Source organism: Clavibacter sp. VKM Ac-2872 (genome assembly GCF_015351105.1).
Classification (GTDB): Bacteria; Actinomycetota; Actinomycetes; order Actinomycetales; family Microbacteriaceae; genus Clavibacter.
The window spans coordinates 2,103,158-2,159,424 of sequence record NZ_JADKRR010000001.1 but is presented as its reverse complement, the minus strand read 5'-3'; the positions used below and the strand labels follow the sequence as shown (position 1 = coordinate 2,159,424).

The following is a 56,267-nucleotide window of genomic DNA, read 5'->3' as shown; positions in this document are numbered from 1 at the left end:
GGGCGAGCAGAAGACCAAGCCCACGCAGCACTCGGTGGCGGCGCTGCGCTCCATCGGGATCCAGCCGGACGCGCTCGTGCTCCGCAGCGACCGGCCGGTGTCCGACTCGAACAAGAAGAAGATCGCGCTCATGTGCGACGTGGACGAGCAGGCCGTCGTGAACGCGGTGGACGTGCCGAGCATCTACGACATCCCCGAGATGCTGCACGGGCAGGGCCTGGACAGCTACATCATCGACCACCTGGGGCTCCCGGCCGCGGACGCCGTCGACTGGTCCGGCTGGAGCGACCTGCTCGACGCCGTGCACGACCCGAAGCACGAGGTCACCGTCGGCCTCGTCGGCAAGTACATCGACCTGCCGGACGCGTACCTCTCGGTCACCGAGGCGCTGCGGGCCGGCGGGTTCGCCCACTCCGCGCGCGTGAAGCTGCGCTGGGTCGCGAGCGACGAGTGCGAGACGCCCGAGGGCGCCGCGAAGAAGCTGGGCGACCTCGACGCGCTGTGCGTGCCGGGAGGATTCGGGATCCGCGGCATCGAGGGCAAGCTCGGCGCGCTCAAGTTCGCCCGCGACAACAAGATCCCGGTGCTGGGTCTCTGCCTCGGCCTGCAGTGCATGGTCATCGAGTACGCGCGCAACGAGGCCGGCCTCGACGGCGCGTCCTCCAGCGAGTTCGACCCCGAGAGCGAGTTCCCGGTCATCGCGACCATGGCCGAGCAGGTCGACATCATCGCGGGCGGCGACCTGGGCGGCACCATGCGCCTGGGCCTCTACGAGGCGGCGCTCGCGCCCGGCTCGCTCGCGGCCGAGCTGTACGGCGCGCCCGTCTCGCACGAGCGCCACCGCCACCGCTACGAGGTCAACAACCAGTACCGCGAGCGGATCCAGGACGCCGGCCTCGTGTTCTCGGGCACCTCGCCCGACGGCACGCTCGTCGAGTACGTGGAGCTGCCGCGCGAGGTGCACCCGTTCTACATCGGCACGCAGGCGCACCCGGAGCTCCGGTCGCGCCCGAACCGCGCGCACCCGCTGTTCGCCGGCCTGATCCGCGCCGCGCTCGACCGCCAGGCGGCGAGCACGCTGTTCGTCGAGGACGACGCCGAGGCGGTCGCGTGACCGACGCCGTCGCGGGAGCGCCTGCCGACGGCCTGCACGACGACGCCGTCTCGTACGACGTCACGTCGAGCGAGCGGGTGTTCCAGGGGAAGATCTGGGACATCCGCCGCGAGACGTTCCGCTACGGCGACGGCGAGATCACGCGGGAGTTCGTGGATCACACGGGCGCCGTCGCGGTGCTCGCGATCGACGACCGGGACCGCGTGCTCCTCATCAAGCAGTACCGGCACCCCGTGCGCATGCGCGAGTGGGAGATCCCGGCGGGGCTCCTCGACATCACGGGCGAGCCGCCGCTCACGGCCGTGCAGCGCGAGCTCGCGGAGGAGGCCGACCTGGTCGCCGCCGAGTGGAGCGTGCTGGCGGAGTACTACACGACGCCCGGCGGCAGCGACGAGGCGATCCGCGTCTACCTCGCGCGCGGTCTGACCCCCACCGCGGAGGCGTTCGCGCGCACCGACGAGGAGGCCGACATCGAGGTGCGCTGGGTGGACCTCGACGAGGTCGTCACGGCGGTGCTCGAGCGGCGGATCCAGAACCCGTCGACCGTGATCGCGGTGCTGCAGGCACACGTCGCCCGCTCGCGCGGCTGGACGACGCTCGGACCCGCCGACGCGCCGTGGCCGCGCCACCCGAAGCTGCGCGACGGCGACGGCGACGGACACGGCGATCGCGGGGGCGCGTCCGCCTCGTGACCGACCCGGCCGACGGACCCGGGGGAGCGGCGCCCGACGCCGCCCCCGAGATCCCGGTCGCGCTGCGGCGCGCCGTGGACCGCTGGTTGCGGCACGTCGAGGTGGAGCGCGGCCTGTCCCGCAACACCATCCAGGCCTACCGCCGCGACCTCGCGCGCTACGCGGCGCACCTCCAGTCCGAGGGCGTCACGGATCCGGCCGGCGCCACCTCCGCGCACATCGCCGGCTTCGCCCACCTCCTCCGCGACCCGGCGCGCGGCGGCCTCACGGCGTCGTCGCTCGCCCGCATGCTGTCGAGCGTGCGGAGCTTCCACCGCTTCCTGGTGGAGGAGGGCATCGTCGACGTCGACGTGTCCGCCGAGCAGACGCCGCCCAAGCTGCCGAGCCGCCTGCCGAAGGCCGTCTCGATCGAGACGATGGGCCGGATCCTCGACGCCACCGACGGCGACGAGCCGCTCCGCGTGCGCGACAAGGCCCTGCTCGAGCTGCTGTACGCGACGGGGGCGCGCGTGAGCGAGATCACGGCGCTCACGGTCGACGACGTGCTCGGCCCCGACGGCGCCGCGGCGGAGCTCGTGCGCGTGCTCGGCAAGGGCGGCAAGCAGCGCATCGTGCCCGTCGGGTCGTTCGCGCGTCGCGCCGTCGACGCGTACCTCGTGCGCGTCCGCCCGGTCCTCGCCGCGCGCGGCACCGCGACGCCCGCGCTCTTCCTGGGGCTCCGCGGCCACGCGCTGTCCCGGCAGAACGCGTGGCTCGTGATCAAGGCGGCCGCCGAGCGCGCCGGGGTGACGGAGGAGATCTCCCCGCACACGTTCCGGCACTCGTTCGCGACGCACCTCATCGCGGGCGGCGCGGACGTGCGCGTGGTACAGGAGCTGCTCGGCCACTCCTCGGTGGCGACCACGCAGATCTACACGCGCGTGACCGTCGACACCCTGCGCGACGTCTACACGACCGCGCACCCGCGTGCCCGCCGGGCGTGAGCGACCCTCCCCGGTAGACTCGCAGGATCCGGCGGACACCCGCGTCGGACGAGCGGCAGAGAGAGATCCACGTGACGCGCAAGCCAGATGTGACCGAGCTCCCGGGAATGGACGTCCCCGTGCTCGGGCCCACCGGTCGCGACCTGCGCGAGTTCGCGGAGCCGGAGCCGCTCCAGGGCCACGGCCCCGCCAAGATCATCTCCCTGTGCAACCAGAAGGGCGGCGTCGGCAAGACGACCACCGCCATCAACCTCGGCGCCTCGCTCGCGAGCTACGGCCGCCGCGTGCTGGCCGTCGACTTCGACCCGCAGGGCGCGCTGTCCGCGGGCCTCGGCGTGCAGACGCACGACGCGATCACCATCTACGACCTGCTGCTCGGCACCGTGAAGGACCCGCGCGAGGCGATCCAGACCACGGGCTTCGAGGGCCTCGACGTCATCCCGGCGAACATCGACCTGTCGGCCGCGGAGGTGCACCTCGTGAACGAGGTCGCGCGCGAGCAGATCCTCGCGAGCGTGCTGCGCAAGGTGAGCGCCGACTACGACGTGATCCTCATCGACTGCCAGCCGTCCCTCGGCCTCCTCACCGTCAACGCGCTCACCGCGAGCCACGGAGTGCTGATCCCGCTCGAGTGCGAGTTCTTCGCCCTCCGCGGCGTCGCGCTCCTCGTGGAGACGATCGAGAAGGTCAAGGACCGGCTGAACCCGGGGCTCGCGCTCGACGGGATCCTCGCGACCATGTACGACTCCCGCACGCTGCACTCCCGCGAGGTGCTGCAGCGCGTGGTCGAGGCGTTCGACGACAGCGTGCTCGAGACCGTGATCGGCCGGACGGTGAAGTTCCCGGATGCGTCGGTGGCGGGCAAGCCCATCATCCAGTTCGCGCCCGAGCACCCGGCGGCGCTCGCGTACCGCAAGGTGGCGCGGGAGCTCATCGCGCGTGGCGCCGTCGCGTAGGGGCGCACCCCTGGCCGAGCGGGAGCTCGCCGCCGACGCGGACGCCGCGGGAGTCGTCCGGGCGGATCCGGAGCGCGCGTTCCGCGTCAGCATCGGCAACTTCGAGGGTCCGTTCGACCTGCTGCTGTCGCTCATCGGCAGCCACGAGATGGACATCACCGAGGTGAGCCTCAGCCTCGTGACGAACGAGTTCATCGCGCACATCCGCGGCCTCGACGGGCCGGAGGACCTCGACGAGGCCAGCTCGTTCCTCGTGGTCGCCGCGACGCTGCTCGACCTCAAGCTCGTGGGGCTCCTGCCGCAGGGCGAGCTCGTGGACGCCGAGGACGTGGCGCTCCTCGAGGCGCGCGACCTGCTGTTCGCGCGGCTGCTGCAGTACCGCGCGTTCAAGCAGGCGGCGAGCTGGTTCCAGGAGCGGCTGGCCGCCGAGTCCGGCCGCGTGTTCCGCGACGTGCCGCTCGAGGAGCGGTTCCGCGCGCAGGTGCCCGAGCTCGTCTGGACCACGTCGCCCGCCGACCTCGCGGCCATCGCGCTCCTCGCGCTCGCGCCGCGCGAGATCCCGACCGTGGGGCTCGACCACCTGCACGCGCCGCTCGTGAGCATCCGCGAGCAGGCGGCCGTCGTCGTCGCCCGGCTGCGGGGCGGGGTGCCGGTCACGTTCCGAGAGCTCGTGGCGGACGCGGGGGTCACGGGCGTCGTCATCGCGCGATTCCTCGCGGTGCTCGAGCTGTACCGGGTCGCCGCGATCGAGTTCGAGCAGCCGGAGGCGCTCGGCGAGCTCACGCTCACGTGGACCGCCGAGAGCTGGACCGACGACGCGCTCGCGAGCCTGGGGGCCGGATATGACAGCTGAGACCGTGGATCCCGCGGGCGGCACCGCCGCAGAGCCCGCCGACACCCCCCTCGACCTCGACCGCGCGCTCGAGGCGCTGCTCATGGTCGCCGACGAGCCGCAGAGCGTGACGACCCTCGCGACGGCGACCTCGACGCCCGTGAAGGAGGTGCGCCGCGCGATACAGCGGCTCGTCGACGACTTCGACGGGAGGACAGGGGGAGTGCGGCGCGGCTTCGAGCTCCGCGAGGTGGGCGGCGGATGGCGCGTGTACGTGCGGCCCGAGTACGACACCGTGATCCGCGACCACGTGCTCACGCAGAACCCCACGCGCCTCTCGCAGGCGGCCCTCGAGACGCTCGCGGTGATCGCCTACAAGCAGCCGATCAGCCGCAGCCAGGTCGCGGCGATCCGCGCCGTGAACGTCGACTCGGTGGTGCGGACGCTGCTCGCGCGGGGCCTCGTGACGGAGGCCTTCACCGACGGCGAGACCGGCGCGATCCATTACGGTACGACAGACCACCTGCTCACGCAGCTCGGCATCAACTCGCTCGACGAGCTCCCCCCGATCTCCCCGTTGCTCCCCGACGGGGCGGAAGGCTTCCATGACCCCCTCCTCTGACGACCGCCCTGCCTGGAACCCCGACGAGCCGGTCGCCGGCGTCCGCCTGCAGAAGGTGATGGCCGCCGCCGGCGTCGCCAGCCGCCGCGTCTGCGAGGACATGATCGCCGCGGGCCGCGTCACCGTGAACGGCGAGGTCGTCACCGAGCCCGGCCGCCGCATCGACCCCGACGTCGACGAGGTCGCGGTCGACGACCAGGCCGTGCAGCTGGACACCTCCAAGCGCTACCTCATGCTCAACAAGCCCGTCGGCATCTACTCCTCGCTGCGCGACGAGCGCGGCCGGCCCGACCTCCGCGAGTTCACGGAGGAGTTCGAGGAGCGCCTGTTCAACGTCGGCCGCCTCGACGCGGAGACGAGCGGGCTGCTGATCCTCACCAACGACGGCGACCTCGCGCACGTGCTCGCGCACCCGTCGTTCGGCGTGCTGAAGACGTACATCGCGAAGGTCACCGGACGCGTCACCCCGCAGACGATCCAGCGCCTCACGCAGGGCGTGGACCTCGAGGACGGGCCGATCCAGGCGGATCGGGCGCGCATCCTCTCGGGCGGCGGCGACCAGACGCTCGTGGAGATCACGCTGCACTCGGGCCGCAACCGCATCGTGCGCCGCATGCTCGACGAGGTCGGCCACCCGGTCGAGGAGCTCGTGCGCCGCCAGTTCGGGCCGCTGCACCTCGGATCCCTCGGGGTGGGCCGCGTGCGCGACCTCACCTCCGACGAGCTCGGCCAGCTCCTCACCATCTCGCGCGAGGCCCGCGCGCAGGCCGGACCCGCGACCCCGCAGGGTGCGAGCGCGGACGCCGAGGCGCAGGGGGACGCGGACCGCGAGGACGGCGAGTGAGCGAGGCCGCGGGCGCGGCCGCCGCGACCGACACGCGCGTGCAGGGGACCGTCCGCATCGTCGGCACGGGGCTCCTCGGCACGAGCATCGGCCTCGGGCTCTCCGCGCGCGGCGTGGACGTGGTGCTCGCGGACGCGTCGCCGACCACGCTGCGGCTCGCGGCGGACATGGGCGCGGGGCGCATCGCCGACATCGCCGTCGTGCCCGACCGGCCGTCGCTCGTCGTCGTCTGCGTGCCGCCGGACGTGACCGCGCGCGTGGTCGCGGCCGAGCTCGCCGCGCATCCGGACGCCCTCGTCACCGACGTCGCGAGCGTGAAGGCCGCGCCGCTCGCGGAGCTGCGGGCGATGGGCGCCGACCTCTCGCGCTACCTCGGCTCCCACCCGCTCGCCGGGCGCGAGCGCGGCGGCCCCGTCTCCGCGACGGGCGACCTCTTCCTCGGCCGCCCCTGGGTCATCGCGGGCCACGACGGCATCACGTACGCAGCCGGCGCGCCCGTCGAGCAGCTGATCCTCGACCTCGGCGCCGTGCCGATCGAGATGACGGCGGAGGAGCACGACGCCTCGGTGGCGCTCGTCTCGCACGTGCCGCAGGTCGTCGCGAGCCTGCTGGCGTCGCGGCTGGCCGACGGCGACGCGGCAGCGCTCGGCCTCTCCGGCCAGGGGCTCCGCGACACCACGCGCATCGCGTCGAGCGACGCCGCGCTGTGGGTGCAGATCCTCGGCGCCAACGCCGCCCGCGTCGTGCCGATCCTCCAGGCGCTCCGCACCGACCTCGACGACGTCATCGACGCGCTGGACGACGTCGACGCGCAGGGGGCGCGGCTGCGCGTAGCCGAGCGGATCCACGCGGGCAACGCGGGCGTCGCGCGCATCCCCGGCAAGCACGGCCAGGACCGGCGCTTCGCCGCCATCACCGTGATGATCGACGACCGGCCCGGCCAGCTGGCCGCGCTGATCAGCGACGTCGGCGCCGCCGACGTCAGCATCGAGGACCTGCGCCTCGAGCACTCGCAGGGCGCGCAGGTGGGTCTCGTGGAGATCGCCGTGCTGCCCGAGGCCCGCGACCGCCTGGTCGCGCGGCTCGAAGAACGTGACTGGAGGATCGCCGGATGACCGGAGACGCTGTGAACGCCCCCGACCCGACCGCACCCGACCCGCTGGAGGACGTCCTCCTGGTGGACGCCACGCTGAACCGCACGGTCGTCGCCGTCGACGGCCCCGCCGGCAGCGGCAAGTCGAGCGTGAGCCGCGCCGCCGCGCGCGCCCTCGGCTTCGACTACCAGGACACGGGCGCCGCGTACCGCGCGCTCAGCTGGTTCGCGCTGGAGAGCGGCGTCGACACCGAGGATCCCGCCACCGTCACGAGCCTCATCGAGGGGTTCGACTACGACATCGCGATCGACCCCGACCAGACGCGCGTGAGCGTCCGCGGCACCGACGTCACCGAGGCGATCCGCGAGCCCCGCGTCTCCGCCGTCGTGAGCCACGTGGCGCGCGTGCCCGAGGTGCGGCACTACATGGTGGAGCTGTTCCGCTCGCTCATGGCGTCGAGCGACAAGCCCGGCATCGTGGTCGAGGGCCGCGACATCACCACCGTCGTGGCGCCGGACGCCCAGGTGCGCATTCTGCTGACGGCCTCCCCGGAAGCTAGGATGAGCAGGCGTTCCGCGGAGACGTCGACCCAGTCGGCAGCCGCGGTCGGCGAATCACTCGCCTCCCGGGATCGGGCCGACTCGCAGGTCGTCGATTTCATGAACGCCGCAGATGGTGTGACCACCATCGACTCCACGGACATCGACTTCGACCAGACCGTCCAGGCGGTGGTCGATCTCGTTCACGCACGAACAGATTGAGGCGCGGCCCGGCGACGGGCCGACACGCCAGAGGAACAACATGGCTGATCACGACGACGACTTCCCCGAGCTCGACAGCGGGCTCCACGAGCGCCTGTCGAGCATCGACGAGGAGCTGGCCGCACAGCGCGCGCAGACGCTCCGCGCCGGGCTCGAGGACTACGAGCTGGACGACGAGGACCTCGAGGTCCTCGAGTCGGCCACGGACGACCCCGACCAGGTCACGTACCTGCCGGCGCTGCCCGTGCTCGCGGTCGTCGGCCGCCCGAACGTCGGCAAGTCGGCGCTCATCAACCGCATCCTCGGCCGCCGCGAGGCCGTGGTCGAGGACACCCCCGGCGTCACGCGCGACCGGGTCTCCTACAAGGCCGAGTACGCGGGCCGCTGGTTCACGCTGGTCGACACCGGCGGCTGGGAGCCCGACGCGAAGGGCATCAACGCGTCCGTGGCCATGCAGGCCGAGATCGCGATGGACCTCGCCGACGCCGTGCTCTTCGTCGTCGACGCCAACGTGGGCGCCACGAGCACGGACGAGCACGTCGTCCGCCTGCTCCGCAAGACCAAGAAGACGGTGATCCTCGCGGCCAACAAGGTCGACGACGCGCGCCAGGAGCCGAACGCCGCCTCGCTGTGGTCGCTCGGCCTCGGCGAGCCGCACCCCGTCTCCGCGCTGCACGGCCGCGGCGTGGCCGACCTGCTCGACCTCGTGCTGAAGACCCTGCCGCTCGTCTCCAAGGTCGCCAAGGAGGAGGTCGGCGGACCCCGCCGCGTCGCCATCCTCGGCCGCCCGAACGTCGGCAAGTCGAGCCTGCTCAACAAGGCCGCGGGCGAGGAGCGCGTGGTCGTCAACGAGCTCGCCGGCACCACGCGTGATCCCGTCGACGAGCAGGTCGAGATCGCCGGCAAGGTGTGGCGCTTCGTCGACACCGCCGGCATCCGCCGCCGCATGCACCTCGCCCAGGGCGCCGACTTCTACGCGTCGCTCCGCACGAGCGCCGCGCTGGAGAAGGCGGAGGTCGCGGTCGTCATGATCGACGTCTCCGAGGTCATCAGCGAGCAGGACATCCGCATCATCGAGCTGGTGCTCGAGTCGGGCCGCGCGCTCGTGCTCGCGTTCAACAAGTGGGACCTCCTCGACGACGAGCGCCGCCGCTACCTCGAGCGCGAGATCGAGACGGACCTCGCGCACGTGTCGTGGGCGCCGCGCGTCAACATCTCGGCCCGCACCGGCCGCCACATGGAGAAGCTCGTGCCGGCGCTCGAGACGGCGCTGGAGTCGTGGGACACCCGCATCGCGACGGGCAAGTTCAACGCGTTCCTCGCCGAGCTCACGGCCGCCCACCCGCACCCCGTGCGCGGCGGCAAGCAGCCGCGCATCCTGTTCGGCACGCAGGCCTCGAGCCGGCCGCCGACATTCGTGCTCTTCACGACCGGGTACCTCGACCCGCAGTACCGCCGCTACATCCAGCGTCGCCTGCGCGAGATCTACGGCTTCGAGGGCAGCCCGATCATCGTCAACATGCGCGTGCGGGAGAAGCGGAAGCGCTAGTCGGCTTCCGCGGGCCTCGGCTCGCAGCACGACGGACGGCGTCGATCCCTCTTGGGGGTCGGCGCCGTCCGTCGTCGGGGGCTGGATGCGGATCACGTGTACCAGGTCGGCTCCGGGATCTCGCCGAGCAGCACGTGCCGGCCCACCTCGCGGCGCTTGTAGGGGATCGGGTCGTGCAGCGTGTGCGTGCGGAGGTTCCGCCAGAAGATGTCGAGCCCGGCCTTCGAGGAGGAGGCGCGCGCACCCGTGAGCTCGAGGATCCGCGTGCCGACCTCCAGCCCGTCCTCCGCGATGCGCGCCTTGGCCGCCGCGACGCGCACGGCGATCTCGCCGCGCTTCCGCTCCGTGAGCTTCTCGCGCGGCGCGTGCAGCACGGCGCTGATCTCGGCGCCCACCCGATCCAGCAGCGCCTCCGAGGCCCACAGCTTCGACTGCAGCTGCCCGTAGCCCTCGAGGACGTACCACTCGTCGGTCGCGCGCTCCTTGTCGTCGCCGCCGTACGGCCAGGCTCGGGTGGTGCTGCGCGTGTACGCGGCGGCCGTCTCGAGCGCGCCCTCCGCGATGCCCTGGTAGAAGTTCGCGAACACCAGCTGGATCGCGGGCACGTTGAGCGTGCCGTAGACGAGCGGCTGGAAGACCTTGTCGACGAACCCGGCCGCATCGGTCCACGGCACCCGCACGTCGCGGATCTCCACCGAGCCGGACTCCGTGAGCCGCTGCCCGAGGCTGTCCCAGTCGTGGCCGAACACGATGCCCGGCTGGTCCGTCGGCACGATCGCGAACACGTGCGTGTCGGTGCCCTCGATCACGCCCTCCAGCACCGTGAGGTCGGAGACGACGCCGCCCGTCGAGAACGACTTGCGGCCGGAGAAGATCAGGTCGTCGCCGTCCTCGCGGATGACGAGGTCGGAGTCGCGCGGGTTCACGGCGCCGCCGAAGAGCAGGTTCCCGGTCGTGGCGAGCTTCTCGACCGCCTCGATCTGCGCATCGGTGCCGACGAGCCGCGCGGCCCACGCCCAGAGGTAGTGGTAGCCGAGGAGCTGGCCGATGGATCCGTCGCCGCGGGCGACCGCGCGGATCACCTTGTACGCGGTGTCCCAGGTCTGGCCGCCGCCGCCGTGCTCCGCGGGTCCGAGCAGCGTGACGAGGCCGGCGTGCTTGAGGAGCGCCACCTCCTGGTGCGGGCTCGCTCCGGCGCGGTCGCGCTCGACCTGGTCGACGGCGAGGATGTCGGCGACCTCGCGGGCGCGGGCGATCCACGCGGCCGGCGTGGTGGGACGGGGCGCGCCCTTCCAGCGGTCGACGGGCGCGTCGCCGAGGGGAGCGGGGCGCGGGCGGTCCGTCTTCGCGGGTGCGGTGCCGCGGGCGGGCGTGGGGGAGCCGGATGCGGGTCGGGGCTCGCGGTCGATCAGGGTCATGTCCTGTACCTCTCGTGAAGGGGGCGCGACCGGTGCCGCGCCTCGCGGTGGGGCCACGGTAGGGGCGTGCTGCGCGGGCTGGCGAGGGGTGTGACGCGCGGTTGCCCCGCGTGACGACGCGGGGCGTCACGGGGTGTCATGCGGGGGATCCGCCGGCCGCGGGCGGGTGCCCGCGTCGCCTGTCCGGATCGCGCCGCTCCCCGTGTTCGCGGCTGGCTCCAGGCGTCACGCCGTACCCTGATGCGGGCGCATCCGACGCCCGCTCACGAGACACGGAGGATCGCACCGGTGGACCAGCTGCTCAGCCGCCTCGATCGGATCGCCGCCGGACGCCAGGCGGGCCACGTCATCGCGGAGGACATGCGCGACCACCCGTGGACGACGCGGGCGTTCCGCTGGATCCGGTGGATCCTCATCGCCGAGACCGCCGTCGGCGCGACCGCCGTGGCCATCGCCCTGACCCTCGCCTCCGACGGCATCGCGATCGCGCCCGCCGTGTGGTTCCGCTCCTTCGTGGTGCTCGCGATGACCATCACGCTCTACTACTTCGCCTGGCGCGCCTCGGCCGGCTACTGGTGGGCGTACTCGCGCCTGCGCCTCTTCAGCCAGATCTTCCCCATCGTGACCCTGGTGGTCGCCGCGATCCCGGGCCTGTACCCGCTCTGGATGGTCATCGAGCAGATCGTGTTCTCGCTGCTGCTGATCGGGGTAGCGGACATCCTGCGGAGCGACCACATGCGGGACGCGTTCCCGAAGCCGGGGCGGGTGGCTGCTCCCGGTGCGCCTGACCCGTCAGCTCCGGGTCGCCCGGGCGGTGCGCCGGCCTGATCCGGGGCCCCGCGCGTGCCGGAGCAGTGCTGCCGATGCGGTAGGCTCTACGAGTTGCCCAGCGATGGGACAGCGGGCTGTGGCGCAGCTTGGTAGCGCACTTGACTGGGGGTCAAGGGGTCGCAGGTTCAAATCCTGTCAGCCCGACGGACATGCCTCGGAAGGACCTGATGGGTCCGGCCGGGGCATTCGTCGTATGTACGCAGGCATCGTTGCGGTGAACTCCATGGTCGACGCACCGACCTGAATCGCGTGCTTCCCCGAGTTTCACTGCTGTCTTGACTCTGCTGAGGCGGTCTTCGGTGCTTCTTAGGCCTTGAGAGGTATCCGCGAGCTATTGCGTTCCGTCGACAAGCGTCCATAGCGTGATCTTGCACATTTCCTCACAGGAGATGCAACGAGAGCGAGGTCTGCTGCCATGCAACCTGCGGAGAGCGTGAGGCGATTTTGTCATCATAGCTAGCGTCAGTCGCGATCGAAGGTTGCCGTTGCCGTTGCCGTTGCCGTTGCCGTTGCCGTTGCCGTTGCCGTTGCCGTTGCCGTTGCCTGCGCCTCATCGATAAGTGCTGCGAAGGTGGTAACGTCGACAACGTCGAGATTAAATTCGCGAGCCTTCGCCGATACCGCTTCGTCCCCCGTGACAATGACCCACTTGGGCGCATCCAGATACTGGCTGTCGATTTCCTTCCCAGTAAGCGCACACGCCACCACGAGCGGATCTGCGCCACCAAGGTTCTTGTAGAGGTCGACGAGACTTGTATCTTCGGCGTGAATCGTATTCATTACGTCAGTCAAGTATTCAAGGACCCTCGGAGTTGTTGCGAAGTCGAAAGTAAGGAGTTGCGCGTAGTCGGGGAACCCTTCGGCCTCATGCAGTACCTCGCTTGGAATGACTGCGTTCAGGCTGAAAAAATTACTTTCGCGGCGCTCTCGCCCCATTTGGATAAGCGCGTTCGTGTCAATGACATAGCGGGTTCCGAACATGTTCACGACAGCGCCCTTCTCAGGTCATCTATCTGCGTTGGCTTGATGCGGTTTAAGCAGACAGAGCGGCAGAAGTCACTAGTTGAGATGCTGTTGCTACTCAGCGCATCGAGCATTCGCTTAGTGAGTTCATTACCATTATACTTTCTGATAGCGTTCTCCGGCAGTGGCTGATTCATGGGCTTTGACTGCTTGTTCTGGTTGTAATCGAGTCGCAAATCGTCGAGATATGCGGTGGCGGTCTCTCCTGTGATGAGGGAAAGGCGCATCGCGCGGACCGTGACCGCGCTGGCCGTGACTTTAAATTCGCTTGAAATTGCTTTCATGTCTTCTAGGGAGGTCGGCGCGAGCTCCTTCATCTGGTCGCGAGGCATAAGCATCGCCCCGGCGATGTCGTACTCTCTTCCGACTTCGGTTCCCACGCTTGCCCCATCCCAAGTCATTGGGGCGAAGATTCTGCGACCGATAAGTACTGTCATCAGTGCAAGGGTAAAAATGGTCCTACCGACTGGTTCCTGGTAGTCGTTATGTTCACCACCGGCCAGAAAAATGAACGGTACTATCTTATCGCGAATCGTCATTCCGCTGAACTCCACGTGCGTCAGGCGTTGAGGCATATAGTGTTGGACGCTCCGCGACACAAGGATCTGCTTCGCTTCCAACCGCTCGATCATTAGATCGAGCGCCTTCTCTTTCGTGCGACACTTACGCAAGTCTTGCGGGCGTAGGTCTATTGCTGCCATTAACTTGTTCGCGTCCGCATCCGGCGTGGCGCCGGGCTTGTGTAAAATTCCTACGACGCGGTTTTCAACAAGGCTCTGGTCGTGCCGCTTTAGTAACTCCTGCTTGCGCAGTAGGTCTTTAATGATAAGCTCGATGTCTCGTAATTCTACGCGGCTTCTTGACCCTAGGGAAAATGTTTTCTTACTCGTGCCGGCCAGTAGTTTTTCCGTTTTTGCGCCGACTTGTGCCTCCACTACGGGAAGAGGCGCAAAGAACAATGAATACGGTATCTCACCTTTGCGTGCCAACTTTACCAATGTGGTAAAACGTATATTTCCGCGCTCCAGTGCGTAGGAATAGTCAGCGTACGTTCCGGCGACAGAGTTATCGAGCAAGGCACGGAACACCGCCTCGTCGATCGGAACGGTAGAGCGCCCGAGTAGCACATCAATCGACATGACCGCACCGTATCGCGTTCACCCGGCGGCGCCTAGCTGACTCGGTCGCGGATGCGTCAGATACGTCGGCGCGGGAGTACTGGGCGCGCTGAACGCGGCTGCTGATTAGTGGATCCTGATGCTCAAGCAAAGTCGCGAAAGCCTCACGGACGCGATCGCCCCTCGGCGTCTCCTCACGGATCGTCCTGCGTTTTTGGGAACACGAGTCGCCGCAGGAGACGGCAGATCGGATCCTGGCGGAGGTCGACCGGGCGCGGACGAGGGCTTTGATGCGATGGATCCAGACGTGGCCCGTCGGGCCGACGGATCCCAGTAGTCCCGCCCCCCCCATTCACCCCCACACGAGGGCTTACGCCCGTGGGAGCGCGCTCATAGCCTCAGGCGTCGTCACTCGACGGCACCACCTGCCGCCTACCCCTTCGCCGCGGCACGCACCCGAGGAGCACCATGTCCGACGTCCCCTCCGCCGCTCCCGCCGGCTGGTTCCCCGACGGATCCGGCCAGCTCCGCTACTGGGACGGCGCCGTGTGGACGCAGCACGTCGCCCCGATGGTCCAGCCCGCCGCACCCCAGGCGCAGGCGCCGAGCGCCGCGGCGCTGGCCGCCGTCGCCGCCACGCAGCAGGCCGAACAGGCGAAGGCCGCTCGCGCCGCGGATGCCGCGCGGATCCAGGCCGAGCGCGCAGCCGTCGCCGAGCAGCAGCGGGCCGCGAAGGTCGCGCAGCGGGAGGCGGCGATGCAGGCCAAGGCCGCGGAGCGCGAGGCGGCCGCGCGGGCCAAGGCCGAGCGCGCGGCGGCGACCGCCGCGATCCCCGTTGCGGCAGCGGCATGGCCCGCCCCGACGGCGCAGGTCGCGCCGAAGGCGGTGGCTCCCGTCATCGCCGACACCCGGCCGAGCCGGCACCCCGCCACGACGTGGGTCGTCACGTCCGTCGTCGCGCTGGCCGTGCTGATCATCACGGCCATGGGCGGATTCGGCGGCATGTTCGTCTCCCTCGGGCTGGTCGCCCTGGCGACGGGCCTGTATCCGCTGCTCACCGGCCGCCGCAGCTGGATCCCCGCCCTCGCCACCCGCCCGCGCAGCAGCGCGACCGCGGCCGGGGCGATCCTGCTCCTCGTCATGGGCGCCGTCGTGCCCGTGGCCGCCTCGACGTCGGGTCCGCGTCAGGTGGACGCGATCAGCGCGAGCGCCTCGCCGACGCCGACCTCCACCCCGACGCCGTCGGCGACCCCGACCCCGGTGGTCCACGTCGTCGAGGACGTCAGCGCGAAGTCCGCGACGGACGCCCGCGCGCTCCTGCGCGAGGCCGGCTACGTCGTCCAGTACGTGCTCGAGTCCGGCGGGGTGCCGAGCGTCACCGACGGCATGACCGTGGTGTCGCAGAGCCCGGTCGCGGGATCGCGCGTCGACGCCGGATCCACTGTGACGCTCACGCTGCTCACGCTGCTCGCGCCCGCGCCGACCCCGACGCCCGAGCCCACGGTCGCGCCGACGGTTGCGCCCGCGCCGCAGCCCGCGGCTCCCGCTCCGGCGCCCGTCGCGCCCGCTCCCGCACCGGCTCCCGCGGCCCCGGCACCCGCGCCGGCGCAGCAGACCGGGCTCATCAAGCCCGGCGCCTTCTGCTCCAACGCCGACGTCGGCACCGTCGCCCAGGCGGCCAACGGTCGCAGCTACAAGTGCGGCGGGCACGGCCCCGACGCCAACGGGAAGAACCACTGGAACACGATGTGACCCGTCCCCGGGCGGCCCCACGACGGCCGCCCGGGCCACCCCGCGCGAACCCCGTCGACGACCGTCAGCGCGGCCCCTCCAGCAGCAGCGCGTCCGGGATCCCGGGGTCGAGCTCCCGGCACAGCGCGTAGAGCGCGCCGGCCGTGCCGAGCATGAGGCCCCGCACGCTGGTCACCCCTTCGGGCAGACCGCTGCGTGGGCCGGCGCGGAGGACGCGTCGCAGCGCGCGGTCGCGGTACTCCGCGAGCCCGGCCTCGCCGCCGATCCGCCGGGTCACCCCGCGCACCGCGATGAGGTTGCCGAGCGTCCCGTGGCACAGGGAATCGTCGGAGGGGAGCGCGTCGGACGCCGTCTCCCGGGCGCCGACGAGAGCCAGCTCGAGGAGATCCGTTCTGCGGAGCGCCGCGGCCGCGTCCGCGCGGGCCATCGCGATCCCGGCGGTGCCGTGGCACCAGTGCGCGGGGAAGGATCCGGTCGCGGATCGCGCCTCCGGTCTCGCGTCGCGCCAGCGGCGGCGGGACGGGTCGAACAGCGCGTCGTCGAAGCGCAGGGCGCGCACGGCCGCATCGGCGATCGCCTCGTCGTCCAGCACGCCGGCGGTGCGGGCGAGCGCCCAGCCGACGCCGGATGCGCCGTGCGAGAACCCGCCCAACCGCGCCCGCTCGGCCCCGGTCTCCCAGACGAGGGCGCCGCCGTCCACCTCGACCGCCGTGCTCATCAGGCGTCCGACCAGCGCTCGCAGCGTCGCGCGGCCGCCCTCGGTCGCCCCCTCGGGCAGCCCCGCGACCACAGCGCACGCCCCGGCGACGCCCGCCATCACGTCCAGGTGCGTGTCCTCGTGGGCGACCTCGCCGAGCCGTCGGACGGCCGCCGCCCGGAGGTCGCGGTGCGCGTCGTCGCCGACCCGTGCGTCGTGGTGCGCGAGCGCGAAGAGCAGCCCGGCGGCGCCGCTGTAGGCGCCCACCGGGAGGTCAATGAGGCCCCGCGTCCAGTCGTCGAGGATCGCCGTGACCGCGTGCATCGCCCGGCCGGCCAGGTCGTCGAGCCCGAGGTCGGGCAGCACGCCGTGCGCGTGGGTCGCGGCGAACGCGATCCCCGCCAGCCCGTCGTACAGGGTGGGTCCCGCGGGGCGGTACTCGAGGCCGCTGCTGTCGAGGCTGCTGCTGAGGCCGATCCACGTGGCGTCGTCCCGACCGAGGACGGCGGAGTCGAGGAGGAGGCGGGCCTGGCCGCGTGCCGCCTCCCGCAGGGCGTCGTCGTCCATGCGCGGTGCGCGGGCGGGTGACGCGGCGGCGTCCGCGGCCTGCCGTCCGGTCGCGGCGTCACGGTCGTCGTCCCCGTCGGGCGTCGCGGTCGCCGCCAGCACGGACTCGTCGATCAGCCGGAGCGACTCGGGGAGGTCGTCGAGGGTGAGCCCGGCGAGCCGGTCGAGCACGTCCTCACGCGTGGTCCGCGCGAAGCGCCCGGGCGCGACCTCCCGATCGTCGGCGATCAGCGCGCGCGCATCCATGCGCGTGGAGAACAGGGGCACGTCGAGCCGCCACAGGGCACGCTCCTCCGCCTCGATCAGCGCGGCATCGGCGGGGTGGTCCTCGATGCGCGTCCAGAGGTGGCGGAGGAGGTGGTCGCGGTCGATGCCGCTGCGGAGCGGGCGGGGTCGGCGCATCTCCGTGAGGAGCAGGGAGTAGGAGCGGGTGGCGCGCACGATGTGCCGCGACGACATGTCCGGCGCGGCCGACAGGATCGCGCGGACCTCCGCCCGGAGCTCGATGACGGCGCGGAACGTGCGCGCGTACCCGTCCGCGAGGGCGGCGCGACCGGAGCGGATGCGCGCGAGCGTCGCCCCCGGCGGCTGGTTGCGCGACCGGCCGACCGGCATCTCGCGCGCCTCGATCCGCATGCCGTCCGTGGCCGCGTCCACCACCTGGTGGACGGTCGCCGTGGTCCCCGCGTCGTGCAGGCCCCCGGTGCTGACGCTCACGTCGATGCTCGTGCCCTCCCCGGTGGTGAGCTGGACCGGGAGGATGCCGCTGCCCAGCACCGACGCGTTGAGCATCCGCGATGCCCGGCGCAGGGCCGTCCCGTCCTCGCCGTCGACCTCGCTGCGGTTCTGGATCAGCGTCTCCAGGTCGATGGGCACGGGACCGTCCGCGGAGGCGATGACGTTCTCGAGGTGGAGGTCGGATGCGCCGAGCACGTGCGCGACGGCGAGCAGCGAGCCGAGCCGGCCGAGGTGCCGGGACAGGGGGATCGCGGCGGAGGCGTCGTCGGCGTGCGCCACGAACTCGACCCAGCCGTACCCGTCGCGCGGCAGCACGGCGGCCGCGCGCAGGCGGATCTCCGCGGGGAGGGCGGGCGCGAGCGCGTCGACGAGGTCGCGGTACAGCGCGAAGACCCGGCAGTCGCGCGGCTTGTAGACGAGCCGGCGGCCGTCCGAGAAGCGCAGCGTGGCGACGGACTGCCCGCCGTCATGGGGGTCGCCCGAGCCCAGGTCCACGGCCTCCAGGGCGTCGAGCCGCTCGGGCGCGAGGCCGACCCGGACGAGGTCCCCGTGGTCGACGTGCAGGCGGTCGAGGACGCGCGCGACATGCGCGCGCCAGCTGCCGATCGCCGTGACGAGGTCGCGCGCGAGGACCGGGTGGCGGGAGAGGAACGCGGCGCGATGCGCGGGGTCGGCGAGCCGCGCCTCGAGTCGGGCGTAGCGGTCCGGCCCGGGATCCGCGGCCAGCTCCGCGATGAGGACCCGGAGGGCGAGGGTCGCGAGGCGCTCCGCGAGGCCGTCGAGGAGATCCGCGCGTGCGGTGGGCGAGAGCCACGGGCGGCCGTCCAGGTGGGCGCGCTGCGCTCCGACCACGGGGCCGAGAAGGGCGGCGAAGGGGAGCCCGGCCACGCGGGTGTCCTCGACGACGAGGTGGCCGTTCGCCGGCGCGTAGGCCTCCGCGGAGACCGGCGGCTGCACGAGCCACGGATCCACCCGGGCGAGCCAGTCCGCGCTCGCGGCCCGCGGGGTCCACGCGTCGCCCGCCAGGAGCGCCACGAGGTCGTCGCCGTCCAGCAGCTGCCCGGCGAGGTAGGCGGCGTGCGTCCCGTCGTCGACGAGGGCGTCGACGCGCCAGGCACGCGTGAGCTCGGGGACGGGGCGGGCATCGGCCCGCGTCGCCGCGCGCCGTTCGCGCAGCCGGGCCGCCTGCAGGAGCGACAGCTCCACCGCGGTGATCGTCACGTCGGCTCCCTCATCCCGGGACGGCGGGCAGGGCCCGACGCGCAGCGGACGGGCCGCGCGTGGAGCGCGGCCCGTCCGGGGAGGGCGTCCGTCAGCGACACGCGCAGATGAACGTCCCGCATTCGATGGTGAGCGTGCAGAGCCAGCCGCTGCTGGCCATGTACGGGCTCACGACGCGACGGAACTCCGCGTCGATCTGGGTCTGGACGGAGGGGCTGGTCTCGTCGCCCGCGTCGAGGAGCATGTCCCACCGGGGGCTGACCATGACGGGAGGCTCCGTCTCGAGGATGTCGTTCATCGTGTTCCACCTGTGTTCCTGTTGTCGCGCATGGATCCCAGCCGGTCGGCCCGGACCGTCGTGGTGCGAGCCGCACCCATCCCGATGGCCCGTGGGCCCTCACAGGTTCGACTTGCCCCGGGGGATCGCGGATCCGCGCGCCTCGGCCGGTGCGGCGTCGACGCGCAGCCCGTGCGCGATCCCTCCTGAGCACGATCTCAGCGGCGTCCGTCCGAGCGCATCGTGCGACCCGGTGACATCCGGGGCCGCGTCCTCCCCCCATCGTCGGAGGCCGCGACCGGGACGACCCGTGGACGGGGGGGCGACGGGAGGGCCTCCGCCGGCGATCGGGCGTGCGCTCGCCGCTAGCCTGAGGACGTGATGCGACGGGGGAGTCCGCGTGCGCACGTCGACCGGGTCGTCGCGGGCGCTGCCGTCGTCCTGTGCGCCGTCATGGGCGTCCTCGGCCAGCCCGACTGGATCTGGTCCTCCCTCATGGCGCTGACGCTCGCGGTGCGCCACGCACGGCCCGTCGTCGCCGCGCTGCTGGCCACGGCGATCTCGTCGGCGCACATGCTGGTGACGAGCTCGCTGCTGTTCCCGGGCGACGTGGTGCTCCTGGTGGCCGCCTACTCCGTGTCCGCGCACGCCGCCGACCGGTTCCGGCACGCGGGCCTCGCCCTCGGCGCCTGCTTCGTGGTCGTCCTCGCCGCGCGCACCCTCACCGGCGGGGAGCTGGGCTCCACGGGATCCGTCGGCATGGTCATCGCGCTCGTGTCCGTGAGCTTCGCGATCGCGTGGGCGGCGGGTCTGCTCGAGCGGCGCCGGACCGAGGCCGTGCGCACCGCCGAGCTCCGGACGATGCTGTCCGAACGCGACGCGGACGCGCGGACGCGCATCGCCGCCTACGAGGAGCGCGAGCGCATCAGCGACGACATGCACGACGTGCTGGCGCACACGCTGACCAGCGTCATCGTCCAGGCGGAGAGCGGCCGGGCGACCGCGCCGAGCCCCGAGGTGTCCCGCATGTTCCGCACCATCTCCGAGACCAGCCGCGCCGCCCTGCACGAGGTGCGGGGGCTCCTGGCCCCCACGGAGGCCGACGCCGACGTCCGTCCCGTCCCCGGCTGGGACGACGTCGACGCCCTCGTCGAGGGCTTCCGCGGCTCCGGCCTCCGCATCGAGAGGCAGGACGCGGGCACACCGCGTCCCCTCCTGCCGGGCGTGGGATCCGCCGTCTACCGGGTCGTGCAGGAATCCCTGACGAACGCGTTGCGGCACGGCGCGGGCGCCCCCGCGCGCCTCCGCGTCGAGTGGTCGCCCGACGCGCTCGCGGTGTCCGTCGCCAACGCCGTGGGACGCGACCTGCGGGGACGCCCCGTGCAGGAGCACCGGGGCCTCGCCGCGATCCGCCGCCGCTGCGCCCTCCACGGCGGCCAGGCCCGGTACGCGTGCGGCGACGAGTTCGTCGTGCAGGCGCGGTGGCCGACCGCGCCGCTCGGCGGGAGCTCCCCGTGAGCGACGCGCCCGCGCTCATCCGCGTCGTCGTGGTCGACGACCAGTCCCTGGTGCGGGACGGATTCGCGCGCATCGTGGACGCGCAGCCGGACATGGCCGCGGTCGGGGTCTGCGCGGACGGCGAGCAGGCCGTCGCGCGCGTCGCCGAGCTCCGCCCGGACGTGGTGCTCATGGACGTCCGCATGCCCGTCCTCGACGGCATCGAGGCGACCCGCCGGCTCGTGGCGGGCGGGCACGCCGCGGGCACGCGCATCCTGGGGCTCACCACCCACGACACGGACGCCTACGCCCTGCGGATGCTGCGCGCCGGGGCCGTGGGCTTCCTGCTGAAGGACAGCACCGCCGTGCAGCTGGTCGACGCGATCCGCTCCGTCCACAACGGCACGTTCGCCGCATCGATGAGCACCACGCAGCGCCTCCTCGACCGGCTGGCGGCGGAGGAGGCGGCGCAGACCGACCCGGACACCGCCGCGCTCGACGTCCTGACCGACCGGGAGCGGGTCGTGTTCACGCGGCTCGTCACGGGCGCGTCCAACCCGGAGATCGCCCGCGACCTGTCCATCGCGGAGGTCACGGTGAAGACGCACGTCGGGCACATCCTCACCAAGCTCGCCGTGCGCGACCGCGTCCACCTGGTGATCTGGGCGCACCGGCGGGGCCTCGCCGCCTGACCGCTCCGGCGCGAGCCCGCGAGCCCGCGAGGCACCGGTCCCGCGGTCCCGCCGACCTCTCCTCCCATCGCAGGAGAGGCGACCGGGCGGGACCGGCCCACGGCACGATGCGCCCGCGCACCGGCCGGCCGAGGATGGGGGCATGCCGACCACGACACCCCCGCGCCGATGAGCGCCGTCATCGCCACCCGCGGGCTCACCAAGCGGTTCCGGGATCACGTCGCCGTCGATGCGCTCGACATCGCGGTGCCGCAGGGGTCCGTGTACGGGTTCCTCGGGCCCAACGGCTCCGGCAAGTCCACGACCATGAAGATGCTGCTCGGGCTCACGCAGCCCACGTCGGGGGAGATCCACCTGTTCGGCCAGCGGCTGACGCCGGCGACCCGCGGCGGGCTCCTGCCGTCCATCGGCTCCATGATCGAGGCACCCGCGGGCTACGGCCACCTCACGGGGTGGGAGAACATGCGGATCGTGCGCGACATGCTCGGGCTCGCGGAGGCGCAGGTGGAGCGGGCGTTCGCCACCGTGCGGCTCACGCAGCACCGCGACAAGCTGGTGCGCCGGTACTCGCTCGGCATGAAGCAGCGCCTCGGGATCGCCATGGCCCTCGCCCGCGACCCCTCCCTGCTCGTCCTCGACGAGCCCACCAACGGGCTGGATCCGGCGGGCATCGAGGAGGTCCGCTCCCTCCTCATGGACCTGGCCGGCCAGGGCATCACCGTGATGGTCTCCAGCCACCTGCTCGACGAGATCGAGAAGATGGCGGGCGTGCTCGGCATCCTGTCCGAGGGCCGGATGATCTTCCAGGGCACGCGCGCCGAGCTGTTCGAGCACTCGATCCCCGATCTCGTCATCGAGACGTCGGCGCCGGACCTGGCCATGGCGGTGGTCGCGGGTGCGGCCAGGATCCCGGAGGGGATCCGGCTCACCGCCCGATCCCAGGACGAGACCGCCGACATCGTGCGCCGGCTCGTGGCGGCCGACGTACCCGTGCACGAGGTGCGGCGGCTCCCGCAGAGCCTGGAGGACGTGTTCATGGACATCACCGGGCGCGGGGGGCAGCTGTGAGGCGCGCCGTCGCGATCGAGTTCCGGAAGATGCACCGGCTGCGCTCGCTCCCGCTGCTCATCGGCATGGTCGTCGCCGTCGCCGCCCTGAGCTCGGCGTCGCAGTTCGCGGGCAGCACGCGCGCGGGCTTCGACGATCCCGGCGCCCGCCCCTGGGCCGCGCTGCTGCTCGGGTACACGCTCATGGCGGCGATGACCTCGCCCATCCTCACGGCCGTGATCGCGAGCCGCCAGACCGACATCGAGCACCAGGCGGGCGGGTGGATCCTCGCGGCGGGCGCGGGACGCACGGCCGGCGAGCTCTGCCGCGCCAAGCTCGTGGCCCTGGCGGTGCTCCTCGTCCCCGCCGTGCTGATCCAGTCGCTCCTCGTGGTCGCGGCCGGGTACGCCGCCGGGATCCGGGTGCCCGTCGAGGTAGGGCCCTGGGCGCTCTACACGCTCCTGCTCTACCTGGTCGACGTGGCGTTCTGCGCGCTGCACGTCTGGCTCGCGGCACGCGTGGAGAACCAGCTCATCAGCGTGGGCGTCGGGATGCTGGGCGCCTTCCTCGCCGTCTTCTCCCTCCTGCTCCCGTCCATCGCCAGCCGCGCCATCCCGTGGGGCTACTACGCCGTCATCTCGCAGGCCGGCCAGTCGGACGCGGGCGTGGACTACGTCGCCTCCCCGCTCGGGTGGATCGCCGGCTTCCTCGTCGTGGTCGCGGCGGCCTTCGCCCTCGCGACCGTCCGACTCGACCGCGTGGAGAGGTGACGGGCGTGTTCCGAGCAGAGGCCGTGAAGCTCAAGCGCTCCAGCATCTGGATCATCGCCGTGCTGCTGCCGCTCCTGGCCGTCGTCACCGGCACCATCAACCTGGCGAACAACACGCAGACCCTCGACTCCGGGTGGGCGTCGTTCACCTCGCAGGTGGTGCTGTTCTACGGGCTGCTGTTCTACTCGATGGGCATCAGCCTGCTCGCGGCGGCCATCTGGCGCGTCGAGCACCGCGGCACCAACTGGAACGCCCTGCTGACGACGACCGCGCGTCCGATCCGGCTCGTGCTGGCGAAGATCGTGGCGATCCTGGTGCCGGTGGCGCTGATGCAGGCGGTGCTCGTCGGCGGCACGGCGGTCTCCGGGCTGTTCGTGCTCCGGCTGGACGGTCCGTTCCCCGTCGCGTTCCTCCTCGTCGGGCTGGTCGCGACCGTGGCGGCGCTGCCCCTCATCGCCGTCCAGTCGCTGCTGTCGCTGCTGCTGCGCTCCTTCGCGGCGCCGGTCGCGCTCTGCCTGGTCGGATGCGTGGCGGGCGTCGCCGCCGTGACCTCGACGGCCCTGCGTCCGCTGGCGGAGGTGCTGCCGCAGGCGATCAACACCCGGGCGCTGAACTTGGGGTCGACGGCGATCGCGGGATCCGGGGGGCTCACGGCGGCGGACACCCTGCCGCTCCTCGGGACCAGCCTGGTCCTCGGCGCGCTGGCCGTCCTCCTCACGCTCGCGGCGATCCGCGTGGTCAAGCTGCGCTGAGCGCCGCGTCGCCCTCGACCCTCATCGCACCATCCGCACCGTGACCATCTCGGCTCCCTGGTACACCTGCCGCTCCACGCCGCCGTCGCGCGCGAACCCGTTCCGGCGGTAGAACGCCGCCGCGCGGGGGTTGTCGTCGGCGGCCCAGAGGTAGGCGGGGGAGTCGCCGACGGCCGCGTCGAACAGGGCCTGGCCGGCGCCCGAGCCGTGGGCCGACGCGACCATGTTGATCGCGTAGAGCTGGAACGGGCGCGGCGGATCCTCGTCGCGCGCCGGTCCCGCGAGGGCGAAGCCGACGATGCGGTCGCCGTCGAGGGCGACGAAGACCGGCGTCCCGGCGGATCCCTCCGTCAGCGTGCGACGCCAGTCCTCGGCGCGCGCCGCGACGTCGAGACCGGCGAGGTACGCGGCCGGGAGCAGATGCGCGTACGTCTCCTGCCAGGTACGGATGTGGACCTCGGCGATCCCGTCGGCGTCGTCGGGCACGGCGGGGCGGACGGTCACGGGCGCGGTCATCCCGCCACGATACGGGGCGGCCGGAGCGGCCCGGTCCCGCCCCACGCGCCCGCGCGCGGACCCTACCGCAGGCGCGATCCGGCTTGCGGCCGGGGGAGGGCCCCTCGCTAGGGTGGGCGCGCACCCGGTGTGGTCCGTGAGACCCCGGGTGCCGACCGAAGCCTCATTCCCCTCCCAGCGAAGGACGCGATGAGTACTCGCACACCCCTGCCCGCTTCCGCCCCCGACACCGTGGGCCCCGTCGTCGACGGCGCGCCGCCCGGCCGCCCCCGCCTCAACAAGCCCGTGTTCTTCGGCTCCGCCCTCGGCATCATCGCCATCGTCGCCTGGGCCTCCCTCGCCCCGACCGCCGCCGCCGACGCGATCGGCGCCGCCGTCGCCTGGGTCTCGGAGAGCTTCGGCTGGTACTACATCGCCGTCGTCACGCTGGTCGTGGGCTTCGTGGTCGTCGTGGCGGCCTCCCGCGCCGGCCGCACGCGCCTCGGGCCCGACGACTCCCGGCCCGCGTTCAACTACTTCACCTGGTCGGCGATGCTCTTCGCCGCGGGCATCGGCATCGACCTGATGTTCTTCTCCGTCTCGGAGCCCGTCACCCAGTACCTCGCCCCGCCCACCGGCGACGGGTCCACCGTCGAGGCCGCGCGGCAGGCCATGGTGCTCACGCTCTTCCACTACGGCCTCACCGGCTGGGCGCTCTACGCGCTCATGGGCATGGCGTTCGGCTACTTCGCCTACCGCCACAACCTGCCGCTGAGCATCCGCGCCGCCCTCCACCCGATCTTCGGCGCGCGCATCCACGGGTGGATCGGCCACCTCGTCGACATCGCCGCCGTCCTCGGCACGATCTTCGGCATCGCGACCACGCTCGGCATCGGCGTCGCGCAGCTCAACTACGGGATCGACTTCATGTTCGGGATCCCGGAGGACCTGGCCGTGCAGGCGGGCCTCATCGCCCTGTCCGTGATCATGGCCGCGGTCTCGGTGCTCACGGGGGTCGAGAAGGGGATCCGGCGCCTGTCGGAGCTCAACGTGCTCTGCTCCATCGCGCTCATGCTCTTCGTGCTCTTCGCGGGCCGCACGAGCTTCCTCATGGACGCGATCGTGCAGAACGTCGGCGACGTGCTCAGCCGCTTCCCCGCCATGACGCTCGAGACCTTCGCCTACGACCGCCCCGACGCGTGGCTCAGCAGCTGGACCCTCTTCTTCTGGGCCTGGTGGATCGCGTGGGCGCCGTTCGTGGGCCTGTTCCTCGCCCGCATCTCCCGCGGCCGCACCATCCGCGAGTTCGTCATCGGCACGATGGTGGTCCCGTTCGCCTTCATCCTGCTGTGGATCTCCATCTTCGGGAACAGCGCCCTCGACCTCGTCATGGGCGGCGACAGCGCGTTCGGCGCCGTCGCGATGGACACCCCGGAGCGCGCGTTCTACTCGCTCCTCGCCGAGTACCCGGGGGTGCCGCTCACGGCCGCCGTCGCGACCTTCACGGGGCTCCTCTTCTACGTCACCTCCGCCGACTCCGACGCGCTCGTCATGGCGAACCTCACCTCGCACCTGCCCGACGCCGACACCGACGGACCCAAGTGGCTGCGCCTGTTCTGGGCCGTCGCCACCGGCGCGCTCACGCTCGTGATGCTCGCGGTCGGCGGCGTGCCGACCCTGCAGAGCGCGACCGTGGTGATGGGGCTGCCGTTCTCGGTGGTGCTGCTGCTCATCATGCTCGGGCTCTACAAGGCCCTGAAGGTGGAGGGATCCCTCGCCCAGAGCTACCGGTCGAGCCTGCCGGGCATCCTGTCGGGCCGCTCCGGCGACGCGGGACGCGGACGCAGCTGGCGCCAGCGGCTCGCCCGCGCGATGACCTACCCGGATCGCGACCGCGCGCAGCGCTTCGCCCGGGACGTGGCGCTGCCCGCGCTCACCGAAGTGCACGACGAGCTCATCGTGCAGGGCGCCGGCGTGCGCCTCGTCGAGGGCCAGCACCGGGAGCACGGCATCTGCGAGCTGGAGCTCGAGGTGTCCATGGGCGAGGGGCGCGACTTCCGCTACGCCATCCGGCCGGTGCGCTACGAGACGCCCACCTACGCGCCGCACGCGGCGGCCGGGGCGGAGCGCTTCTACTACCGCATGGAGGTGTTCTCGCTGGAGGGCAGCCGCGGCTACGACGTCCTCGACTACACGCGCGAGCAGGTGATCGCCGACGTCCTCGACCACTACGAGACCCACCTCGAGTTCCTCCACCTCAACCGCGACGACCCGGGCAGCACCGTCGTCGTCGTCCCCGACCAGCCCGAGAGGACCGCATGACCACCCAGCACCCCACGGAGGCGCCCGCCTCCCTGTTCATCGACGGCACCTGGCAGCCCGCCGCGGACGGCGCGACGCGCGAGATCCGCTGCCCGGCGGACGGATCCCTCGTCGGGCTCGTCTCCGAGGCGGGCACCGCCGACGTCGAGCGCGCGATCGCGAGCGCCCGCGCCGCGTTCGACGGCGGCGCCTGGGCGCGCACCCCCGCGCCCGAGCGCGGCGACCTCCTCCTCCGCGTGGCCGACGGCCTCGTCGAGCGGAAGGCGGAGTTCGCCCGCGCCGAGACCCTCGACACCGGCAAGCGCCTGGTGGAGAGCGAGATCGACATGGACGACATCGCCGCCTGCTTCCGGTACTTCGGCAAGCTCGCGGGCCAGGACGCCGGCCGCGTCGTCGACGCGGGCGACCCCGACGTCGTGAGCCGCATCGTCCACGAGCCCGTCGGCGTGTGCGGCCTCATCGCGCCGTGGAACTACCCGCTGCTGCAGGCCGCGTGGAAGATCGCGCCCGCGCTCGCCGCGGGCAACGCGTTCGTGCTCAAGCCCAGCGAGCTGACGCCGCACACCTCGATCCTCATGATGCGGCTCCTCGCCGACGTCGGCCTCCCCGCCGGCGTCGCCAACCTGGTGCTCGGCGCGGGCGCCGTCGCGGGCGCGCCGCTGTCGAGCCACCCCGACGTGGACATGGTCTCGTTCACGGGCGGCCTCGCCACGGGACGCACCATCGCGGCGGCCGCGGCGGCGACCGTGAAGAAGGTCGCGCTGGAGCTGGGCGGCAAGAACCCCAACGTGGTGTTCGCCGACGCCGACTTCGACGCGGCCGTCGACAACGCCCTCAACGCCGCCTTCGTGCACTCCGGCCAGGTCTGCTCGGCGGGCGCGCGGCTCGTGGTGGAGGAGTCCGTCGCCGAGCGCTTCGTGGACGAGCTCGTGCGCCGGGCCGAGGGGATCCGCCTCGGCGGCCCGTTCGACCCCGACGCCGAGACCGGCCCGCTCATCTCGGCCGCGCACCGCGACAAGGTGCACGCGTACGTCGAGAAGGGGATCGCCGAGGGCGCGCGCCTCCGCACGGGCGGCGCGTTCGGCACGGGCGACCTCGAGGCCGGCTACTACTACCTGCCGACCGTGCTCGACCGGGTCGAGCGCGGCATGTCCGTGGTGGTCGACGAGGCCTTCGGACCCGTCGTCACGGTCGAGACGTTCCGCACGGAGGAGGAGGCGGTCGCCATCGCGAACGACACCGACTACGGGCTCGCGGGCGCGGTGTGGTCCCAGGACGCCGGGAAGGCGCAGCGGGTCGCGCAGGCGCTCCGCCACGGCACCATCTGGATCAACGACTTCCACCCCTACCTGCCGCAGGCGGAGTGGGGCGGCTTCGGGCAGTCCGGCGTCGGCCGCGAGCTCGGTCCGACCGGCCTCGCCGAGTACCAGGAGGCCAAGCACATCTACCAGAACACGCGCCCGCAGGTGACCGGATGGTTCCCGGCGCGATGAGCGACAGCAGGGGAGACGACATGACCGGCACCGAGTACGACTACGTGGTCGTCGGCGGGGGATCCGCCGGCGCGGCCGTCGCGGCCCGCCTCAGCGAGGATCCCGACATGCAGGTGGCCCTCATCGAGGCCGGCCCGCACGACAGGGACCTCGACGTGGTCCTCCGCCTCGACAGGTGGATGGAGCTGCTCGAGTCCGGCTACGACTGGGACTACCCCATCGAGGAGCAGGAGAACGGCAACTCCTTCATGCGGCACGCGCGCGCCAAGGTGCTCGGCGGCTGCTCGAGCCACAACTCGTGCATCGCGTTCTGGGCGCCGCGCGAGGACCTCGACGGCTGGGCGCACGAGCACGGCGCCACGGGCTGGCACGCCGACAGCACCTACCCGATCTACCAGCGGCTGGAGACGAACGAGGATCCGGAGCCGCACCACGGCCACGACGGCCCGGTGCACCTCATGAACGTGCCGCCGCGCGACCCGTCCGGCGTGGCGCTGCTGGACGCGTGCGAGCAGGCCGGGATCCCGCGCACGCGCTTCAACACCGGCCAGACCGTGCGGAACGGCGCCGGGTTCTTCCAGATCAACCGGCAGGCGGACGGCACGCGCGCGTCCTCGTCGGTCTCGTACCTGCACCCGATCGCCGACCGGCCGAACCTCACGGTGCTGACCGATCTCAAGGCGCGCGCGCTCGAGATCGACGACGACGACCGCTGCACGGGCGTGCAGGTCGTCGACAACGCGTTCGCGAGGACGCGCACCATCCGGGCGCGCCGCGAGGTCATCCTCTCGGCCGGCGCCATCGACTCGCCCAAGCTCCTCATGCTCTCGGGCATCGGCCCGAAGGCGCACCTCGAGGACCTCGGCATCCCCGTGCGCGTCGACGCGCCCGGCGTGGGCGAGAACCTGCAGGATCACCCCGAGGGCGTGATCCAGTGGGAGGCCAAGCGGCCCATGCCGACGGAGAGCACCCAGTGGTGGGAGATCGGCATCTTCGCGACCACCGAGGAGGGCCTCGACCGGCCGGACCTCATGTTCCACTACGGCTCGGTGCCCTTCGACATGCACACGGTGCGCCAGGGCTACCCGACGACGGAGAACGGCTTCTGCCTCACGCCGAACGTCACCCACGCGCGCTCGCGCGGCACGGTCCGGCTCCGCAGCCGCGACCACCGCGACAAGCCGCTCGTGGATCCGCGCTACCTCACCGACCCGCACGACATGCGCGTGCTCATCGCGGGGATCCGCCTCGCGCGCGAGATCGTGGCGCAGCCCGCGATGGCCGAGTGGGCGGGCCGGGAGCTGTACCCGGGCGTCGAGGCGCAGACCGACGAGGAGCTCGCGGACTACATCTCCCGCACGCACAACACCGTCTACCACCCGGCGGGCACCGTGCGGATGGGCGCGGTCGACGACGCGATGTCGCCGCTGGATCCGGAGCTGCGCGTCAAGGGCGTCACGGGTCTGCGGGTCGCCGACGCGTCGGTGATGCCCGAGCTCACGACCGTGAACCCGAACATCACGACGATGATGATCGGCGAGCGCTGCGCGGACCTCGTGAAGGCCGCGCGGGCCGACGATCGGGAGGACGCGCTGACGGCCGCGCGGTAGGGCATGCGGTGCGCGGGGATCAGCCCCGCGCCGCCGCGCTCCCCGTGTCGACCGCGGCGGCCAGGTCGTACGCCGTGTGCTCGTTCCCCTGCCAGATGGGACCGATGATGTGCGACGAGTCCTCGTACCGCGCATCCTCCTCGGCGTACTGCGCTCCCGTGGCCTCGTCGCCCGCGAAGATCGGCCCTCCGGACACGCCGCCCGTCATGTCGCACGGCAGGTTGATCGCCTGCGGGTCGGTCTCCGCGAAGCGGCCGGTGCACCGCTGGAGCGATTCCCCGTCGAAGCGGCCCTCCGCCGGGTACCCGTAGACGCTCCCCTCCTGGGTGAGCGACTGGTCGAAGAGCACGGGGGAGGCGCCGACGACGCTCTGGATGTCGTCGCCGTCGTCGTCGCGCGCCACCACCTCGAAGCCGACGTCGTCGGCCGCGTCGCCGTTGTCCTCGGTGAAGCCGCCCGCGACGTAGCCGCCCACGACCGGCCACGTCCCGTAGTCGCGCTCCCCGTCGTGGTACCCCGGCACGAAGACGGAGTCGGTGGCGAACGCCCCGTTCCCCGTCATGCAGTGCCCCGCGGTGGCGACCGTGGAGCGGTTGGCCGCCTCGACGACGTTCGCGCTGCAGGCGTAGCCCTGGCCGTTGAGCGTGTAGAACAGCCGGCCGATGTGCGACACGGGCGCGACCTGCTGGGCGACCGAGATCGGGCCGCTGCCGGCGGCGTCCTCCTGGCCCAGGTCGTCCGGGCGGGCGGCCGTGGTCGTGGATGCGGGAGCCTCGTCGCCGACGACGCGCGCGGCGGCCATCCGCTCGGGTGTCCAGTAGGCGACGGCCTGCGCGGCGTCGTCCGCGGATCCGAGCAGCGGCATCGACGCGGGCGCCTGGGCGGTCGTCGTGCCGGATGCCGGAGCCGCCGCGTCCGCCGCCCATGCGGACGGGGCGGTGCCCGCCAGGACCGCGGTCATGCAGGCGACGGAGACGGCGGAGAGCCGGAGAGCGGCGGAACGGCCGCGGTGCTGGGTCAGGTGCGTGCGCAAGGTGTGTCCTCTCGGAGGGGGATGACGGCGTCTGCCGTGCGCACCGACGGTAGTGAGCGGTGTCGCCGTTCCCGCGCGCGACTGCACAGCTCCCCGTGCGTCAGCCGAACATCCCCGGATCCGCCGATTCGGCGCTGCTGTACGCGGCGTGCACCCGGCTCTCCCACATGGGGCCGATGACGCGGGAGCCGGTCACCGGGCGGGCGTCCTCCACGGCGAACTGGGCGCCGTCCGGTCCGTCGCCCTCGAAGACGGGCCCGCCGGAGACGCCGCCGTTCATGTCGCAGTCCATCTGGAACTGGGTCGAGTAGTAGAACGCGACCCGGCCCACGCAGCGCTGCAGCGTCTGGCCGTCGAAGCGGCCGGCGGCGGGGTAGCCGTAGACGGATCCGGTCTCGTCGAAGGGCCGGTCGAAGGCGACCGGGCTGCCGCCGACGACGCTCTGGAGCGTGCGGCCGGAGTCGTCGGGGCGGGCGATGACGAACGCGGCGTCGGCGGCCTGGTCGGCGTTGTCCTCCTCCCACCCGGCCGTGATCGACTCGGCGACGATGGGCCACACCCCGTACGGGCCGGTGCCGTCCTCGTAGGCGGGGGTGAAGGCGAGGTCGCGCGTCCGGACGCCGTCCAGGCTCAGGCAGTGCGCGGCCGTGGAGATGGTGGATCCGTTCGTCGCCTGCACGACGTTGGCGCTGCACCAGAACGCCACCCCGCCGTTCGTGAAGTACAGCCGGCCGATGTGCGGGACCGGCGCCACCTGCTGGGCGACGGAGATCGTCGCGGCAGCCGAGGTCGCGACGGACTCCGCGGACCCGGACGCGCCGTCGAGCGGCGTCGCGGCGGCCATGCGCTCCGGCGTCCAGTACGCGGCGGCCTGATCCGGGGCGTCGACGGCCTCGAGCGCGGCGGCGGGGGCGGCCACCGCGGACGTCGGCGCGTCCGTCCGGTCGGCGGCCCAGGCGGCGGGAGCGGCGCAGACCGCGATGGTGGCGATGCCGGCGGCGGCGACCGCGGCGGATCGGATCGCGCGGGCGGTGCGGGCATGCAGCGGCATGGCTGTTCCTCTCGGAGCGGGATGGGGGACGGCCGGAGCCGTGGGCGCTCACGATAGGGATCCGGCCGGTTCCCCCGCGGCGGAACCGCACAGCGGGCCGGCGGGGTCAGCCCTCGCGTCGCCGGGCCGCGATCACCTCTCGCGCCGGGTCCTCCGCCGCGAGCGCCGCGGCGATCGTCAGGACCGCGTACAGGCCGATGTAGGCGCAGAGGATCCACGGGGATCCGCCGCCCCACTGCAGGAACAGCACCGCGAGCAGCGGCGTGAAGCCGACGGAGAAGATGCTGCCGACCTGGTAGCCCAGCGAGACGCCGCTGTAGCGGACGCCCGTCGGGAACTGCTCGGCGAACCACGCGGCCTGCGGCCCGTAGATCGAGTCGTGGAACACGTTCATGCCGAGCGCGAAGACGAGCGGCAGGAGCAGCAGCGGCCCCGAGTCGAGGAACGCGAAGAACGGCCAGATGAGGATCCCGATGCCGGCGGCGCTCGCGATCGTGAGGCGGCGGCGGCCGACGCGGTCGGAGATCCAGCCCCACAGGGGAGTGGTGAGCACGCTCAGCGCCGAGACGATGAGCACGGCCGTGAGCGCGCTACCCGAGTCGCCGCGCTTCTCGGCGAGGTAGGAGAGCGTGTAGACGGTGAGGATCGAGTAGAGCGCGGGCTGCACGAGGCGGAGGCCCGCGGTGATGAGCACCGCGCGCGGGTGCCTCCGCAGCACGACGCCGAGCGGGAAGCGCTCGACCTCGCCGGCGGCCGTGATGTCGCGGAACTCGGCGGCGTCCTCCACGCGGAGGCGGATCACGAGGCCGACGCCCACGAGCACCGCGCTGAGGAGGAACGGCAGCCGCCAGCCCCACGCGAGGAGCTGCTCCTCGCCGAGGGCGAAGCGGGTCGCGGCGAACACGCCGGTCGCGAGCAGCATGCCGCCCGCGGATCCCATCTGCGTGAACGCGCCGAACAGGCCGCGGCGGTGGGCGGGGGCGTGCTCGACGGACAGCAGCGCGGATCCGCCCCACTCGGCGCCCGCCGCGATGCCCTGCACGAGGCGCAGGAACACGAGGCCGACGACGCTCGCGAGGCCGATGGTCGCGTACGTCGGCAGGACGCCGATGAGGGTCGACGCGATCCCCATGAGCACGAGCGAGTAGACGAGCATGCGCTTCCGGCCGATCCGGTCGCCCAGGTGCCCGGCGACGATCCCCCCGATGGGCCGCGCGAGGAATCCGACCCCGTACGCGGCGAACGACGACAGCAGGCCGACCGCGGGCGTCTGGTTCGGGAAGAACTGGCTGCCGAACACGAGCGCGGACGCCGTGGCGTAGAGGTAGAAGTCGTAGTACTCGACGGTGGTGCCGATGAAGGACGCCGTGAGGACGCGGCGGCGGCGGCGGGAGACGTCGGCGGGGGCCTCGGCGGCCGGGTCCGGCGCGGGTGCGTCGGTCAGCGGGGTCGGGGTGGCGGATGCGGTGGGCGGGGCGGTGGTCATGGGTCTCCAGCGGTGCGGCTGCGGTGCAGGGGAGCGGTCGCGAGCGGGGATCCGCTCGGGTGCCGCCTACCGTGCCCCGTGTTCCCCCGACCGGGGAAGGGCCGCGGTCACGGCGCGTAACGCATCGTGACCGCGGCCCTCCCGCTGAGCGGCAGCCGCCGGACGCCGCGGCTCAGCCGGCGACGGCGGCCGCGGAGGTGTACGCCGCGTGCTCGTTGGCCAGCCAGAGCGGGCCCAGCACCTTCGGCTCGTTCGTGTAGCGCGCGTTCTCGTCCGCGTACTGCGGACCGCTCGCGTCGTCCCCCTCGAAGATCGGACCGCCGGAGACGCCCTCGCGCATGTCGCAGTCGAGCACGATCTGCTGCGTGTTGAGGCCCTGGAACGTGCCCCGGCACCTGTCGAGCGAGTATCCGTCGAACCGACCCTGCGCGGGGTATCCGTAGACGGTCCCCGCCTGCACGAGCGGCTGGTCGAAGAGCACGGGGGAGCCGCCGACGACGCTCTGGACGCCGCGACCCGCGCCGTCGTGCGCGACCACGAGGAACGCGGCGTCGTCCGCCTCGTCCCCGTTGTCGGCGAAGTAGCCCCCCGCGATCACGCCGCTCACCATGGGCCAGTCGCCGTACGGTGAGACGTCGTCCTCGTAGCCGGGGCTGAAGACCGTGTTCGTGGAGAAGGTCCCGCCGCCGGTCAGGCAGTGCGCCGCCGTGGCGACGGTGGAGAGGTTCCCCGCCCGGACGACGTTCGCGCTGCAGGCGTAGCTGTGCCCGTCGCGTTCGTAGAAGAGGCGGCCGATGTGCGGGACCGGGGCGACCTTCTCGGCGACCGAGATGGGTGCGGCGGCGGCGGACGCGGCTTCCGGAGCGGGGTCGGGGGCGGTGCCGTCCGACGCGGCGATCGCGGCGGCCTTGCGGGCCGGCGTCCAGTACGCCGGCGCAGCGGCCGCCTGCGCGGAGGGCACGGTGACGACGGTCGGTGCGCTGGCGCTCGGCGCGTCCGCGGGCGGGTGCGCCGGTGCGGCATCAGCCGGCGCGGCGGCCAGCGTCACGAGGACGCCGCCGGTGAGGAGGGCCCCCGCGATGACGATGCGGAGGGGATGTCGGGACGGGTGCGGTGGTCTGATCACGGTCGTGCCCTTCGTGGGGATGGAGCGCGCGGGCCCGGGGTCGCGGGCCCGGGGGAGCGGGCCTGGGTCAGGTCGCGATGGCCGCCGTGAGGTCGTACGCCGAGTGCTGGGAGTCCTGCCAGAGCGGTCCGATGTTGTGGGTGCCCGTGTCATCGCGTTCGGCGACGTTCGCGAACTGCGCGCCGTCGCTGCCGTCGCCGACGAGGATCGGACCGCCCGAGACGCCGCCCGTCATGTCGCACGCCAGGACGATCTGCGCGGTGCCCAGGGCCGTGCCCGAGTCCGTGCACCGGTCGAGGTGCTCTCCGTCGAATCGCCCGACGGCGGGGTAGCCGAAGGCCGAGACGAGCTGCGCGGCGGGCTGGCCGAAGAGCACGGGCGATGCGCCGACCACGCTGGCGACGGTCTCGCCGTCATCGTCGCGCGCGACCGCCATGAAGGCCGAGTCCTCCGCCTGGTCGGCGTCGTTCCCCTGATACCAGCCGGTCGTGACGTTCCCGCCGACGATGGGCCAGGCTCCGTAGGGCGAGCCCCCCGACTCGTACTGCGGGTAGAACACCATGTCGGTCGAGAAGACCTGGTGCATGGTCGTGCAGTGCCCGGCCGTCGCGATCGTCGACCCGTTCGCGGAGGCGACGACGTTGGCCGAGCAGTAGTGGCCGAGGCCCTCCTGCATGTAGTAGATGCGGCCCATGTGCGGCACGGTGGCGACCTGCTCGGCGTGGCCGCCGGTGCCCGCCGCGTCGGTGATCACGGAGTCGGTCGTCGCGTCGCCCGAGCCGTCGCCCGGGGTCGCGGCGGCGCGGCGCTCGGGTGTCCAGTAGGCGACGGCAGCGGAGGCCCGCGCGGCCGGGACGGTGACGGAGACGAGCGACGACGCGGCGGCAGCGGACGGCGCGCCGCGATCGAGGGCGGATGCGGGAGCGGCGACGCCGATGAGGGCGGCGCCGAGGCAGACCGCGGCGAGGGCGGCGGCCCGTCGACGAGGAGGAGCGGCGAGGTGGCGGGACATGGGAGACCTTCCTGGTGTTCGGTGACGGCGCGGACGGGTGTCGGCACCGGGTCGAGACGAGGGCGAGCGGGGGCGGGCGACGCCGGCGGCATCGACGCCTCGAGCGCGCGGTGCGTCAGTACGTCGTGGTCGACACCAGGTCGTAGGTGTCGTGCTGCTCCTGCCGCCAGATCGGGCCGATCACGTGCGTGTAGTCCTGGAAGCGGTTGGACTCGTCGGCGATCTGCGCTCCGTCCGCGTCATCGCCGGCGAAGATCGGGCCGCCCGAGACGCCCTCGTTCATGTCGCACGCGATCGAGATCATCGTCTCCACGAACGGGCCCGACATGCCCCGGCATCGATCGAGGTGCTCCCCGTCGAAGCGGCCGGCGGCGGGGTAGCCGTAGACGGACGCCTCCTCGGTGGTGGACTGGTCGAAGAGGACCGGCGACGCGCCGACGACGCTCTCGAGGTCCTCGCCTGCGGAGTCCGTGCTCACGGCGAGGAACCCCGAGTCGTCCACCCGGTCGTTGCCGGTCGCCCAGCGCGACGGCACCGCGCCTCCCACGACGGGCCAGGCCCCGTAGGACGATTCCCCCGACTCGTAGCCCGGGTAGAAGACCGTGTTCGTGGAGAACTCCTGATGGTAGGTGAGGCAGTGTCCCGCGGTCGCGATGGTCGAGCGGTTGGCCGACACGACCGCGTTGGCCGAGCAGGCGTAGCCCGACCCGCCCTGCGTGTAGAAGATCCGGCCGATGTGCGGGACCGGGGCGACCTGCTCCGCCCTGCTGATCGGGGTCGCCGCGGCCGACGCGTCGAGCTCCGACATGGGCCGTCCGCTGTCGACGTCGATGGCTGCAGCCCGACGCTCGGGGGTCCAGTAGTCGACGGCGTGCGACGCGTCGGCGGCGGAGACCGTGAACGCGGTCTCCGACGCGGCCGGGACGACGGCGTCGGAGGGCGCGGTCGTCGCCCACGCCGAGGGCGCCACGCCCAGCAGCGCGGCCGTGAGGCAGACGGAGGAGACGACGGCGGTGCGCCGTCGGGTGGAGCGTGCGGGGCGATGGGACATGGTGTGCCTTCCGGGAGTGCCACGAGGTGGCGATCGGATCGCCGGGGGTCGCCGGCGACGAGGGGGAGCGCGAGGAGGATCAGCCGACGTTCGTCGCCGTCGCCTCGTATGCCGAGCGCTGCGTGTCGCCCCAGAGCGGGCCGGCGTTGTGCGTCTGGGAGTAGTCGAGCGTGGCGACGTTCGCGAACTGCGCCCCGTCGGCGGAGCCCGCGAGGATCGGGCCGCCCGACGCGCCCCCGGTCATCCCGCAGGGGAAGGACACCTGCTGCGGGGCGACCGCCGTGCCCGCCCCGACGCAGCGCTCGAGGTGGGTCCCGTCGAAGCGTCCGACGACGGGATAGCCGAACGCGGCGACGGTCTGTGCCGCGGACTGGCCGAAGAGCACGGGCGAGGCACCGACGACGCTCTCGACCGTGGCACCGTCCGCGTTCGCGTTCAGCGCGTAGAACGCGGTGTCGTCCGCGGCGTCGGCGTCGTCGCCGTTGTACCAGCCGCTCGGGATGTTGCCCGTGCGGACGGTCCACGTGCCGTAGGGCTTCTGGCCGTCGTGCGCTCCGGGGAAGAACGCCTGGTCGGTGGAGAAGACGCCCATCGACGACGCGCAGTGGCCCGCGGTCGCGATCGTCGAGCCGTTCGGTGCATCGACGACGTTGGCCGTGCAGTAGTAGTACGAGCCGTTGCGGACGAAGTACAGGCGACCGATGTGCGGCACGGGGGCCACCTGCTGGACGGGATCCGCGGCGTCGGGGGACACGGCGGCGGCCGATCCGTCGGCGCTCGGAGCGGCCAGGTCGTCGGCCCGCGCCGCGTCGCGTCGTGCGGGCGTCCAGAAGTCGCCGGCGCGGTCCGCGTCCGCGGCCGAGCCGGGGATCGTGACGACGGAGGACGTCGCGCTCGCGGTCGTCGCGGGGCGGACGGACGCGGTGGCCGGCTGGGCCGACGCGATCACGGCGCTCGCGGCGAGGAGCGTGCTCGCGGCCAGGAGCGCGCGACGGACGGACGGTGCGGATGGTCGGAGCATGGGTTCTCTTCTCTGTCGTGCTTCGGAGGAGGCGGGGCTGCCGACGTGCGTCGGCAGTCGCGCGGTGCAGGGCGGCGCGCTCCCGGAGCCCCGGGAGCGCGCCGTGCGGGTCAGGTGGCGATGGCGCCCGTGAGGTCGTACGCCGAGTGCTGCGAGTCCTGCCAGAGCGGCCCGATGTTGTGGGTCGACGTCTCGTCGCGCTCGGCCACGTTCGCGAACTGCGCGCCGTCGCCGCTGTCGCCGACGAGGATCGGCCCACCGGAGACGCCGCCCGTCATGTCGCACGTCACCACGATCCGCGAGGGCTCGTACAGCGAGCTCTGCCCCGTGCACCGGTCGAGGTGCTCGCCGTCGAAGCGGCCCACGGCCGGGTAGCCGTACGCCGACACGCGCTCGGAGGCCGGCTGGTCGAAGAGGACGGGCGACGCGCCGACGACGCTCTCCACGGTCGCCCCGTCGCCGTTCCGCGCGACCGCCATGAACGCGGAGTCCTCGGCCTGGTCGTCGTCGTTCCTCTGGTACCAGCCCGTCGTCACGTAGCCGCCGACCACGGGCCAGGCCCCGTAGTCGGATCCGCCGTCCTCGTACGCCGGGTAGAAGACCATGTCGATCGAGAAGACCTGGGCCATGGTGATGCAGTGCCCGGCCGTCGCGATGGTCGACCCGTTCGCGGATGCGACCACGTTGGCGCTGCACCAGTGCCCGTCGCCGGCCTGCTTGTAGTAGATGCGGCCGATGTGCGACACGGTCGGGATCTGCTCGGCCTGGTCGTTCGAGGCGACCGCGTCGGAGGCCGCGACGGCGTCTGAGCCCCCGCTCGACTCCGCGGAGGCGGAGGAGTCGCCCTCGTCCTCGGTGGCGGCGGCGCGTCGTTCGGGCGTCCAGTACGCCACCGCATCGGCGTCCCGCGCGGCGGGCACGGTGATCGAGACGAGCGAGGACGCGGCGTCGGCCGCGGGCGCGTCCCGGTCGGCGGCGGAGGCGGGAGCTGCGCCGCCGACGAGGGCGGCTCCGAGGCAGACGGCGGCGATCGCGCCGGCCCGTCGGCGGAGGGGAGGTGCGGGACGTGGGGACATGGATGGACCTTTCGCTGGTGTCGTGGTGGCGCGGCCGCGGCCCGGTCGGGCGTCCGCGGCGGTTCGTGCGGGGAGGGGGATCGCGGGCGACGCGCTAGGGCTGGATGGCCGCGACCGTGTCGTAGACCGCGTGCTCGGTGGCCTGCCAGATGGGTCCGAGCACGTGGGAGAAGTCGCCGTAGCGCTCCGCGACGTTGCCGAACTGCGCGCCGTCCGGGCCGTCGCCCTCGAGGATCGGGCCGCCAGAGACCCCCTCGTTCATGTCGCACGGCAGGGCGAGCTGCGGGGCGGAGACGTGCTCGGACAGCCCGCGGCAGCGATCGAGGTGCTCGCCGTCGAAGCGCATCAGCGTGGGGTACCCGTAGATCGAGACCTCCTGCGCCCCCTCCTGGTCGAAGAGGACGGGCGACGCGCCGACGACGCTGGCGATGTCGTCCCCGGAGTCGTCGGTGCCGACGGCGAGGAAGGCCGAGTCGACCCTCTGGTCCCCGTTCCGATACCACCCGTCGGTCGTCGCGCCGCCCACGACGGGCCACGCGCCGTAGGCCGAGTCGCCGTCCTCGTAGGCCGGGTAGAAGACGATGTCGGTCGAGAAGGTCTGGCCCTCGCTGAGGCAGTGGCCCGCCGTCGCGAGGGTGGAGCCGTTCGCCGACTGGACCACGTTCGCCGTGCAGGAACGGCTCTCGCCGTTCTGGTCGTAGAAGATGCGGCCGATGTGCGACACGGGCGTGACCTGGTCGGCCCTGCTGATGCGGGTCGCGGCGTCGGACGCCGCGAGGGCGGACATGGGCTGGCCGCTGCCGTCGTCGATCGCGGCGGCACGCCGCTCGGGCGTCCATCGGGCGACGGCGGCGGCGGCGTCCGCGGGCGACACCCGGGAGGAGATCGCCACCGCGGACGGGGCGCCGCCGGGGGCGACCTGCGCGGCGGATGCGGACGTCGCGACGCCGATCAGCGCGGCCGTGAGGCAGATGGAGGAGACGACGGCGGTGCGCCGTCGGGCGGAGCGTGCGGGGTGATGGGTCATGGTGCGCCTTCCAGGAATGCCACGGCGTGGCGTCGGATCGCCGACGCTCGCCGGCGAGGAGGTGGGGCCATGTGCGTCGCGGCGGGAGCGGGTGATCACCAGCGGCCCCCGACGCGGTGGGCTGACGGTATCGGGCCCGTGCACCCGTCTGTGCGTCGCCTGCACAGACGACCGTCTGCCCGGCATGTGACGGTCGGCTACGGCGTCGCGATCCGCATTTCCCCACCCGTGCGACGCTGGGATCCCGACGAGAGGATCCCCATGCCCGACGCCCGGCCGCCGCTCCGCTTCGCCGCCTTCGTGATGAACACCGCCAGCCACATCCAGCACGGGCTGTGGCGGCACCCGGACGCCCGGCAGCACGAGTTCGACGACGTCCAGCTGTGGGTGGACCTCGCGAGGACCCTCGAGCGCGGCCGCTTCGACGCCATGTTCTTCGCCGACGTGGTGGGCCTCTACGGACCGGGCGACGGCGCCTACGACGTCAACGCGCGCGAGGGCCTCCAGTTCCCGAGCAACGACCCGTCGGTGCTGATCTCGGCGCTCGCCGTGAGCACCGAGCACCTCGGCTTCGCGTTCACGAGCTCCGTGCTGCAGGCGCACCCGTTCGACTTCGCCCGGAAGGTGTCGACGCTCGACCACATCACGCAGGGCCGCATCGCCTGGAACGTCGTGACGAGCGCGCTCGACGGCGCCGCCCGCAACTTCGGGCACGACGGCCTCGAGGACCACGACGCCCGCTATGCCTGGGCCGACGAGTACCTCGACGTGGTCTACAAGCTGTGGGAGGGATCGTGGGACGACGACGCGCTCCAGCGCGACAAGGAGCGCGGGGTGTTCTCGGACGCGTCGCGGATCCACCGCATCGACCACGAGGGCCCGCGCTACAAGGTCGCGGGTCCCCACCTGTCGTCGCCGTCGCCGCAGCGCACGCCCGTGCTCTTCCAGGCCGGATCCTCGCCCGTCGGCCGCCGCTTCGCCGCCCGGAACGCGGAGGCGCAGTTCATCCTGTCGTCGACGCCCGAGAAGACCCGCGCCCTCATCGCGGACACGCGGGCGCTCGCCGTGGACGCGGGCCGGCGGGCGGACGACCTCTCCTTCTGGCTCGGGCTCTCCTTCATCACCGGCAGCACCGAGGAGGAGGCCAAGCGCAACGAGGCCGAGATCGACGACTACCTCTCCGCCGACGGCTTCCTCCTGCACTCCAACCTCGGCTTCGACCCGAAGACGGGTGAGCAGCTGGATCCGGCGACGCCGCTCAGCCAGGTCGAGACGCAGGCCGGGCAGAGCCACCTGAACTGGCTGCGCGAGGCGTCGCCCGACCGGGAGCCGACCATCGCTGACCTCGCCCGGCTCTCCGCGAAGCTGCGCGGCCGCGTCGTGGGGACGCCCGAGCAGATCGCCGACGTGCTCGCGGGGTGGCAGGAGGCGGGCGTCGACGGGATCAACGTCATCAACTGGACCCTGCCCGGCAGCTACGAGGACTTCGTCGACCACGTCACGCCCGTGCTCCAGGAGCGCGGTCTCCAGCAGCGCGAGTACGAGCCGGGCACGCTGCGGCACAAGCTCACCGGGCGCGACCGGCTGCCGGCGTCGCACCCGGCGGCGGCGTACCGGGGCGCGTTCTCGTGACGGGGGCCGCGACGGGCACGTCGACCGCCGACCTGCGGGCCGGGTTCCTGCCGCTGTTCGACCGGATCCGCGACGGCGCCGTCGCCCGCGAGCGCGACCGCGAGCTCGCGTACGAGGCGGTCGCGCTGCTGCGGGAGGCGCGCTTCGGGGCGATCCGGCTGCCCGTCGCCGACGGCGGGCGCGGCGCCTCGCTCGCGCAGCTGACCGAGCTCGTGATCGAGCTGTCGGCCGCCGACACCAACGTCGGGCACCTGCTGCGCGGCCACTTCGGCTATGTCGAGCTGGTGCTGCGCCGGCCACCCGGTCCCGCGCGCGAGGAGTGGATCCGCCGCATCGCGTCCGGCGCCATCGTCGGCAACGCCACGAGCGAGCAGACCGGGAACACGCTCGCCGACATCTCCACGACGGTGAAGGAGCGCGACGGCCGCTGGATCCTCGACGGGACCAAGTTCTACTCCACCGGCACGCTCTACTCCGACTGGATCTACCTCGCGGCGGGTCGCGCGGCCGCGGACGGCGTCGAGCGCGTGACCCTCGCGATCCCCACCGACGCGCCGGGGGTCACCGCGGTCGACGACTGGGACGCCTTCGGCCAGACCCTCACCGCGAGCGGCACCACCACCTTCGATGGCGTGGAGGTGGATCCGGCGACCGTCACGGCCTACCGCGAGGCGCCGCTGAGCCACATCCAGGCCTTCTACCAGCTGTACCTCGTGGCGGTGCTGGCGGGGATCGCGCAGGAGGTGGAGCGCGACGCGGTCGCGTACGTGCGCAGCCGCACGCGCACCTACATCCACGCCAACGCCGCCCTGCCGCAGGACGACCCGCAGGTGCTGGAGGTCGTCGGCCGGATCTCCACGGCCGCCTTCGCCGTGCGCGCCGCGACCCTCGCGGCCGCGGCTCGCCTCGACGAGGCCGCCGCGACCGCCCTGCCAGGCGAGGCCCTCGACCGCCCGACGCTCGACGCGGCCGAGAACGCCGTCTACCAGGCCCAGGTGCACGCGGTGGACCAGGTGCCCGCCGCGGCGACGCTGCTGTTCGAGGTCGGGGGAGCGTCGGCCACGTTCCGCGAGCGCGCGCTCGATCGGCACTGGCGGAACGCGCGCGTGGTCGCCAGCCACAACCCGGCCATCTACAAGGCGCGGGCCATCGGCGAGCACGCGGTCGTCGGCCGCGGCCCGCTCGACGCGTGGGCGGCCTACGAGAAGGTGGGCGCGACGCCGTTCCCGCGGTGACGGGGCCCCGCGCTGACGGGTCCGCGCGCGGTCAGTGGACGGAGAAGCCGCCGTCGACCGCGAGGGTCTGACCGGTCACGTACGCGGATCCCGCGCTCGCGAGGAAGACGGCGGGCGCGGCGAAGTCGGCGGCGACGCCGTTGCGGCCGACGAGGGTGCGCGCCGCCAGCGCGGCGACCGTCCCCGGATCGGAGCTCAGCCGCGCGTTCAGGGCGGTGAGCACGAAGCCGGGGACCAGCACGTTGGCGGTCACCCCGTGGGCGGACCAGGCCTCCGCCTGGGAGCGGGCGAGCGCCTCGACCCCGGCCTTCGACACCCCGTAGGCGCCGCTCGACGCGAATGCGCGCTGCGCCTGCTGGCTGCTGACGTGGATGACGCGGCCGTGGCCGCGCTCCGCCATCAGGGGCAGGAGGCGCTGGCCGAGGACGAACGGCGCGTCGAGGTTGACGGCCAGGGTGGCGTCCCAGACATCTTCGCCGAGCTCGGCCAGCGGCGGCCGGAGGTTGATGCCCGCGCAGCTCACCAGCACGTCCACGTCGCCGGACGCGAGCGCCCGGTCCGCGAGCAGGTGCGCGCCCGCCCGGGTGGAGAGATCGGCGACGATGCCGTCGGCCGACCCGCCCTGCGCGCGGATTCCGGCGACCGTCTGGTCGATCGTGGCCGGGGTGCGGGCGGCGATGAGCACGTGCGCGCCCGCGGACGCGAGCGCCTCGGCGATGGCGCGCCCGATCCCGGAGCTGCCACCGGTGACCAGCGCCGTGCGTCCATCGAGTCCGAAGAGCTGCTGCAGGTCCATCGGGTCAGGCTACGGGCGCAGCGGCAGGGAACGCGCGGACGCGCGAGCGGCAGGAGCGATCCGCCTCCCGGCCTCGTGCCGCCCGAGCTGGGGGCGCCCGCGCGCCCGGCCGCCGCGCGCGCCCTCGGTACGGTGGACGGGCGGCCGCGACGCCGCGAGGACGAGGGGATCCATGACGACGCACGCGCCCCGCCGGCCGCAGCTGGACACGACGCCGCTGACCGACCGCATCGCCCGCGACGACCTCCGCCGGTTCCGCCGCGAGTTCACGGCGCGGTTCCCCGTGCTGGTCTCGCCGCTGTTCGTGCTCGGCCGCATCGCGATGGGGATCCTCGCCCTGCTCGCGATCCCGCTCGGCGGCGTCCTCCTCCTCGCCGGCGGCGTGGGCGCGATCGTCACCGACGACCCCGAGACCCGCGGAGACGCCCTCGGCATGACCGTGTTCGCGATCCCCCTGTTCGGCACCGGCGTGTTCTTCGCGTGGCGCCTGATCCGCACGCGTCGCCGCCGCAGCACGGTCCGCTCCCACTACCGCCTCACCCGATTCGGCCGGGTCAACGGCCTCGGCTACACGCCCGGGCCGGTCTCCGACGGGCACATGGGATCCGCCGCGCGCGGCATGTTCGTGACCCGCGTCATGCGGCCGCGCACCGCACGCCCCGTCGAGTTCGGCAACCACGAGCTGGACCAGGGGTCGCGGTTCGACGGCATCACGCAGTACGGCGGCTACGCGATGATCGGGCTACGGCGGGAGCTGCCGCACATCCAGGTCATCTCGAACCGCACGCGCCTCCGTCGGGAGATGACGCCGACCATCGACGTCGCCCGCGACCAGCGCCTGGAGCTCGAGGGCGACTTCGACCGGCACGCCGCCCTCTACTGCCCGGCCGGGTACGAGCGCGACGCCCTCTACCTCTTCACCCCCGACGTCATGGCCGTGCTCGTCGACCGCGTGCGCGGCTTCGACGTGGAGATCCGCGGCGACCGCCTGCTGCTGCGCTCGCCCGCGGACATGGTGACGCTCGATCCCGACCGCTGGCACGACGTGATAGATGCGACCGCCGCCCTCATGGCGAAGGACGACCGCTGGGAGCGTTGGCGCGACGACCGGCTGCGGTCGCTCGAGGGCGAGGAGGCCTCGGTGCTCACCGCGTCCGACTACGCGTCCGACGACGCGCTCGCCGTGCCGGAGCCGGGGCGGACCCGCCGTCGCTCGCGTCGCTCGCGCGGCGTCGCAGCGGCCGGGCGTCGGCTGCGGATGCGGCCCACGTTCGGGCTCCTCCTGCTCATCGCCCTCGGCGCGATCTTCTTCGGGCTCGCCTTCGTGATCACGACGCTGCCGTGAGCCCTCCCCGCGCGCTCACCCGGGTCGCGGATCACTCGCCGGTGACGCCGTCGACCAGCTCCCGCACCACGTCGACGTGGCCCGCGTGGCGCGCGGTCTCCTCGATGAGATGCACGAGGATCCAGCGCAGCGACGGCATCTCGTCGGGCGGCCCGGCGGCGGCGATGTCGTCGAGGTCGTGCCGGGCGATCACGGCGTCGCTCTCGGCGCAGGCGCGCTCGTAGTCGGCGACGATCTCGGCGAGGGAGTCCGTCGCCTCGACGCGCCACTCGCCGTCGGGGTCGTCGTCCCCGCCGAAGCGGCGGTCGTAGTCGCCCGCCTCCATCAGCTCGACGGTCCACGACCGCTCGACGTCGGCGAGGTGCCGGAGCGCGCCCGCGACGGAGGTGAGGCTGGGGAGGACGCGGCGCGCGGCGTCGGCGTCGGAGAGGCCGCGGGCCTTGCGGATCACGGTGGCGCGGTTGAGGGCGAGGAAGCCGGTGAGGCAGGCGCGCTCGTCGGCGCGCGGCGGGCGGGGGCGGTCGTCGGGGCCGAGGACGTCGGTGTCCGCGCCGGTCGCGATGTCGGGGAGGTCGGTCATGGCCGGATCCTAGGACCGGTTCCGGCACCCGGGGAAGAGGCGGTACCACGGGATCCGCGTGCGCCGGACGCCCATCCGACCCGCGTCAGACTGGGCGCATGACCACGAGCCCCGCGACCCGCCCCACCGCCGACCGCCGCATCGCCCCGGACGGCGGGCGCCGCTCGATCCCGCGCACGCTCGGCCGGATCCTGCTCGGCCTCCTGCTGATCATGGCCGGCACCGGCCACCTCACGGTCGCGCGGGAGTCGTTCCAGGCGCAGGTGCCCACGTGGCTGCCGATGGATCCCGACTTCGTGGTGCTCGCGTCGGGCGTCGTGGAGATCGCGCTCGGCCTGTCGCTCGTGCTCCTCGGGCGCTGGCGCGTGGGGGTGGGCGCCGTGGTCGCGCTGTTCTTCATCGCGATCTTCCCGGGCAACATCTCGCAGCTCGTCACGCGCACACCCGCGTTCGGCCTCGAGACCGACGCGGCCCGCGCGATCCGCCTCGTGTTCCAGCCGCTCCTCGTGCTCTGGGCGCTCTGGGCGACGGGCGCGTGGTCGGCCTGGCGGAACAGGCGCGCCCGCCGCTGACCGGGGTCGAGCGGCGGGCGCGGGCGCTCCGGCGTGAGCGGCGTGACGTGACTACAGGCTGAGCCGCAGGCGATCGATGGCGCGCTGCGCGTCGGCCGTGCGGTGCCCGACCGCGTACCAGGCGAGCGCGCCGAGGACCGGAACGAGCACGAGCGCCGCGATCCAGAGGTCGCGGGAGAGCCCGGCGAGCGTCCGATCGCGGACGACCTGCACGAGCGCCGTCACGACGAGTGCGACGTAGGCGATGGCGAGCGGGCCGACGACGGCCCCGGCGACGAGTGCATCGGACATGGTGGTGCCTCCTGTCGTGTGCGTGTCCGCTCGACCCTACGCGCGGCCCACGCCGACCCGCGAGAGCAGGGCGGCCGTCGCGGCCTTGACGCCCGTCTCGATCGTGCCCTCCATGGTCGGCGCGAACTGCGGCGTGTGGTTGCCGGGCGGCGGGGTCTCGCCGCCGAACGCCGACGCCTCGACGCCGCCGAAGGCCCAGTAGACGGTGGGCACGCCGATGGCCTCCCCGAGGATCCCGAAGTCCTCGCTGCCCATGATCGGCGGCGACTCGACGACCCGGTCGGCCCCGAGCTGCGCGGTGAGCGCCGCGACGACGCCGCGCGTCGCCTCCGGGTCGTTGCGGTTGAGCGGGAACGAGACGATCTCCTCGATCTCGGGCTCCGGTGCCCCGCTCGCGGCGGCCTCGGCGAGGATGATCCGCCGCACGGACCCCAGCACGCGCTCCCGCACGGCCGGGTCGAACGTGCGGATGCTGAGGCCGAGCACCGCGTGCTCGGGGATGATGTTCTCCTTCGTGCCCGCCTGGAACGTGCCGACGGTCACGACCGCGGCGGCCTGCGGGTCGACCTCGCGCGCGACCACGGTCTGCAGCCGCAGGACGATGGCGCTGGCCGCGACGATCGGGTCGATGGAGTTCTGCGGCTGCGACCCGTGCGCGCCGCGGCCCTTCACGGTGACCTTCCACGAGTCGCTCATGCTCATGAACGCGCCCTCGCGCGTCGCGACCACGCCGACGGGGAGCGGGAAGACGTGCTGGCCGAGGATCACCTCGGGGCGCGGCGCGCGATCCCAGAGGCCGTCGGCGAGCATCGCGCGGGCGCCCTCGCCGGTCTCCTCGCCGGGCTGGAACACGAAGACGATCGTGCCGGCCCACGCGTCGCGGTTCGCGGCGAGCGCCTGCGCGGTGGTGAGCGCGGCGGCGACGTGGAAGTCGTGCCCGCAGCCGTGCATCGTGGGCACCTCCGTCCCCGACGGGTCGATCCCCGTGTCGCGGCTGGCGTGCGCGAGGCCGGTCTCCTCGAGGATGGGGAGGCCGTCGGTGTCGGCGCGGAACGCGACCACGGGGCCGTCGCCGTTGCGGAGGATCCCGACCACGCCGGTGCCGCCGCAGCGGCTCGTCTCGGCGCCGATCGCCTCCAGGTACGCCTCGATCGCGGCCGCGGTCGCGTGCTCCTGCATCGAGAGCTCGGGGTGCGCGTGCAGCGAGCGGAACAGCTCGTGCGCGTCCCGCACGTCGTCGTCCAGCAGGGTGACTCCGGGGTGCACGTCCATGGGGATCCTCCTCGCGGGTGGGTGGCGTCCCGCATGGGGACAGGTGGATCCAGGCTATGCCCGGGCTCCGCGGCCGCCGGTCGCGTGCGAGGTCAGCCGAGGTCCGTGCCGCCGCCCGCCGGGCGCTGCGGCGCGTCGAGCAGCGACGGGTCGCGGATGATGCCGATCGGGGTCGTGTCGAGGCGCACCGACTGCACCACGACGCGCTTCGCCCGGCGGCGGAGGTGGCGACGCGCCTGCGGCGTCGCGAGCAGGCTGCCGAGCACGAGGCCCGCGCCGATCGCGAGGGTCGTCGCCATCGCGCCGACGAACGCGCCGGTCGCGCCGGACGTGCCCGCCATCGAGTTGAGCAGCGCCGAGGCGACCGCGAGCGAGGGCAGGAGGGACCCGCAGAAGGCGGGCACCGCGATCGCCGTGGCTGACACCCGGACGCGCGCCGCGACCACCGTGCCGAGCGCGCCGAGCAGCGTCGCCACCAGGAACGTCGCCGCGAGCAGCGGGACGCCGGCGGCCTTGAGGATCCAGAGTGACACCGTGCCGACGAGCGCCATGCCGATCGCGACGGGCATCACGCGCGCGTTGGCGCCCTGCGTGATCCCGGTGGCGCCGGCCGCGAAGAACGTGGTGATCAGCAGCATCCAGAGGGGGAGCGCCCGCAGCGTGATGTCGGTGGGATCCACCTCGATGTCGACCCCGGCGGTGAGGGCGAGGCCGCCCGGGATCCCGACGGCGATGCCCGCGACGATGAGCACGATGATCATCGCCCGCGACAGCGCCATGGCCCGGAAGCCGGAGATCGCGTCCTGCGCCCAGGTGACGATGGTGACGTGGGGGAGGATCAGCACCACCACGGCCGCGACCATCGCGGCGGCGCTCCCCGCGGGCATCACGCCCGACCAGATCGCGAGCGTGCCGACGGCGGCGACGATCGCCGACTGCACGGCCACCACGAAGAACGGCGGGATGCCGCGGCGCGACAGCTGCCGGCCGAGCACCATCGCGCCGATCATCAAGAGGAACGCCCCGACGGCACCCGGCAGCGAGCCGCCCGCCTGCAGCGAGACGGAGACGCCGAACAGGCCCATGGCGGCGTCGGTGATCCACGACGGCCAGCGCGGCGGCGACCGGAGCACCTCGACGAGGCCGTCGACGGCGCTCGTCATGTCGCGGTCGTCGTGCAGCAGCTCGTCGACGATCTGGTAGACGAGCGAGAGCCGGTGCAGGTCGCTGCCCTCGGCCGTGACGACGCGCAGCTTCACGAGCGGCGGACCCTCGAGCGGCGCGTACTGGATGGTGATGGCCGTGCCCGTGATGTCGAGCTCCAGCGGCGCGAGGTTCCACTTGGTGCTCACGGCGACGATCGCGATCTCGACCGCGCGGACGTCGGCGCCCGACGCGAGCATCACCTCGCCGAGGTCGAGGCAGAAGTCGACGATCTGGCGCGGGGAGTAGAGGTCGCCGAGGCGCCCGTGCGCGGGCTCGGTGCCCTCGTAGATGGTGCCGCGGAGGCGGGCGCGGACGTCGCGCATCTCCTGCGGGTTGACGCGGCGGCGGCGCTGGCGCGGCGGGCGCGCGGCCCCGGGATCCCGGCGGGGGCGCCGCGAGTCGCCGGGCGGCGGGGTGGTGCTCAGCGCGATCAGCGCTCCGTTCGGTGGCCGGCCCGCGTCGAGCGGGGGCGGATGGTGGTTCGTCCCCACCCTAGGCGCCTGCCCGGGGGACACGCCCGCGCGGCGCCCGACCGGATGGTCGGACGCCGCGCGGGATGGAGCGGAGGGGATCAGCCCTTGGGGCAGGAGCTGATCGACGCGGTGATGGGACCGCCGACCTTCGGGGCCGGGCAGATGAACTTCGCGTAGGCGCTGTTGCCGTCGAGGTAGCGCTTGAGGAACGCCGTGACCGCGGTGCGGATCGTGGGGGTCGGAGCGCGATGGCCGGCGTAGTGGTCGAGGCCCTTCAGCTCCAGGTACTGCTTCGGCGTGCCCGCGGGGATGGAGTCGTACGCGGGCTTGCCGAAGTCCGCCGGGACGGCGACGTCGTCCTTCTGGCCCGTGATGACCAGCGTGGGCACCGTCAGCTTCGGGTACGCCGGGTACTGCGCGTCCGGCTGGTCCGCGGGCGGGAAGTCGTACGGCATGAGCGTGACCGCTGCCTTGATGGACGGGCGCGACTGCGCCGCCTGCATCGTGCCGCCGCCGCCGAACGAGTAGCCGAGGAGGGCGACGTCGTTCGCGGACACCTCGGACTTCACCGCGCTCGTCCCGGTGAGGTAGTCCGCGGCGGCGAGCATCTCGGTGGCGCGCTGGTCGGGCAGGTCGTACACGTCGAGGGTGTCGATGGCGAACGCGACGAAGCCCTGCGAGGCGACGAGCTCGGCCGTCGCCTTCTCGTCGGCGTTCGTGTCGGTGAAGCCGGGGGTGATGACGACGGCGCCGAGGACGGGCTTGCCCGTGTCCTGCGGCGTGTAGATGACGCCGCCGCCGAACGCCTTCACGGCCGTCTTCGGGACGACCGTGGTGCGCACCGCGAAGGGCGCGTGGTGCGGGACGGCGGTGCGCGCGGCCGCGTGGTGGACGGGCGTGGACGCCTGCGCGGCGGTGGGGATAGCGAGCGTGGCGACGAGGGCGAGCGCGGCGACGGCCGCGGGACGCGAGCGGAGCGCGGAGATCATGGCGGGCATGGGCGTCTCTCTGTTCGATGGGGGGAGCCTGCGGCGCTCGCCGCGGACGGAGGTTCGTCAGGACATTAGGGGCGGGCGACGCAGACCCCTGCCCCGTCCTCCCCAGCCGGGCCGCCTGGGGATGATCTGCGCGCGAGACGCGGGAGGCGTGCGGGGGATCAGCTCGTGCCGCAGGAGCTCGTGGATGCGCTGATGGGACCGCCGACCTTCGGGGCCGGGCAGATGTCCTTCGCGTAGGCGGTGTCGCCGTCGAGGTAGCGCTCGAGGAACGCGGTGATGGCCGCCCGGATCGTGGCGGTCGGCTTCCCCATGCCGGCCGCGTGGCCGAGCCCCGTCAGCTGGAGGTACTGCTTGGGGGTGCCGGCCGGGATGGAGTCGTAGGCGGGCTTGCCGAACTTCGCCGGGATCGCGGTCGCGTCCTTCTGCCCGGTGATGATGAGCGTCGGCACCGTCAGCTCCGGGTACGCGGGGTGGACCGCCTTCGGGTCGCCGGCGGGCGGGTAGTCGTATGGCATGAGGGTCAGCGCGGCCTTGATCGACGGGCGCTCCTGCGCGGCCTGGAGCGTCCCGCCGCCTCCCATGGAGTAGCCGAGGAGCGCGACGCGGTCCGGGGAGACCTCGCCCTTCACGGCGCTCCGGCCGGTGAGGTAGTCCGCGGCTGCGAGCATCTCGGTCGCGCGCTGGTCGGGGAGGTCGGCGCGGTCGCGCGTGTCGATGGTGAAGACGACGAAGCCCTCCGCGGCGAGCTCGGTGCCGTAGACGGCCATGTCCGACTTCCTGCCGTGGAACCCGGGGGTGACGACGACCGATCCGAGGACCTTCTGCCCGGCGCCCCGCGGCGCGAAGATCGTGCCGCCGCCGAAGCGCGCATCCGCCGTGGCGGGGACGACGATCTGGTCGACGGCGGGCGGCTGGGGAGCGTGCGCGACGACGGGGCGGGGGACGGGCCGGGTCACGGGGTGGTGCGCGGCGACGGGCCGGGTCACGGCGTGGTGCACGGGCGCCGCGGCCTGGGCGGCCGTGGGGACGGCGAGGGCGGCGACGAGGGTCAGGGCGGCGATGGCGGCGGCGCGGGAGCGGAACGCGGGGGGTGTCGCGGGCATGGGGCGTCTCTCGGATCGGGTCGGGGAGGTCCGCGGCGACGGCCGCCGGACGGAGGTGGACGCTACGGCGGTCGACGCTCCCGCCGGACCCCGTCGTCCCCAGCCCCCGCCCGGGGGCGTGGCCGATCCCGCCCGTCCGCGCCCCCGCGTCAGCGCAGCAGCCGGCCCGCCCCGAGCGCGATCTCCCGTCCGAGCCCCGCGTCGACGACCACCGGCACGTCGGCGGCGACCTGCGTGCCCTCGGGGACCCATGCCCGGCCGCGGGCCACGAGGATCACGAGCCCCTCGACGTCGCCGACCGCGGCGAACCCGTCCGTGGCGAAGCCGCCGTAGGGGTGGAGGCCGGCCTCCGCCAGCAGCCCGACCGCGGCGGGCACGTCGTCGACGACGACGCCGACCTCGCTCACCGAGACGACGTCGGATGCCCGGAACGGCTCGCGCGCACCGGGGCCGGGTGCGAGGGCGCGGCGCTCGATCAGCTCCAGCACCTGCGCGTCGGGTCCGCGGAGGTAGACCGAGCGCGAGTCCCACGTGCCCGGCCCCGCGAACTCGTCCCGTCCGTCGGGCGCGATGACCTCCGCGCGCTCGCCGATCCACGCGCGCGCGGCCGCGAAGGAGCCCGTCGGGATCGTGAACGCCAGGTGGTGCGCGCCGCGGTATCCGGGGTCCCGGTCGAAGCGGAGGCGGGTCGTCCCGACCTCCACCTCGGCGGCGTCCTCGGTCGTGCGCACGGGGAAGCCGAGCGCGCGGTAGGCGTCGGCGACCTCGGCGGTGTCGCGGGCGGGCAGGGTGACGGCGTGGATGATCATGCGCCGATCCCAGCAGGTGAAGGTCGCTTGAGGTCAAGCTCTCGCGACGGATCAGCCGAGGACGTCCCGCACGTGCGCCAGGGACAGGCGGGCCGCGACCGCGATGCGGTGCTCGTCGAGCCCGGCCGCGTGGGCCGCGCGCACCGCCACGGCGAGCGCGTCGAGGGATGCCTGCGCGCCCTCGGCCGCCTCCGCGAGCAGGGCGGCGTGCCGGTCGTGCGCGGGATCGGCAGCCCGCGGCGGCGCGCCCACGTCGATGACCCAGTCGGCGTCCGGGTGTCGGGCCTGGATCACCAGGCGGCGCACGGCGGGCAGGTCGGGCGCCGACCAGTCGAGCTCGCCGAGGTCCGCGAGCGGCACCCAGCGCAGCTCGTCGTGGTCGGTGCTCGTCGTCGGCAGCGGGCCGAGGGGATCCGCCCGGTAGCAGGCGAGGTCGATCACGCGCTCGCCGACGGGCACCTCGGAGCGGTCGACGAGCGCGCCGACAGTCACGTCGATGCCGAGCTCCTCGCGGATCTCCCGCGCGAGCGCCGCCTCGGGCGTCTCGCCGGGCTCCACCTTGCCGCCCGGGAACTCCCACGTGCCCGCGCCCTGCTTGTGCGCCGCGCGGCGACAGGCGAGCGCGCGCCCGTCGCGGACGAGCACCGCCGCCACGACCTCGAGTCCCGCCATGCCGTGCCTCCCCACAGACGCCGTCCGCCGCCTCGACGCTACCCGCCCGGCGGCGGCCGACCCGCCCTGTACCGTGGGACATCCGGCATCCGCCGCGACGAGAGGCACCACGCGTGAAGATCAGCCACCAGCGACACTTCGTGGTCGCGGCCGAGGTGCTGCACCTGCCGAAGGCGGCGGATCAGCTCGGCATCTCGCGCGCGAAGCTCGCCTCCTCCATCCGCGCGATCGAGGAGCACTACGGCCGTGCCGTGTTCGACCCGCAGAGCACGGAGACGCGCCTGACGAAGACCGGCCGCCTCGCGTACGACGAGGCCATCGAGGAGCTGGCGAAGCCGTCCACCCCGCCCGAGGCGCCGAAGCCGCCGGCCGGCGGGAAGGCGAAGGCCTCCAAGGGCCAGGGCCGCGCGCCCGTCGTCAAGGGCCAGCCGAAGCCCTACAAGCGCACGCAGGGGCGCTGACCCGATCGGATCAGCGCCCCTGCGGGTGATGCGCGGAGCTACTTCCTCAGGAACTCCAGCACGGCCTGGTTCCACTCCTCGGGGTGGCTGACCGTGACGCCGTGCGGGGCGTCCTTCACGACGTGCAGCTCGGAGCCGGCGATGGCGCGGTGGGTGCGCTCGCCGGATCCCTCGAACGGCACGGTCGCGTCGCTGTCGCCGTGGATGACGAGCGTCGGCACCGTGACCTTGGTGAGGTCGTCCCGGAAGTCCGTGGTCGCGAACGCGGCCATCGACGCGAGCGCCGCGTGCTTCTTCGACTGGTGCGCGAGCGCGATCGCCTCCTGGCGCTCCGCCTCGGTGACCTTGAGCACGCCGTTCGCCGAGTAGAAGCCGGTCGTGAACTCGTCGTAGAAGGAGTCCTCGTCCTTGGTCAGGCCGGCGGTCATCTCGGCGGCCGCGTCCTTGGTGAGCGGGCCGTCCGGGTTGTCGTCGGTCTTCTCCAGGTACGGCGGCACGGCGGAGGCGAACACGACGCTGTGCAGGCGCTCCTCGCCGCGCGTCCCGATGTAGCGGGCGATCTCGCCGCCGCCCATCGAGAAGCCGACGAGCGTGACGTCGCGGAGGTCGAGCTCGGTGAGCACGGCGTCGAGGTCGGACGCGAAGGTGTCGTAGTCGTAGCCGGTGAGCGGCTTGTCGCTGCGGCCGAAGCCGCGGCGGTCGTAGGTGATGACGCGGTAGCCGGCGGCCTGGAACGCGGGCACCTGCTTGCTCCACGACTCCCCGGAGAGCGGCCAGCCGTGGATGAGGACCACGGGGCGGCCCGTGCCCCCGGTGTCGTCGACGTGCAGGTTCGTGTCCTTCAGGAGCCCGTGGTGGGCGGTGATCTCGGTCATGCGGTCGTCCTTCCCTCATTCATGAGTTCGTGCACTACTGAAATGCTTCGGAGCCGTCCGCCGAGCGGTGCGGTCTCCGGATCGCCTGCGGCGCGCACCGGGGCGCGGGCAGCAGGATGGACCCATGCCCCGAGCCAACTCCTCCTACCGCACCGCCCGTGACCTCTTGCAGGAGATGCGCACCGACCGGACATCGGCGGTCGCGCGCTTCGCGTGGCCCGACGTGGGGGACTCCTTCAACTGGGCGGTCGACTGGTTCGACCGGATCGCGCGCGGGAACGACCGCCTGGCGCTGCACGTCGTCGCGGGCGACGGATCCGAGCGCCGCCTCACCTTCGACGAGATGGCGACGCGCTCGGACCTCGTCGCGACCTGGCTGGTCGCCCGCGGCGTGCGGCGGGGCGACCACGTGATGCTCATGCTCGGCAACCGGGTGGAGCTGTGGGAGACGATGCTCGCGATCATGAAGGCGGGCGCCGTGATCCTGCCCACCTCGACCGTGCTGGGATCCGCGGACCTCGCCGACCGCGTCGCCCGCGCGGGCGTGCGCCACGTCATCGCCGACCTCGCGCACACGGCCGTCTTCGACGACGTGCCGGGGGAGTACGCGCGCATCGCGATCGGCGCGGCCGGTGAGGCGTCGGTGCCCGACGGCTGGGCCGACTACCGCGACGCCGACGATGCGCCCGCCGACCCGGTGGGCGTCGAGGTCGCGTCCACGGATCCCGCGCTCGTCTACTTCACGTCCGGCACCACGAGCAAGCCGAAGATGGTCGTGCACACGCACGTCTCCTACCCGGTCGGCCACCTCACGACGGCCTACTGGCTGGGGCTCCAGCCCGGCGACGTCCACCTCGCCATCAGCTCGCCCGGCTGGGGCAAGCACGCGTGGAGCTGCTTCTTCGCGCCGTGGATCGCCGAGGCCACCGTCTTCGTGCACGACTACGCGCGCTTCGACGCGCACGCGCTCGTGGAGCAGCTCGACCGCGCCGAGGTCACGACGTTCTGCGCGCCGCCGACCGTGTGGCGCATGCTCATCCAGGCCGGGATCCGCGAGCGGCCGGGGAGGCTGCGGGAGATCATGTCCGCAGGCGAGCCGCTCAACCCCGAGGTCATCGCGCGCATCGAGGAGTGGTGGGGCCTCGTGATCCGCGACGGCTACGGCCAGACCGAGACCACGGCCATCGTCGCGAACGCGCCCGGCGATCCCGTCGTGCCGGGCTCGATGGGCACGCCGCTGCCGGGCGTCGACCTCGTGCTCGTGGACCCCGTCACGGGCGAGCGCGCCGACGAGGGCGAGATCTGCCTCGACCTCGCGACGCGCCCCGTGAACCTCATGGCCGGGTACCTCGGCGACGACGCCCGCACGGCCGAGGCGATGCGCGACGGGTACTTCCACACGGGCGACGTCGCCCGCCGCGACGCCGACGGCACCATCACCTTCATCGGCCGCACCGACGACATCTTCAAGTCGTCGGACTACAAGATCTCGCCGTTCGAGGTCGAGAGCGTGCTCATCGAGCACCCGGCGGTCGCGGAGGCCGCCGTCGTGGGGGCTCCGGACGACGTGCGGCTCAACGTCGCGAAGGCGTACGTGCACCTCGCCGCCGGATGGGAGCCCGACGAGGCGACCGCGCTCGCCGTGCTGAAGCATGCGCGCGAGAAGAGCCCGGCGTTCATGCGCGTGCGGCGCGTGGAGTTCGGCGAGCTGCCGAAGACCGCGTCGGGGAAGATCCGCCGGGTGGAGCTGCGGCAGCGCGAGGTGGCCGCATCCGACGCCGGCGAGCGGCTCGACGGGGAGTGGCGCGACGACCAGTTCCCGGGGCTGCGGGCGCGCTGACGCGCGGCCGGCGCGGGTCGTACGCGCGGTGACGGGAGCGGCGTCCGGCGGCCGGTAGCATCCCGTCATGCCCCTCGCCTCCCCGCCCGCCCTCGAGCCGCGGCGGGCCGCCCGGTGAGGGAGAACCCGTCCTTCGCGCTCGAGGACGTCGCCGAGATCCGCCGCCTCGTGGACGAGAACCCGTGGGGCACGATCGTCAGCGGCACGGGCGCCGGGCTGGTCGCCTCGCACTACCCGGTGCTGCTGGATCCCGCGCGCGACGACCTCACGCTCCTCACGCACGTCGGCCGCCCCGACGAGCGGATCCACGAGCTCGGCCAGCGCGACGACGCGGACGGCGAGGTGCTCGTCATCGTCCAGGGCCCGCACGGCTACGTGTCGCCCGGCTGGTACGACGCCGACCCGGCCGTCCCCACCTGGAACCACATCAGCGCGCACCTGACCTGCCGCGTCGAGA

General features: G+C 73.0%; 52 protein-coding genes and 1 tRNA gene (2 of these 53 running past the window's edge). 28 read left to right on the top strand and 25 right to left on the bottom strand.

What is annotated here, in order from left to right; genetic code table 11:
* The 10 genes from ITJ40_RS10170 to der form a co-directional block, all read left to right on the top strand.
* A protein-coding gene (locus ITJ40_RS10170; protein ID WP_194667000.1) for a CTP synthase crosses the window boundary here: on the top strand, positions 1-1,114 show its 3' portion. 581 nt of this gene lie to the left of the window's left edge; only the last 1,114 of its 1,695 coding nucleotides appear in the window; its start codon lies off the left edge, out of view; the stop codon is at positions 1,112-1,114.
* Entirely contained in the window at positions 1,111-1,806 is a 696-nt protein-coding gene (locus ITJ40_RS10165; protein ID WP_194666881.1) for an NUDIX hydrolase, read from the top strand. The genes ITJ40_RS10170 and ITJ40_RS10165 overlap by 4 nt, the downstream gene beginning before the upstream one ends.
* Complete coding sequence (locus ITJ40_RS10160) at positions 1,803-2,789, top strand: site-specific tyrosine recombinase XerD (protein WP_194666880.1); 987 nt, start codon at positions 1,803-1,805, stop codon at positions 2,787-2,789. The genes ITJ40_RS10165 and ITJ40_RS10160 overlap by 4 nt, the downstream gene beginning before the upstream one ends.
* Before the next feature lie 107 nt (positions 2,790-2,896).
* Positions 2,897-3,745, top strand: a complete 849-nt coding sequence (locus ITJ40_RS10155) for a ParA family protein (protein ID WP_228512324.1) — start codon at positions 2,897-2,899, stop codon at positions 3,743-3,745.
* On the top strand, positions 3,729-4,598 hold the full coding sequence (locus ITJ40_RS10150; RefSeq protein WP_194666878.1) for a ScpA family protein: 870 nt from the start codon (positions 3,729-3,731) through the stop codon (positions 4,596-4,598). The genes ITJ40_RS10155 and ITJ40_RS10150 overlap by 17 nt, the downstream gene beginning before the upstream one ends.
* Entirely contained in the window at positions 4,588-5,199 is a 612-nt protein-coding gene (gene scpB / locus ITJ40_RS10145) for an SMC-Scp complex subunit ScpB (protein WP_194666877.1), read from the top strand. Before ITJ40_RS10150 ends, scpB begins: the two co-directional genes overlap by 11 nt.
* The gene (locus tag ITJ40_RS10140) at positions 5,183-6,043 is read left to right on the top strand and encodes a pseudouridine synthase (RefSeq protein ID WP_194666876.1); all 861 of its coding nucleotides are present in this window, start codon (positions 5,183-5,185) and stop codon (positions 6,041-6,043) included. The genes scpB and ITJ40_RS10140 overlap by 17 nt, the downstream gene beginning before the upstream one ends.
* Complete coding sequence (locus tag ITJ40_RS10135) at positions 6,040-7,158, top strand: prephenate dehydrogenase (protein ID WP_194666875.1); 1,119 nt, start codon at positions 6,040-6,042, stop codon at positions 7,156-7,158. Before ITJ40_RS10140 ends, ITJ40_RS10135 begins: the two co-directional genes overlap by 4 nt.
* The gene (cmk, locus tag ITJ40_RS10130) at positions 7,155-7,898 is read left to right on the top strand and encodes a (d)CMP kinase (RefSeq protein WP_228511913.1); all 744 of its coding nucleotides are present in this window, start codon (positions 7,155-7,157) and stop codon (positions 7,896-7,898) included. Before ITJ40_RS10135 ends, cmk begins: the two co-directional genes overlap by 4 nt.
* A 40-nt stretch (positions 7,899-7,938) precedes the next feature.
* Positions 7,939-9,447 carry a ribosome biogenesis GTPase Der gene (gene der / locus ITJ40_RS10125; RefSeq protein ID WP_194666874.1) on the top strand — a complete coding sequence of 503 codons (1,509 nt, stop codon included), beginning with the start codon at positions 7,939-7,941 and terminating at the stop codon, positions 9,445-9,447.
* 92 nt (positions 9,448-9,539) lie between these two features.
* Here der and ITJ40_RS10120 read toward each other — a convergent pair whose 3' ends face one another.
* A complete protein-coding gene (locus ITJ40_RS10120) occupies positions 9,540-10,865 on the bottom strand; it encodes an acyl-CoA dehydrogenase family protein (protein ID WP_228511911.1) in 1,326 nt (441 codons plus the stop codon).
* A 288-nt stretch (positions 10,866-11,153) separates the two neighbouring features.
* On the opposite strand from ITJ40_RS10120, the gene ITJ40_RS10115 reads away from it, so the two are divergent.
* Together ITJ40_RS10115 and ITJ40_RS10110 are read left to right on the top strand one after the other, a co-directional pair.
* Positions 11,154-11,693: a hypothetical protein gene (locus tag ITJ40_RS10115; RefSeq protein ID WP_194666873.1), complete on the top strand. Its 540-nt coding sequence runs from the start codon at positions 11,154-11,156 to the stop codon at positions 11,691-11,693.
* A 73-nt stretch (positions 11,694-11,766) separates the two neighbouring features.
* Positions 11,767-11,840: transfer RNA gene (locus ITJ40_RS10110), tRNA-Pro, on the top strand.
* A 318-nt stretch (positions 11,841-12,158) separates the two neighbouring features.
* On the opposite strand, the gene ITJ40_RS10105 is transcribed toward ITJ40_RS10110, so the two are convergent.
* On the bottom strand, positions 12,159-12,677 hold the full coding sequence (locus ITJ40_RS10105) for a PIN domain-containing protein (protein WP_228512322.1): 519 nt from the start codon (positions 12,675-12,677) through the stop codon (positions 12,159-12,161).
* A 2-nt stretch (positions 12,678-12,679) separates the two neighbouring features.
* Positions 12,680-13,858, bottom strand: coding sequence for a hypothetical protein (locus ITJ40_RS10100; RefSeq protein ID WP_194666871.1), 1,179 nt, complete (start codon positions 13,856-13,858; stop codon positions 12,680-12,682).
* 447 nt (positions 13,859-14,305) lie between these two features.
* Between ITJ40_RS10100 and ITJ40_RS10095 the strand changes: the two genes are divergently transcribed.
* Positions 14,306-15,589: a PASTA domain-containing protein gene (locus ITJ40_RS10095; RefSeq protein ID WP_194666870.1), complete on the top strand. Its 1,284-nt coding sequence runs from the start codon at positions 14,306-14,308 to the stop codon at positions 15,587-15,589.
* A 64-nt stretch (positions 15,590-15,653) separates the two neighbouring features.
* Here ITJ40_RS10095 and ITJ40_RS10090 read toward each other — a convergent pair whose 3' ends face one another.
* Positions 15,654-18,812 (bottom strand): type 2 lanthipeptide synthetase LanM family protein, encoded by a 3,159-nt coding sequence (locus ITJ40_RS10090; protein WP_194666869.1) that lies wholly within the window; start codon positions 18,810-18,812, stop codon positions 15,654-15,656.
* A gap of 91 nt (positions 18,813-18,903) precedes the next feature.
* A complete protein-coding gene (locus ITJ40_RS10085) occupies positions 18,904-19,110 on the bottom strand; it encodes a hypothetical protein (RefSeq protein WP_194666868.1) in 207 nt (68 codons plus the stop codon).
* Positions 19,111-19,470: 360 nt separating this feature from the next.
* On the opposite strand from ITJ40_RS10085, the gene ITJ40_RS17445 reads away from it, so the two are divergent.
* The 5 genes from ITJ40_RS17445 (at position 19,471) to ITJ40_RS10060 (ending at position 23,847) form a co-directional block, all read left to right on the top strand.
* The gene (locus ITJ40_RS17445) at positions 19,471-20,607 is read left to right on the top strand and encodes a histidine kinase (protein WP_228512320.1); all 1,137 of its coding nucleotides are present in this window, start codon (positions 19,471-19,473) and stop codon (positions 20,605-20,607) included.
* The gene (locus ITJ40_RS10075) at positions 20,604-21,278 is read left to right on the top strand and encodes a response regulator transcription factor (protein ID WP_194666866.1); all 675 of its coding nucleotides are present in this window, start codon (positions 20,604-20,606) and stop codon (positions 21,276-21,278) included. The genes ITJ40_RS17445 and ITJ40_RS10075 overlap by 4 nt, the downstream gene beginning before the upstream one ends.
* A 168-nt stretch (positions 21,279-21,446) precedes the next feature.
* Positions 21,447-22,346 carry an ABC transporter ATP-binding protein gene (locus tag ITJ40_RS10070; RefSeq protein WP_194666865.1) on the top strand — a complete coding sequence of 300 codons (900 nt, stop codon included), beginning with the start codon at positions 21,447-21,449 and terminating at the stop codon, positions 22,344-22,346.
* Positions 22,343-23,095: an ABC transporter permease gene (locus ITJ40_RS10065; protein WP_194666864.1), complete on the top strand. Its 753-nt coding sequence runs from the start codon at positions 22,343-22,345 to the stop codon at positions 23,093-23,095. Before ITJ40_RS10070 ends, ITJ40_RS10065 begins: the two co-directional genes overlap by 4 nt.
* A gap of 5 nt (positions 23,096-23,100) precedes the next feature.
* Positions 23,101-23,847, top strand: coding sequence for an ABC transporter permease (locus ITJ40_RS10060; protein ID WP_194666863.1), 747 nt, complete (start codon positions 23,101-23,103; stop codon positions 23,845-23,847).
* 21 nt (positions 23,848-23,868) lie between these two features.
* Here ITJ40_RS10060 and ITJ40_RS10055 read toward each other — a convergent pair whose 3' ends face one another.
* On the bottom strand, positions 23,869-24,363 hold the full coding sequence (locus ITJ40_RS10055) for a GNAT family N-acetyltransferase (RefSeq protein ID WP_194666862.1): 495 nt from the start codon (positions 24,361-24,363) through the stop codon (positions 23,869-23,871).
* Positions 24,364-24,552: 189 nt separating this feature from the next.
* Here ITJ40_RS10055 and betT point away from each other — a divergent pair, with 189 nt between their 5' ends.
* Genes betT through ITJ40_RS10040 form a run of 3 tightly spaced genes read left to right on the top strand, consistent with a single transcriptional unit; the run spans position 24,553 to position 29,767 of the window.
* Positions 24,553-26,664 (top strand): choline BCCT transporter BetT, encoded by a 2,112-nt coding sequence (betT, locus tag ITJ40_RS10050; RefSeq protein WP_228511907.1) that lies wholly within the window; start codon positions 24,553-24,555, stop codon positions 26,662-26,664.
* Positions 26,661-28,157, top strand: a complete 1,497-nt coding sequence (locus tag ITJ40_RS10045) for an aldehyde dehydrogenase family protein (protein ID WP_194666861.1) — start codon at positions 26,661-26,663, stop codon at positions 28,155-28,157. Before betT ends, ITJ40_RS10045 begins: the two co-directional genes overlap by 4 nt.
* Positions 28,158-28,177: 20 nt before the next feature.
* A complete protein-coding gene (locus ITJ40_RS10040; RefSeq protein ID WP_194666860.1) occupies positions 28,178-29,767 on the top strand; it encodes a GMC family oxidoreductase in 1,590 nt (529 codons plus the stop codon).
* A gap of 19 nt (positions 29,768-29,786) precedes the next feature.
* Here ITJ40_RS10040 and ITJ40_RS10035 read toward each other — a convergent pair whose 3' ends face one another.
* From ITJ40_RS10035 to ITJ40_RS09995, 9 genes are all read right to left on the bottom strand, one after another.
* Entirely contained in the window at positions 29,787-30,800 is a 1,014-nt protein-coding gene (locus ITJ40_RS10035) for a serine protease (protein ID WP_194666859.1), read from the bottom strand.
* A 100-nt stretch (positions 30,801-30,900) separates the two neighbouring features.
* Positions 30,901-31,851, bottom strand: a complete 951-nt coding sequence (locus ITJ40_RS10030) for a serine protease (protein ID WP_194666858.1) — start codon at positions 31,849-31,851, stop codon at positions 30,901-30,903.
* Positions 31,852-31,957: 106 nt separating this feature from the next.
* Positions 31,958-33,337, bottom strand: a complete 1,380-nt coding sequence (locus ITJ40_RS10025; RefSeq protein ID WP_228511905.1) for an MFS transporter — start codon at positions 33,335-33,337, stop codon at positions 31,958-31,960.
* A gap of 172 nt (positions 33,338-33,509) precedes the next feature.
* Positions 33,510-34,463 carry a serine protease gene (locus tag ITJ40_RS10020; protein ID WP_194666857.1) on the bottom strand — a complete coding sequence of 318 codons (954 nt, stop codon included), beginning with the start codon at positions 34,461-34,463 and terminating at the stop codon, positions 33,510-33,512.
* Positions 34,464-34,530: 67 nt separating this feature from the next.
* Positions 34,531-35,475, bottom strand: a complete 945-nt coding sequence (locus ITJ40_RS10015) for a serine protease (protein ID WP_194666856.1) — start codon at positions 35,473-35,475, stop codon at positions 34,531-34,533.
* A gap of 115 nt (positions 35,476-35,590) precedes the next feature.
* Positions 35,591-36,526, bottom strand: coding sequence for a serine protease (locus ITJ40_RS10010; protein WP_194666855.1), 936 nt, complete (start codon positions 36,524-36,526; stop codon positions 35,591-35,593).
* A gap of 79 nt (positions 36,527-36,605) precedes the next feature.
* Positions 36,606-37,547, bottom strand: a complete 942-nt coding sequence (locus tag ITJ40_RS10005) for a serine protease (RefSeq protein ID WP_194666854.1) — start codon at positions 37,545-37,547, stop codon at positions 36,606-36,608.
* A 110-nt stretch (positions 37,548-37,657) separates the two neighbouring features.
* Positions 37,658-38,623 (bottom strand): serine protease, encoded by a 966-nt coding sequence (locus ITJ40_RS10000; RefSeq protein WP_194666853.1) that lies wholly within the window; start codon positions 38,621-38,623, stop codon positions 37,658-37,660.
* A 94-nt stretch (positions 38,624-38,717) separates the two neighbouring features.
* On the bottom strand, positions 38,718-39,650 hold the full coding sequence (locus ITJ40_RS09995; protein WP_194666852.1) for a serine protease: 933 nt from the start codon (positions 39,648-39,650) through the stop codon (positions 38,718-38,720).
* A gap of 261 nt (positions 39,651-39,911) precedes the next feature.
* On the opposite strand from ITJ40_RS09995, the gene ITJ40_RS09990 reads away from it, so the two are divergent.
* A complete protein-coding gene (locus ITJ40_RS09990; RefSeq protein WP_194666851.1) occupies positions 39,912-41,282 on the top strand; it encodes an LLM class flavin-dependent oxidoreductase in 1,371 nt (456 codons plus the stop codon).
* Positions 41,279-42,517: an acyl-CoA dehydrogenase family protein gene (locus ITJ40_RS09985; RefSeq protein ID WP_194666850.1), complete on the top strand. Its 1,239-nt coding sequence runs from the start codon at positions 41,279-41,281 to the stop codon at positions 42,515-42,517. The genes ITJ40_RS09990 and ITJ40_RS09985 overlap by 4 nt, the downstream gene beginning before the upstream one ends.
* Before the next feature lie 31 nt (positions 42,518-42,548).
* Here ITJ40_RS09985 and ITJ40_RS09980 read toward each other — a convergent pair whose 3' ends face one another.
* On the bottom strand, positions 42,549-43,313 hold the full coding sequence (locus ITJ40_RS09980; protein WP_194666849.1) for an SDR family NAD(P)-dependent oxidoreductase: 765 nt from the start codon (positions 43,311-43,313) through the stop codon (positions 42,549-42,551).
* Between the two features lie 172 nt (positions 43,314-43,485).
* On the opposite strand from ITJ40_RS09980, the gene ITJ40_RS09975 reads away from it, so the two are divergent.
* Positions 43,486-44,658 (top strand): hypothetical protein, encoded by a 1,173-nt coding sequence (locus ITJ40_RS09975; RefSeq protein ID WP_194666848.1) that lies wholly within the window; start codon positions 43,486-43,488, stop codon positions 44,656-44,658.
* A 31-nt stretch (positions 44,659-44,689) separates the two neighbouring features.
* On the opposite strand, the gene ITJ40_RS09970 is transcribed toward ITJ40_RS09975, so the two are convergent.
* Positions 44,690-45,238, bottom strand: coding sequence for a DinB family protein (locus ITJ40_RS09970; protein ID WP_194666847.1), 549 nt, complete (start codon positions 45,236-45,238; stop codon positions 44,690-44,692).
* A 98-nt stretch (positions 45,239-45,336) separates the two neighbouring features.
* On the opposite strand from ITJ40_RS09970, the gene ITJ40_RS09965 reads away from it, so the two are divergent.
* Positions 45,337-45,810, top strand: a complete 474-nt coding sequence (locus tag ITJ40_RS09965) for a DoxX family membrane protein (RefSeq protein WP_194666846.1) — start codon at positions 45,337-45,339, stop codon at positions 45,808-45,810.
* Between the two features lie 51 nt (positions 45,811-45,861).
* On the opposite strand, the gene ITJ40_RS09960 is transcribed toward ITJ40_RS09965, so the two are convergent.
* The 7 genes from ITJ40_RS09960 to ITJ40_RS09930 form a co-directional block, all read right to left on the bottom strand.
* Positions 45,862-46,101 carry a PLDc N-terminal domain-containing protein gene (locus ITJ40_RS09960; RefSeq protein ID WP_194666845.1) on the bottom strand — a complete coding sequence of 80 codons (240 nt, stop codon included), beginning with the start codon at positions 46,099-46,101 and terminating at the stop codon, positions 45,862-45,864.
* A gap of 36 nt (positions 46,102-46,137) precedes the next feature.
* A complete protein-coding gene (locus ITJ40_RS09955; protein ID WP_194666844.1) occupies positions 46,138-47,373 on the bottom strand; it encodes an amidohydrolase in 1,236 nt (411 codons plus the stop codon).
* A gap of 92 nt (positions 47,374-47,465) precedes the next feature.
* Positions 47,466-49,070 (bottom strand): threonine/serine exporter family protein, encoded by a 1,605-nt coding sequence (locus ITJ40_RS09950; protein ID WP_194666843.1) that lies wholly within the window; start codon positions 49,068-49,070, stop codon positions 47,466-47,468.
* 80 nt (positions 49,071-49,150) lie between these two features.
* Entirely contained in the window at positions 49,151-50,050 is a 900-nt protein-coding gene (locus tag ITJ40_RS09945) for an alpha/beta hydrolase (protein WP_194666842.1), read from the bottom strand.
* Positions 50,051-50,208: 158 nt separating this feature from the next.
* Positions 50,209-51,153, bottom strand: a complete 945-nt coding sequence (locus ITJ40_RS17250; protein WP_194666841.1) for an alpha/beta hydrolase — start codon at positions 51,151-51,153, stop codon at positions 50,209-50,211.
* Positions 51,154-51,302: 149 nt separating this feature from the next.
* Positions 51,303-51,962, bottom strand: a complete 660-nt coding sequence (locus ITJ40_RS09935; protein ID WP_194666840.1) for a hypothetical protein — start codon at positions 51,960-51,962, stop codon at positions 51,303-51,305.
* Between the two features lie 51 nt (positions 51,963-52,013).
* Positions 52,014-52,634, bottom strand: a complete 621-nt coding sequence (locus tag ITJ40_RS09930) for a (deoxy)nucleoside triphosphate pyrophosphohydrolase (RefSeq protein ID WP_194666839.1) — start codon at positions 52,632-52,634, stop codon at positions 52,014-52,016.
* A gap of 113 nt (positions 52,635-52,747) precedes the next feature.
* Between ITJ40_RS09930 and ITJ40_RS09925 the strand changes: the two genes are divergently transcribed.
* The gene (locus ITJ40_RS09925) at positions 52,748-53,095 is read left to right on the top strand and encodes a LysR family transcriptional regulator (RefSeq protein ID WP_194666838.1); all 348 of its coding nucleotides are present in this window, start codon (positions 52,748-52,750) and stop codon (positions 53,093-53,095) included.
* 38 nt (positions 53,096-53,133) lie between these two features.
* Here ITJ40_RS09925 and ITJ40_RS09920 read toward each other — a convergent pair whose 3' ends face one another.
* Complete coding sequence (locus tag ITJ40_RS09920; protein ID WP_194666837.1) at positions 53,134-53,970, bottom strand: alpha/beta fold hydrolase; 837 nt, start codon at positions 53,968-53,970, stop codon at positions 53,134-53,136.
* 124 nt (positions 53,971-54,094) lie between these two features.
* On the opposite strand from ITJ40_RS09920, the gene ITJ40_RS09915 reads away from it, so the two are divergent.
* Both ITJ40_RS09915 and ITJ40_RS09910 read left to right on the top strand, forming a co-directional pair.
* Positions 54,095-55,810, top strand: a complete 1,716-nt coding sequence (locus tag ITJ40_RS09915) for an AMP-binding protein (protein WP_194666836.1) — start codon at positions 54,095-54,097, stop codon at positions 55,808-55,810.
* Between the two features lie 114 nt (positions 55,811-55,924).
* Positions 55,925-56,267: the 5' portion of an FMN-binding negative transcriptional regulator gene (locus ITJ40_RS09910; RefSeq protein ID WP_194666835.1), read on the top strand. 326 nt of this gene lie beyond the right edge of the window; only the first 343 of its 669 coding nucleotides appear in the window; its start codon is at positions 55,925-55,927; the stop codon falls past the right edge of the window.

Excerpts from the sequence above, each read along its gene's own strand:
- ITJ40_RS10155 (WP_228512324.1), top strand. The coding sequence starts at position 2,897 with ATGGACGTCCCCGTGCTCGGGCCCACCGGTCGCGACCTGCGCGAGTTC.
- scpB (WP_194666877.1), top strand. The coding sequence starts at position 4,588 with ATGACAGCTGAGACCGTGGATCCCGCGGGCGGCACCGCCGCAGAGCCC.
- ITJ40_RS10140 (WP_194666876.1), top strand. The coding sequence starts at position 5,183 with ATGACCCCCTCCTCTGACGACCGCCCTGCCTGGAACCCCGACGAGCCG.
- cmk (WP_228511913.1), top strand. The coding sequence starts at position 7,155 with ATGACCGGAGACGCTGTGAACGCCCCCGACCCGACCGCACCCGACCCG.
- der (WP_194666874.1), top strand. The coding sequence starts at position 7,939 with ATGGCTGATCACGACGACGACTTCCCCGAGCTCGACAGCGGGCTCCAC.
- ITJ40_RS10120 (WP_228511911.1), bottom strand. The coding sequence starts at position 10,865 with ATGACCCTGATCGACCGCGAGCCCCGACCCGCATCCGGCTCCCCCACG.
- ITJ40_RS10105 (WP_228512322.1), bottom strand. The coding sequence starts at position 12,677 with ATGTTCGGAACCCGCTATGTCATTGACACGAACGCGCTTATCCAAATG.
- ITJ40_RS10100 (WP_194666871.1), bottom strand. The coding sequence starts at position 13,858 with ATGTCGATTGATGTGCTACTCGGGCGCTCTACCGTTCCGATCGACGAG.
- ITJ40_RS10095 (WP_194666870.1), top strand. The coding sequence starts at position 14,306 with ATGTCCGACGTCCCCTCCGCCGCTCCCGCCGGCTGGTTCCCCGACGGA.
- ITJ40_RS10085 (WP_194666868.1), bottom strand. The coding sequence starts at position 19,110 with ATGAACGACATCCTCGAGACGGAGCCTCCCGTCATGGTCAGCCCCCGG.
- ITJ40_RS17445 (WP_228512320.1), top strand. The coding sequence starts at position 19,471 with ATGCGACGGGGGAGTCCGCGTGCGCACGTCGACCGGGTCGTCGCGGGC.
- ITJ40_RS10070 (WP_194666865.1), top strand. The coding sequence starts at position 21,447 with ATGAGCGCCGTCATCGCCACCCGCGGGCTCACCAAGCGGTTCCGGGAT.
- ITJ40_RS10055 (WP_194666862.1), bottom strand. The coding sequence starts at position 24,363 with ATGACCGCGCCCGTGACCGTCCGCCCCGCCGTGCCCGACGACGCCGAC.
- betT (WP_228511907.1), top strand. The coding sequence starts at position 24,553 with ATGAGTACTCGCACACCCCTGCCCGCTTCCGCCCCCGACACCGTGGGC.
- ITJ40_RS10045 (WP_194666861.1), top strand. The coding sequence starts at position 26,661 with ATGACCACCCAGCACCCCACGGAGGCGCCCGCCTCCCTGTTCATCGAC.
- ITJ40_RS10040 (WP_194666860.1), top strand. The coding sequence starts at position 28,178 with ATGACCGGCACCGAGTACGACTACGTGGTCGTCGGCGGGGGATCCGCC.
- ITJ40_RS10030 (WP_194666858.1), bottom strand. The coding sequence starts at position 31,851 with ATGCCGCTGCATGCCCGCACCGCCCGCGCGATCCGATCCGCCGCGGTC.
- ITJ40_RS10025 (WP_228511905.1), bottom strand. The coding sequence starts at position 33,337 with ATGACCACCGCCCCGCCCACCGCATCCGCCACCCCGACCCCGCTGACC.
- ITJ40_RS10015 (WP_194666856.1), bottom strand. The coding sequence starts at position 35,475 with ATGTCCCGCCACCTCGCCGCTCCTCCTCGTCGACGGGCCGCCGCCCTC.
- ITJ40_RS10010 (WP_194666855.1), bottom strand. The coding sequence starts at position 36,526 with ATGTCCCATCGCCCCGCACGCTCCACCCGACGGCGCACCGCCGTCGTC.
- ITJ40_RS10005 (WP_194666854.1), bottom strand. The coding sequence starts at position 37,547 with ATGCTCCGACCATCCGCACCGTCCGTCCGTCGCGCGCTCCTGGCCGCG.
- ITJ40_RS10000 (WP_194666853.1), bottom strand. The coding sequence starts at position 38,623 with ATGTCCCCACGTCCCGCACCTCCCCTCCGCCGACGGGCCGGCGCGATC.
- ITJ40_RS09995 (WP_194666852.1), bottom strand. The coding sequence starts at position 39,650 with ATGACCCATCACCCCGCACGCTCCGCCCGACGGCGCACCGCCGTCGTC.
- ITJ40_RS09990 (WP_194666851.1), top strand. The coding sequence starts at position 39,912 with ATGCCCGACGCCCGGCCGCCGCTCCGCTTCGCCGCCTTCGTGATGAAC.
- ITJ40_RS09980 (WP_194666849.1), bottom strand. The coding sequence starts at position 43,313 with ATGGACCTGCAGCAGCTCTTCGGACTCGATGGACGCACGGCGCTGGTC.
- ITJ40_RS09975 (WP_194666848.1), top strand. The coding sequence starts at position 43,486 with ATGACGACGCACGCGCCCCGCCGGCCGCAGCTGGACACGACGCCGCTG.
- ITJ40_RS09970 (WP_194666847.1), bottom strand. The coding sequence starts at position 45,238 with ATGACCGACCTCCCCGACATCGCGACCGGCGCGGACACCGACGTCCTC.
- ITJ40_RS09965 (WP_194666846.1), top strand. The coding sequence starts at position 45,337 with ATGACCACGAGCCCCGCGACCCGCCCCACCGCCGACCGCCGCATCGCC.
- ITJ40_RS09960 (WP_194666845.1), bottom strand. The coding sequence starts at position 46,101 with ATGTCCGATGCACTCGTCGCCGGGGCCGTCGTCGGCCCGCTCGCCATC.
- ITJ40_RS09955 (WP_194666844.1), bottom strand. The coding sequence starts at position 47,373 with ATGGACGTGCACCCCGGAGTCACCCTGCTGGACGACGACGTGCGGGAC.
- ITJ40_RS09945 (WP_194666842.1), bottom strand. The coding sequence starts at position 50,050 with ATGCCCGCCATGATCTCCGCGCTCCGCTCGCGTCCCGCGGCCGTCGCC.
- ITJ40_RS17250 (WP_194666841.1), bottom strand. The coding sequence starts at position 51,153 with ATGCCCGCGACACCCCCCGCGTTCCGCTCCCGCGCCGCCGCCATCGCC.
- ITJ40_RS09935 (WP_194666840.1), bottom strand. The coding sequence starts at position 51,962 with ATGATCATCCACGCCGTCACCCTGCCCGCCCGCGACACCGCCGAGGTC.
- ITJ40_RS09930 (WP_194666839.1), bottom strand. The coding sequence starts at position 52,634 with ATGGCGGGACTCGAGGTCGTGGCGGCGGTGCTCGTCCGCGACGGGCGC.
- ITJ40_RS09920 (WP_194666837.1), bottom strand. The coding sequence starts at position 53,970 with ATGACCGAGATCACCGCCCACCACGGGCTCCTGAAGGACACGAACCTG.
- ITJ40_RS09915 (WP_194666836.1), top strand. The coding sequence starts at position 54,095 with ATGCCCCGAGCCAACTCCTCCTACCGCACCGCCCGTGACCTCTTGCAG.